At 48.0% G+C, this 54202-nt stretch carries 57 protein-coding genes; 31 read left to right on the top strand and 26 right to left on the bottom strand.

What is annotated here, in order from left to right; genetic code table 11:
* Both WG89_RS05845 and WG89_RS05840 read left to right on the top strand, forming a co-directional pair.
* Positions 1 to 500 (top strand): IS1595 family transposase (locus WG89_RS05845; RefSeq protein WP_153301450.1); only part of this gene is annotated, 500 nt, incomplete at its 5' end.
* Positions 493 to 2232 carry a neutral/alkaline non-lysosomal ceramidase N-terminal domain-containing protein gene (locus WG89_RS05840; protein WP_062262702.1) on the top strand — a complete coding sequence of 580 codons (1740 nt, stop codon included), beginning with the start codon at positions 493 to 495 and terminating at the stop codon, positions 2230 to 2232. The genes WG89_RS05845 and WG89_RS05840, both read left to right, overlap by 8 nt.
* A 7-nt stretch (positions 2233 to 2239) precedes the next feature.
* Here WG89_RS05840 and WG89_RS05835 read toward each other — a convergent pair whose 3' ends face one another.
* The 6 genes from WG89_RS05835 to flhA form a co-directional block, all read right to left on the bottom strand.
* On the bottom strand, positions 2240 to 4045 hold the full coding sequence (locus WG89_RS05835; RefSeq protein ID WP_062262697.1) for a type I restriction-modification system subunit M/S: 1806 nt from the start codon (positions 4043 to 4045) through the stop codon (positions 2240 to 2242).
* 522 nt (positions 4046 to 4567) lie between these two features.
* Positions 4568 to 5296: a flagellar type III secretion system pore protein FliP gene (fliP, locus tag WG89_RS05830; RefSeq protein ID WP_062262694.1), complete on the bottom strand. Its 729-nt coding sequence runs from the start codon at positions 5294 to 5296 to the stop codon at positions 4568 to 4570.
* Positions 5293 to 5736, bottom strand: coding sequence for a flagellar biosynthetic protein FliO (gene fliO, locus WG89_RS05825; RefSeq protein ID WP_062262691.1), 444 nt, complete (start codon positions 5734 to 5736; stop codon positions 5293 to 5295). Before fliO ends, fliP begins: the two co-directional genes overlap by 4 nt.
* Before the next feature lie 2 nt (positions 5737 to 5738).
* Positions 5739 to 6149 (bottom strand): flagellar motor switch protein FliN, encoded by a 411-nt coding sequence (gene fliN / locus WG89_RS05820; RefSeq protein ID WP_062262687.1) that lies wholly within the window; start codon positions 6147 to 6149, stop codon positions 5739 to 5741.
* Entirely contained in the window at positions 6149 to 7129 is a 981-nt protein-coding gene (gene fliM / locus WG89_RS05815; RefSeq protein WP_062262684.1) for a flagellar motor switch protein FliM, read from the bottom strand. Before fliM ends, fliN begins: the two co-directional genes overlap by 1 nt.
* A gap of 129 nt (positions 7130 to 7258) precedes the next feature.
* Positions 7259 to 9379, bottom strand: a complete 2121-nt coding sequence (gene flhA, locus WG89_RS05810; protein WP_062262681.1) for a flagellar biosynthesis protein FlhA — start codon at positions 9377 to 9379, stop codon at positions 7259 to 7261.
* Between the two features lie 132 nt (positions 9380 to 9511).
* On the opposite strand from flhA, the gene WG89_RS05805 reads away from it, so the two are divergent.
* The 3 genes from WG89_RS05805 to WG89_RS05795 all read left to right on the top strand — a co-directional run bounded on the left by WG89_RS05805 (position 9512) and on the right by WG89_RS05795 (position 12389).
* The gene (locus WG89_RS05805; RefSeq protein WP_062262678.1) at positions 9512 to 10807 is read left to right on the top strand and encodes a motility associated factor glycosyltransferase family protein; all 1296 of its coding nucleotides are present in this window, start codon (positions 9512 to 9514) and stop codon (positions 10805 to 10807) included.
* Positions 10804 to 11073: a hypothetical protein gene (locus WG89_RS05800; protein ID WP_062262675.1), complete on the top strand. Its 270-nt coding sequence runs from the start codon at positions 10804 to 10806 to the stop codon at positions 11071 to 11073. The genes WG89_RS05805 and WG89_RS05800 overlap by 4 nt, the downstream gene beginning before the upstream one ends.
* A 110-nt stretch (positions 11074 to 11183) precedes the next feature.
* Complete coding sequence (locus WG89_RS05795) at positions 11184 to 12389, top strand: diguanylate cyclase domain-containing protein (RefSeq protein WP_062262658.1); 1206 nt, start codon at positions 11184 to 11186, stop codon at positions 12387 to 12389.
* Here WG89_RS05795 and flhB read toward each other — a convergent pair whose 3' ends face one another.
* Genes flhB through fliQ form a run of 3 tightly spaced genes read right to left on the bottom strand, consistent with a single transcriptional unit; the run spans position 12390 to position 14568 of the window.
* Positions 12390 to 13523: a flagellar biosynthesis protein FlhB gene (gene flhB, locus WG89_RS05790; RefSeq protein WP_062262655.1), complete on the bottom strand. Its 1134-nt coding sequence runs from the start codon at positions 13521 to 13523 to the stop codon at positions 12390 to 12392.
* The gene (fliR, locus tag WG89_RS05785) at positions 13523 to 14299 is read right to left on the bottom strand and encodes a flagellar biosynthetic protein FliR (RefSeq protein ID WP_062262652.1); all 777 of its coding nucleotides are present in this window, start codon (positions 14297 to 14299) and stop codon (positions 13523 to 13525) included. Before fliR ends, flhB begins: the two co-directional genes overlap by 1 nt.
* Complete coding sequence (gene fliQ, locus WG89_RS05780) at positions 14299 to 14568, bottom strand: flagellar biosynthesis protein FliQ (RefSeq protein ID WP_062262648.1); 270 nt, start codon at positions 14566 to 14568, stop codon at positions 14299 to 14301. Before fliQ ends, fliR begins: the two co-directional genes overlap by 1 nt.
* Positions 14569 to 14826: 258 nt before the next feature.
* On the opposite strand from fliQ, the gene WG89_RS05775 reads away from it, so the two are divergent.
* The 10 genes from WG89_RS05775 to WG89_RS32875 all read left to right on the top strand — a co-directional run bounded on the left by WG89_RS05775 (position 14827) and on the right by WG89_RS32875 (position 22929).
* Complete coding sequence (locus WG89_RS05775) at positions 14827 to 15630, top strand: flagellin N-terminal helical domain-containing protein (protein ID WP_062262645.1); 804 nt, start codon at positions 14827 to 14829, stop codon at positions 15628 to 15630.
* A 199-nt stretch (positions 15631 to 15829) separates the two neighbouring features.
* Positions 15830 to 17185, top strand: coding sequence for a flagellar filament capping protein FliD (fliD, locus tag WG89_RS05770; RefSeq protein WP_062262641.1), 1356 nt, complete (start codon positions 15830 to 15832; stop codon positions 17183 to 17185).
* 40 nt (positions 17186 to 17225) lie between these two features.
* Positions 17226 to 17633: a flagellar export chaperone FliS gene (gene fliS, locus WG89_RS05765; protein WP_062262638.1), complete on the top strand. Its 408-nt coding sequence runs from the start codon at positions 17226 to 17228 to the stop codon at positions 17631 to 17633.
* Entirely contained in the window at positions 17620 to 17937 is a 318-nt protein-coding gene (gene fliT, locus WG89_RS05760) for a flagellar protein FliT (protein ID WP_062262635.1), read from the top strand. Before fliS ends, fliT begins: the two co-directional genes overlap by 14 nt.
* Positions 17937 to 19148 (top strand): flagellar hook-length control protein FliK, encoded by a 1212-nt coding sequence (locus WG89_RS05755; RefSeq protein ID WP_062262632.1) that lies wholly within the window; start codon positions 17937 to 17939, stop codon positions 19146 to 19148. Before fliT ends, WG89_RS05755 begins: the two co-directional genes overlap by 1 nt.
* Before the next feature lie 149 nt (positions 19149 to 19297).
* Positions 19298 to 19792: a flagellar basal body-associated FliL family protein gene (locus tag WG89_RS05750; RefSeq protein WP_062262628.1), complete on the top strand. Its 495-nt coding sequence runs from the start codon at positions 19298 to 19300 to the stop codon at positions 19790 to 19792.
* Between the two features lie 16 nt (positions 19793 to 19808).
* A complete protein-coding gene (gene fliA / locus WG89_RS05745) occupies positions 19809 to 20609 on the top strand; it encodes an RNA polymerase sigma factor FliA (RefSeq protein WP_062262625.1) in 801 nt (266 codons plus the stop codon).
* A gap of 3 nt (positions 20610 to 20612) precedes the next feature.
* Complete coding sequence (gene motA / locus WG89_RS05740; RefSeq protein ID WP_062262620.1) at positions 20613 to 21479, top strand: flagellar motor stator protein MotA; 867 nt, start codon at positions 20613 to 20615, stop codon at positions 21477 to 21479.
* 44 nt (positions 21480 to 21523) lie between these two features.
* Positions 21524 to 22465, top strand: a complete 942-nt coding sequence (locus tag WG89_RS05735) for an OmpA family protein (protein WP_062262617.1) — start codon at positions 21524 to 21526, stop codon at positions 22463 to 22465.
* Between the two features lie 272 nt (positions 22466 to 22737).
* On the top strand, positions 22738 to 22929 hold the full coding sequence (locus WG89_RS32875; RefSeq protein ID WP_062262614.1) for a type II toxin-antitoxin system VapB family antitoxin: 192 nt from the start codon (positions 22738 to 22740) through the stop codon (positions 22927 to 22929).
* Between the two features lie 30 nt (positions 22930 to 22959).
* Here the strand turns inward: WG89_RS32875 and flgA are convergent, their stop codons facing one another.
* Complete coding sequence (gene flgA / locus WG89_RS05725) at positions 22960 to 23688, bottom strand: flagellar basal body P-ring formation chaperone FlgA (protein WP_079253685.1); 729 nt, start codon at positions 23686 to 23688, stop codon at positions 22960 to 22962.
* A gap of 254 nt (positions 23689 to 23942) precedes the next feature.
* Here flgA and flgB point away from each other — a divergent pair, with 254 nt between their 5' ends.
* From flgB to WG89_RS05660, 13 genes are all read left to right on the top strand, one after another.
* The gene (flgB, locus tag WG89_RS05720; RefSeq protein WP_062262608.1) at positions 23943 to 24326 is read left to right on the top strand and encodes a flagellar basal body rod protein FlgB; all 384 of its coding nucleotides are present in this window, start codon (positions 23943 to 23945) and stop codon (positions 24324 to 24326) included.
* A gap of 2 nt (positions 24327 to 24328) precedes the next feature.
* Positions 24329 to 24754 carry a flagellar basal body rod protein FlgC gene (gene flgC, locus WG89_RS05715; RefSeq protein WP_062262606.1) on the top strand — a complete coding sequence of 142 codons (426 nt, stop codon included), beginning with the start codon at positions 24329 to 24331 and terminating at the stop codon, positions 24752 to 24754.
* A 3-nt stretch (positions 24755 to 24757) separates the two neighbouring features.
* Complete coding sequence (locus WG89_RS05710; protein WP_062262604.1) at positions 24758 to 25408, top strand: flagellar hook assembly protein FlgD; 651 nt, start codon at positions 24758 to 24760, stop codon at positions 25406 to 25408.
* Between the two features lie 10 nt (positions 25409 to 25418).
* Positions 25419 to 26657, top strand: coding sequence for a flagellar hook protein FlgE (gene flgE / locus WG89_RS05705; RefSeq protein WP_062262602.1), 1239 nt, complete (start codon positions 25419 to 25421; stop codon positions 26655 to 26657).
* Positions 26657 to 27397, top strand: coding sequence for a flagellar basal body rod protein FlgF (locus WG89_RS05700; RefSeq protein ID WP_062262600.1), 741 nt, complete (start codon positions 26657 to 26659; stop codon positions 27395 to 27397). The genes flgE and WG89_RS05700 overlap by 1 nt, the downstream gene beginning before the upstream one ends.
* Before the next feature lie 38 nt (positions 27398 to 27435).
* Complete coding sequence (gene flgG, locus WG89_RS05695) at positions 27436 to 28221, top strand: flagellar basal-body rod protein FlgG (protein WP_062262598.1); 786 nt, start codon at positions 27436 to 27438, stop codon at positions 28219 to 28221.
* A 2-nt stretch (positions 28222 to 28223) separates the two neighbouring features.
* Complete coding sequence (locus tag WG89_RS05690) at positions 28224 to 28976, top strand: flagellar basal body L-ring protein FlgH (RefSeq protein WP_062262596.1); 753 nt, start codon at positions 28224 to 28226, stop codon at positions 28974 to 28976.
* A gap of 8 nt (positions 28977 to 28984) precedes the next feature.
* A complete protein-coding gene (locus tag WG89_RS05685) occupies positions 28985 to 30067 on the top strand; it encodes a flagellar basal body P-ring protein FlgI (protein ID WP_062262708.1) in 1083 nt (360 codons plus the stop codon).
* Between the two features lie 36 nt (positions 30068 to 30103).
* On the top strand, positions 30104 to 30421 hold the full coding sequence (locus WG89_RS05680; RefSeq protein WP_062262593.1) for a rod-binding protein: 318 nt from the start codon (positions 30104 to 30106) through the stop codon (positions 30419 to 30421).
* Between the two features lie 69 nt (positions 30422 to 30490).
* Entirely contained in the window at positions 30491 to 32440 is a 1950-nt protein-coding gene (gene flgK / locus WG89_RS05675) for a flagellar hook-associated protein FlgK (RefSeq protein WP_062262590.1), read from the top strand.
* 25 nt (positions 32441 to 32465) lie between these two features.
* The gene (flgL, locus tag WG89_RS05670) at positions 32466 to 33617 is read left to right on the top strand and encodes a flagellar hook-associated protein FlgL (protein ID WP_062262588.1); all 1152 of its coding nucleotides are present in this window, start codon (positions 32466 to 32468) and stop codon (positions 33615 to 33617) included.
* A 127-nt stretch (positions 33618 to 33744) separates the two neighbouring features.
* Complete coding sequence (flgM, locus tag WG89_RS05665) at positions 33745 to 34083, top strand: flagellar biosynthesis anti-sigma factor FlgM (protein WP_062262585.1); 339 nt, start codon at positions 33745 to 33747, stop codon at positions 34081 to 34083.
* An 86-nt stretch (positions 34084 to 34169) separates the two neighbouring features.
* Positions 34170 to 34646, top strand: a complete 477-nt coding sequence (locus tag WG89_RS05660; protein WP_062262582.1) for a flagella synthesis protein FlgN — start codon at positions 34170 to 34172, stop codon at positions 34644 to 34646.
* 49 nt (positions 34647 to 34695) lie between these two features.
* Here WG89_RS05660 and WG89_RS05655 read toward each other — a convergent pair whose 3' ends face one another.
* The 11 genes from WG89_RS05655 to WG89_RS05605 form a co-directional block, all read right to left on the bottom strand.
* On the bottom strand, positions 34696 to 38505 hold the full coding sequence (locus tag WG89_RS05655; RefSeq protein ID WP_153301448.1) for a hypothetical protein: 3810 nt from the start codon (positions 38503 to 38505) through the stop codon (positions 34696 to 34698).
* Between the two features lie 3 nt (positions 38506 to 38508).
* Entirely contained in the window at positions 38509 to 38940 is a 432-nt protein-coding gene (locus tag WG89_RS05650; RefSeq protein WP_062262576.1) for a flagellar FliJ family protein, read from the bottom strand.
* Positions 38937 to 40322, bottom strand: a complete 1386-nt coding sequence (gene fliI, locus WG89_RS05645) for a flagellar protein export ATPase FliI (protein ID WP_172806723.1) — start codon at positions 40320 to 40322, stop codon at positions 38937 to 38939. The genes WG89_RS05650 and fliI overlap by 4 nt, the downstream gene beginning before the upstream one ends.
* Positions 40319 to 41095, bottom strand: a complete 777-nt coding sequence (locus tag WG89_RS05640) for a FliH/SctL family protein (RefSeq protein ID WP_062262573.1) — start codon at positions 41093 to 41095, stop codon at positions 40319 to 40321. Before WG89_RS05640 ends, fliI begins: the two co-directional genes overlap by 4 nt.
* A gap of 21 nt (positions 41096 to 41116) precedes the next feature.
* Positions 41117 to 42124 (bottom strand): flagellar motor switch protein FliG, encoded by a 1008-nt coding sequence (gene fliG, locus WG89_RS05635; RefSeq protein ID WP_062262570.1) that lies wholly within the window; start codon positions 42122 to 42124, stop codon positions 41117 to 41119.
* Between the two features lies 1 nt (position 42125).
* Positions 42126 to 43775, bottom strand: coding sequence for a flagellar basal-body MS-ring/collar protein FliF (fliF, locus tag WG89_RS05630; protein WP_062262568.1), 1650 nt, complete (start codon positions 43773 to 43775; stop codon positions 42126 to 42128).
* A gap of 46 nt (positions 43776 to 43821) precedes the next feature.
* Positions 43822 to 44160: a flagellar hook-basal body complex protein FliE gene (gene fliE, locus WG89_RS05625; protein WP_062262565.1), complete on the bottom strand. Its 339-nt coding sequence runs from the start codon at positions 44158 to 44160 to the stop codon at positions 43822 to 43824.
* A 2-nt stretch (positions 44161 to 44162) separates the two neighbouring features.
* Positions 44163 to 45557: a sigma-54-dependent transcriptional regulator gene (locus tag WG89_RS05620; protein WP_062262562.1), complete on the bottom strand. Its 1395-nt coding sequence runs from the start codon at positions 45555 to 45557 to the stop codon at positions 44163 to 44165.
* 136 nt (positions 45558 to 45693) lie between these two features.
* Positions 45694 to 46566: an OmpA family protein gene (locus tag WG89_RS05615; RefSeq protein ID WP_062262559.1), complete on the bottom strand. Its 873-nt coding sequence runs from the start codon at positions 46564 to 46566 to the stop codon at positions 45694 to 45696.
* 85 nt (positions 46567 to 46651) lie between these two features.
* The gene (locus tag WG89_RS05610; protein ID WP_062262556.1) at positions 46652 to 47062 is read right to left on the bottom strand and encodes a hypothetical protein; all 411 of its coding nucleotides are present in this window, start codon (positions 47060 to 47062) and stop codon (positions 46652 to 46654) included.
* A 72-nt stretch (positions 47063 to 47134) separates the two neighbouring features.
* Entirely contained in the window at positions 47135 to 47992 is an 858-nt protein-coding gene (locus WG89_RS05605) for a hypothetical protein (protein ID WP_062262553.1), read from the bottom strand.
* A 103-nt stretch (positions 47993 to 48095) separates the two neighbouring features.
* Between WG89_RS05605 and WG89_RS05600 the strand changes: the two genes are divergently transcribed.
* Positions 48096 to 48755 (top strand): N-acetylmuramoyl-L-alanine amidase, encoded by a 660-nt coding sequence (locus WG89_RS05600; protein ID WP_062262550.1) that lies wholly within the window; start codon positions 48096 to 48098, stop codon positions 48753 to 48755.
* Here the strand turns inward: WG89_RS05600 and WG89_RS05595 are convergent.
* Together WG89_RS05595 and WG89_RS05590 are read right to left on the bottom strand one after the other, a co-directional pair.
* Positions 48737 to 49558, bottom strand: coding sequence for a phytanoyl-CoA dioxygenase family protein (locus tag WG89_RS05595; RefSeq protein WP_062262547.1), 822 nt, complete (start codon positions 49556 to 49558; stop codon positions 48737 to 48739). The two genes, WG89_RS05600 and WG89_RS05595, sit on opposite strands and share 19 nt — an antisense overlap.
* An 82-nt stretch (positions 49559 to 49640) precedes the next feature.
* Positions 49641 to 49961, bottom strand: a complete 321-nt coding sequence (locus WG89_RS05590; protein ID WP_153301447.1) for a hypothetical protein — start codon at positions 49959 to 49961, stop codon at positions 49641 to 49643.
* Positions 49962 to 50395: 434 nt separating this feature from the next.
* Between WG89_RS05590 and WG89_RS05585 the strand changes: the two genes are divergently transcribed.
* On the top strand, positions 50396 to 50860 hold the full coding sequence (locus tag WG89_RS05585; RefSeq protein WP_062262542.1) for a GNAT family N-acetyltransferase: 465 nt from the start codon (positions 50396 to 50398) through the stop codon (positions 50858 to 50860).
* A 37-nt stretch (positions 50861 to 50897) separates the two neighbouring features.
* On the opposite strand, the gene WG89_RS05580 is transcribed toward WG89_RS05585, so the two are convergent.
* From WG89_RS05580 to WG89_RS05570, 3 genes are all read right to left on the bottom strand, one after another.
* The gene (locus tag WG89_RS05580) at positions 50898 to 51749 is read right to left on the bottom strand and encodes a hypothetical protein (protein ID WP_062262540.1); all 852 of its coding nucleotides are present in this window, start codon (positions 51747 to 51749) and stop codon (positions 50898 to 50900) included.
* A gap of 68 nt (positions 51750 to 51817) precedes the next feature.
* Positions 51818 to 52417: a hypothetical protein gene (locus WG89_RS05575; protein ID WP_153301445.1), complete on the bottom strand. Its 600-nt coding sequence runs from the start codon at positions 52415 to 52417 to the stop codon at positions 51818 to 51820.
* Positions 52418 to 52668: 251 nt separating this feature from the next.
* A complete protein-coding gene (locus tag WG89_RS05570; protein ID WP_062262536.1) occupies positions 52669 to 53874 on the bottom strand; it encodes a hypothetical protein in 1206 nt (401 codons plus the stop codon).
* Between the two features lie 142 nt (positions 53875 to 54016).
* Between WG89_RS05570 and WG89_RS05565 the strand changes: the two genes are divergently transcribed.
* Positions 54017 to 54202, top strand: a 186-nt coding sequence (locus WG89_RS05565) for a transposase (protein WP_172806722.1), incomplete at its 3' end; no start/stop codon positions are given.

Raw genomic sequence — 54202 nt, 5'->3', positions numbered from 1 at the left:
CCAGAGGCTGTGAAAAAAAACGTCGAAAAGGACGAAGAAACAGACTGAGAGCTGCTCGTGGCCGAGGAACCTTGGAAAAAGAGAAACCACCCATCTTTGGTATGATTCAGCGAGGTGGCCAGGTAGTGATCCGTATGCTTGCCAATGTTAAACGGGCAACCATCAAGCCACTGATCAGAGCTACTATAGAGCCAGGCACTCTGGTGTACACGGATGAATACTCGATTTACAACGAACTGGCAGAATGGGGTTATGGCCATAAATCTGTCTGCCATGGAGCCGGTGAATATGCACGAGATGAGGACGGCGACGGTTTTCATGAGATTCATGTGAATACAATGGAGGGGTTCTGGTCGCTGTTGCGTTCCTGGTTGCGTCCTCATCGGGGTATATCACAAGAGAAGTTACCGCTGTATTTGGGTTTCTTCGAGTGCCTGCACAATATCAAGAAGCGCGGGAAAGCAGCTCTAACCGGTCTTCTGGGAGTGTTGTTTGGATAACTCCCCGGAATCCATTAAGAGCCTTGAGAAAATGGTTTCCGGTATTGTTTCAGCCATTGAGAAAGCCCATGAAGATTTAGCTCCCTCTGAGGTCTGGATGAAGACAGGGCTGCTTGGGAATGCCAGTCGCAATCGTTCTCTTCCTGCGTATGAAAATAATATTGATGCTAATAAGCGCAACTCTATAGATCGACATATTCAACAGCTCAGGTTTGTCCGTAATGGTAAACCATTGGGCGCTATTACCTGGTTTGCGACACATGCGGTTTCTCTTCCGAGCAGCAATCACCTTCTGAGCAGTGATAACAAAGGTTATGCCAGCTGGGCATTTGAGCGATATGCAAAATACACCTGGGGTGTAGATTCATTCGTTGCTGCTTTTCCGCAAAGCAATGCAGGAGACATGACACCCAATCTGAACCTTGATGGAACCGGGCCGGGTAAGACTCCAGATGAAAATGCCAGGGAGATTGGTCGAAGGCAGTTTCACAAAGCTCTGAAGCTTTTTACCAGTGTGGGAAAAAGAGTCTATGGCGATATTGTATCAGCACAGAAATGGGTAGATTTTTCCAACTATGAGGTTTCACCGGAATATACCGGGATGAAAGATAGCGTGCGAACCTGCCCTCCTGCCATGGGGTATGGATTTGCAGCGGGTACGGAAGATGGTCGACCACCTTTTTTGATGCGAATGCTGTTAGGGGCCTATGAGGGAAGAAACAGTGAGAGGTGGTTAGTAAGGGTTGTGAATAAGTTTCTGACTGCCCCCTCAGCTGATGATCTGGATTGCCAGAAACCCAAGCCGGTCATGCTGTCTTTGGGAAGAGAGAAAAATTACCACTACCTGAATGACTGGTTGCCATCCGGAAACATGCATCGAGAAGTGATTAATCAGCCATGGGTTCCGGCAGTATTGCCATTGCTACTGGCCCGGATCGGTAACTTCCAGATTGCAGCACTTCCCGTTGAGCCCACTGTTATGGCTGGGAGGAGGCTTCGAACGAAACTGGCGCAACTTTCAGGAATCTTTCCCCGTTATATAGTGATTGCAGGTTACTCCAATGATTACGCCAGTTATCTGACCACTGCAGAAGAGTTCGACAAGCAACATTATGAAGGCGCATCAACCTTATATGGACGCTGGGAGTTAAGTGCCATGTTGCAGATATTTTCCAGATTATCGGGACAGCTCGAGGGTTCAGAACCGCCCCCTGATGAAGAGATCAGCCCTGTTGATCTCAGTTATTTATACGATGATGTTCACGTTCCGGATATTGTAGAGAGAGATAATTTGCCTTTTGGTAGAATCCTTGAGGATGTTCCTGAAGAAATTCACTCAGGGCAGACGGCGAAGGTGAGGTTTTATGCTTCACATCCAAGATCAGGTATGGGCCTGGACAGTTTTGTTTATGTTCAGATGAGAAACCAGTGGACAGGGATCTGGAAAACGGTGGCCACTGACGATGACTGGACAACGCAGTTTCGCTGGAGTTACAGCAAAGCTACTGTAGAGTGGACTCCTGACATCTATGACCTGCCTGGAACTTACAGAATTCTGCTAAGAGGGACTTATAACTCTTCCTGCAAAAATAAAGATTGCGTTAAAAAGTATTACGAATCAATATCGAGGGAATTCACTTATTCTTTTGATTGCGATAATCACTTTCAACTCCAGTCTATTAATTATTCCAGTTCTGGCAGCCGACTGAATCACTCCTGTTTCAATCATTGAAACTTTTTTAGACTGACCAGAGTTGTTTATTAATATTGACTGCCTTATCTCTGAGGAATCGAATTTCTGCATAGGCCTGCTTGATATCATTATGAGAAGCGATTGCCTGTTGCTGGTCCTGCTCATTAATTGCTGGCACTGGAAGGTTATGGATATCTTCAGTGTGTAAAAGAGGTACTTTTCCTCCCGTTTTAATCCGGTTAATCAAGGCTTTTCCGAGAGGAGAAGAGAGGTATCTGAATAAGACAACAGGATCTTGAATGCCTTTATCTGACATCAGCCGAACAATGATAAAAGCCTGGCTTGCCACCCAGTTATGACCGCATAGAGGAGGCACTATACCGACCTTACCTACCTGTCCTTTCACGACCAGTAGAATATCCCCTGGCTTCAGCAGTTGTTGTCTGGCTCGCTTGAGTTGATCTTCTGTTCGGATACTTTTTTCAGGGTTTTCTATCTCTCCGGCTTCATTGATATCACCGGGCAGAACTTCAATAAACGACTCCCCACTCATTGAGTCCTGGTGTCGGATGGCTTGTCCACGAATCAGTTCCGTGAGTTGTGATAATGGAGTGGTTTTCAGCTGACCTATCAGTTCGTTCAGTTTCAATTGATGATGAGGGAGAACGTAGCGGGACACCTGAAGGTTGTAGTGGTTTGAAGTAATGTCCTCGTAAGATACCTGTCGGGCAAACCGATCATTTGAGAAACTTTCACTTTGTTCAACCAGGGTGTTGATATTTCTCAGGCGTGTTCCTTTTGCCGGAGGTAATGCCCGGGATTTAAAAAAGTCATGATTGGCATCAATCATTGTCACTGAGTCAAAAGACTGTTGCTGATCAAAAACTAAAAGCGCAGATGACGACTTTCCTGCCACTGGGAGGTCAGAAGGCAGTGCAATCACGGTCTTTAAATGTTGGTTTTGTAAAAGTTTCTGTTTGAAAGACTGTTCTTTCTGGGTGCTTTTTTGCAGAAATGCCTGGGAAATCAGTATAACGGCCCGTTTTCTGGTTTGTGCAAGGGTATGAAACAGGGCCAGAATCTCCTGATTGAAACAGCTCTCAGGGTACCTGTCATAAAGGTCAGTGACTCTGTCAGAATCCAGCTGTTGTTCAATGGGCAGCAAAGCAATGCTGATATCAAAAAGCTTTAGCTTCCCAGGCTCAGTCCACTCTGGTGTATTCAAGGGATTGTTGTAAGTCAGCTCTGCAGGGGTATCCAGTAATACGTTACATATGGCAGCCAGAGGAGAGTTTGAATCTGTTTCAAAAAAGCGTTGGCCTGGTTGCTTTGCCGCTTTCAGCATCAATGAGGTGGATGCTTCAAATGGGCAGTAGATTTCATCTTCTTCCTTAATGTCAGCCAGACCAGCCAGAAGTTCCGCAAAACTATCCGTTATAGGCAAAGGTTGCATCTGGCATCCTGCCAGAACGTCCAGTAACGAGGGAACAACTTTTTCGGGTTCAATAAGTTTTTGTTGCCAGGCTACTTTGAGAATGGAAAACATCTCAGCGAAGCTGGATTCAGGGATGGAATGAATAAATGATTCAGCTTTTTTAAAGGCGTCCCGACTGTGCTCTGGAGCTTCACGGCCTAACCTGATCAGGTATTGTGCAACACTGTCTTTGGATGTCAGTGAAAGGGTCGGATCGAATTGCAGGGATTCTTCAAGCCATTCTTCATCGGTCAGTTTCTGCCAGACCAGTATTTGCCCGACAGTCAGCCAGTAATCTGAAAACCAGCTTTTTCCAGCCGGCCCTTTATTGGCTAATGATTTTTTCCTGGCTAACTGCTTGATGATGTCGTGGCTCATAACCCCTCCTTGGAACTATGGCTAAGCGCTTTAATTTTCAAGCTATGGGCATTGATATTAAAAGGCGTAATTAGAAAGTTATCGTCTTTGTCAGGGCATTACCAGATGAATCAAGCACTGATGGAAAAGGTTATGAATTGATTCCGATAATCAGCAGTTGATTACCGGAATCAGAATCTGATTGCGAAAGAAATTAAAAGAAAGAACTAAACGCTATTGGACATAAAGGCTGAAGAGGTATGAGCCAAAAATGCTGCCAGCAATGAAATACAGAGTGAGAAGTAGCTGTTTTCGAGACTGTCTATTTTCCATGCTATGAATTCCCTTTTGTGAAAATGATACTGATAAAAATTACGCATTGATTATAAAGGCAAGAACCAGATAGGAGAGGACACCGAATGTGAAGCCTGATGCAACTACAGTCTTGGATTTCATACATTAATCCTTTAATGATGTATTTTGGGGCTCAGTCTTATTCTTTGAAGCATCAATACTGTCAGAGATAAGTGGATAAGGAAAGTTTCAACCAAAGCTGGAAGCCAGAGTACCCATGGTCAGTACCCAGCCGTCTACAAGGACAAAAAGCATCAGTTTGAAGGGCAAAGAAATCATTTGTGGCGAGAGCATAATCATACCCATGGCCATCAGTACGCTGGCAACCACCAGGTCTATGACCAGAAACGGGATATAAATAATAAAGCCGATCTGAAAGGCGGTTTTCAGTTCACTGGTGATAAAGGAAGGAATTAGAATAGAGAAACTGACTTCCTCCAGCGGAATCCCTTCTTCATTACCTATGCGCATAAAAAGGGAAAGGTCGGTTTCTCTGGTCTGGTTCAGCATAAAGGTTCGCATAGGCTCAGAAGCTGTCTTCAAGGCCTGCATCATTGTCAGCTCTTCATTCATGTAGGGCGTGACAGCCTGATTATACATTTTGCCGAAAATTGGAGACATGATCAGCAGGGTCAGAGCCAGAGCTATGCCAATGAGCACCTGATTGGGAGGCGATTGCTGAAGGCCAATGGCTTGACGAAGGATCGCCAGCACAATAATGATCCGGGTAAAGCTGGTGAGCATCATCAGGGCTGCTGGAATAAACCCGATCAGGGTCATCAGCACCAGAATCTGCAGGGTTGCGCTGTATTCTTGACCGTCTTCTGTATCGGTTACAGTCAGCAGAGGAAAGCCAGAGGGCTCTGCCAGAGATAAGGTTGGAATCAGAAGAAGAGCAAGTAAAAGGTACCGGCTCACTTTGAGTTCCTGCCTTTTAATAAACTCCTGAATTGATCAGCAAAATCGTGCTGATTTTCTTTGTTGTCAGGCGGTATCGGCGATTCGTCAAATGTTTGGATCAGGTTGACTTGCTGGTTAGTGACGCCCAGCAGAATATCTTTTTCACCCACTCGAATCAGGCAGACTCTGGCCTGACTGGATACCGGGATGCTGGAGATCACTTTTATTCCCTGCCCTATAGCCGGTGTGCCGATATTCAGCTTTTTGACAATCCATGCCAGGGCAAAAATCAGCAAAATCACAAAGAATAGCGGCGCGATGACTTGCGTCAGACTGAGGTCTGCGGCTTTTTCTGGTTCGGCTTCTGCAACAGCAGCCGTTGTGAAGCCCGTCAGGCATGCAAGCCACACTTTGATAAGAAAACTTTTCAGATGTGGGGGCAATGAAACGTTTCTCATGGCTAAGACAATTTCTTGATGCGTTCCGATTCACTCACAACGTCTGTGAGTCGAATACCGTATCGATCATTGATAACAACCACTTCTGCATAGGCGATCAGGGTACCATTGACCTTCACGTCCAGAGGCTCAGAGGCTTCTTTCTCAAGCTCAACCACAGAGCCTTTATTGAGACGCAAAAGGTCAGCAATGCTGATTTGTGTGCTGCCCAGCTCCAGTGAAAGAGTCACGGGGATGTCCAGAATCAGTCCAAGATCAGGACTCTTCTCCAGACTGTCTTCATCGTCGCTTTCGACTGAACCACTGACCGCTTCTTCAATAATGGTTGCACTGTCTCTTGTGGCTTCCTGTTGAGAGTCCTGCTCTTCTGGGGCCGAGCCTTCCTGAGGTTCCTGATCGTCCTGATCGCTCATTACACTTCCTCTTTATTCTGGAGCGCAATTTTTGAATTCACCTTGCGTGATACTTTCAGCGCCAACATGTCATCATCTCTGCAAACACTGGCTTGTAGACAGGGAATACCTGCCACTTTGACAGAAACCAGCTTGGGCATATCTGCCTGAATAATGTCGCCTACCTGAAGCTTTAACACTTGTTCGAGCGAGAGCTGCACATTGCAGAGGGTGGCACTCATTTCAACCGGTGCCATCAGAATGCTGTTGCGCAGATTTTGTCGCCATTCCGGGTCCTGCTCTGTAAATTTGAAGGTGTGTAGTTTTTCCCTGACCGGTTCCAGAGCCCGATAAGGCAAAATGATATGAAGGTGGCCTTCTTTGTTGGCCAGTTTTAATCGGAAGCGGCTGACCAGAATTAATTCTGCGTCACTGGTGAAAATGGTTGATACCGGATTAGAGTCGTATTCTGGCAACCGAACCCTGAAGGGCAGAATGGTTTCCCAGGATTGCTGAAGGTTTTCGATGGCGGACTTGAGAAAACGTCTGACCATTCTCAGCTCGGTCTGGGTCATTTCCCGATCGCTTTCATCTGAGCTGTCGCCCGGACCACCAAAGAACAGCTCAACCATGGCACTAACCAGTTTGATATCCAGAGCAAAGAAACCGGAGCATTTTAGTGATTGCACCCTGAAGAGATGTTGAACTTCAGCAGAGCGGTTTTCGTTGATGTAGTCGCCGTATTTCAGGGAATCAACCCTTTCGAATTTGGCTTCAATACCCGTGTGAAGAAGATTATAAAGACTGTGTCGAAAGTTTTGGGCAAAGCGTCGATAGATCAGCTCAAGAGTGGGGAGCAGATCATGAATTTTGTAATCAGGATTGGTCAGGTCATAAGACTTAACATTGGCATAACTTTCCCCGTTGGAGACTTTTTCATTTGTCTTCCTGGAGTTGTTAACCAATAGGTTCAAGACGTCTTGCGGTACAGATTTTTTCACGCAGCCTCCTGCTCGCGCGTACTCGATCCAGACTGCTAGTGAAAATGCAGGCTTAAGCCTTTCACCTTCTAGTTAATTCTTATCATATTCACGGCAAAGCGTGAAGCGCAAGCATCTTTTACTGAGTGGTTAACCTACTTTCCCAACAATGGTAATGTCTTTGTTCTCTGGCACTTCATTAAAGGACAGCACTTTCATCCCTTCAGTACAGAGTCGGGCATAGCGAGCCATCATGGGTCTTAACTGAGCTGAAACCAGTAGGATAGCAGGCTTCCCCTCGGCCATTAGTTGCCGGGTGACTTCCGGTAAATGTGTTTGTAGTTGTTCTGAAATGCCGGGCTCCAGAGGCAGTGTATCGGGTGTGAACTGGCTGTTTTGCTGCGCTTGCTGCCATGCCTGCATCATCACCTGTTCCAGTTTTTCATCCAGTGTGACAACCGGAATATTTTGTTCACTGCCTACCAGGTTATGAACAATGGTTCTTTTTAATGCAGCTCTGACCTCACCAGCCAGCATTTGCGGGTGGCTGTGTCGTTCAGTGGCTTCCAGCAAGGTACTGGCAATAGTTTTGAAATCGCTGACAGGGACATCTTCAAGCAACAGTTCTCTTAAGACTCGCATGACCTGGCTGGTGGATAATTTTTTAGGCACCAGTTCTTCAGATAGTTTGGAAGAATGTTTGGTGAGATTTTCGAGCAGTTGTTGTACTTCATCATGACCCAGTAGTTCAGAAGCATTTTCTTCAATCACTTTGCTGATGTGTGTGGCAATGACAGTTGAAGGATCAACAACGGTATAGCCCAGTGAAATGGCATCATCCTGAAGGTCTTCTGCAATCCAGATAGCTTCCAGTCCGTAAGCAGGGTCATGGGTGGGCATGCCTGTCAGCTCTCCAAATACTTCTCCCGGATTGATTGCAAGGAATTTATCCGGCTCCAGCTCACCCTCTGCAGATTCAACGCCCATCAGTGAAATCCGGTAAGCACTGGGCTTTAACCCAAGATCATCGCGAATGTGTACACTGGGAATCAGAAAGCCCAGCTTGTTGGAAAGGCTTTTTCGAATCCCTTTAATCTGGGTCAGTAACTTTCCGCCCTGGTTATCATCAACCAGAGTTATAAGTCGGTAGCCCAGTTCCAACCCTAAAGGATCAACCGGAGGGACATCGTCCCAGGTCAATTGTCCTGCTTCTGGCGTTTGTTCTTGCTCCTGATCTTCAGAGTTCTCCTGTGATTCCTGTAATTGATTCTTCTTGTAGGCCCACCAAGCCATGGCGGCTACAACGCTACCCAAAGACAAAAAGGCGAGATGAGGCATCCCAGGTACCAGCCCCATCACAATGATGATGGTGGCGGTGACGGCCAAAGCTCTAGGGGAGGAAAACATCTGGTCAGAGATCTGATTGCCGACATCGGCAGATTCAGAAACCCGGGTAACAATAATGGCTGCAGCAGTGGACAGCAGGAGAGAGGGAATCTGGGCAACCAAACCGTCTCCAATGGTGAGCAATGCATAAATAGAGAAAGCTTCACTGAAACTCAGGTTGTGGAGCATGATGCCAATACAAAGCCCACCAATAATATTGATGGCAAGAATCAGTAGACCTGCAACAGCATCCCCGCGTACAAACTTTCCGGCACCGTCCATAGCGCCGTAAAAATCAGCCTCTCGTCGTACAACTTCCCTGCGATCGTGGGCTTCTTTCTGATCGATCAGCCCAGCATTCAAGTCGGCATCAATAGCCATCTGTTTGCCAGGCAATGCATCCAGAGTAAAGCGGGCAGATACTTCGGAAATACGTCCGGCGCCTTTGGTGACCACAACAAAGTTAATGATGATCAGGATAAAGAACACCACCAGACCGACAACATAGTTGTTGCCAATGACGACTTCACCAAATGCCTGAATCACCTTTCCGGCAGCACCGCTGCCTTCATGTCCCTGGAGCAGTACCACACGAGTTGAGGCAACATTCAGTGCCAGGCGCAATAACGTCGTCACAAGCAGAATGGTGGGGAAAACAGCAAAGTCCAGTGGCCTGAGTGTGTAGATGCTGACCAGTAGAACCAGCAGAGAAAGGGCAATATTAAATGTGAATAGCATATCCAGCATAAATGCTGGAATGGGGAGTGTGACCATACCGATGGTAATCAGTACGATCAGGGGAATACCCAGGTAACCCCCACCTATTCTCTTCAGAGTGTCTTTGTTAAGTGAATTGCCGAGAGAGTCCAGAAATCCCCTGTCCATGGGAGTATCCGTTGGCTGACGTGATTTCTTAAACGTAACAGTATGAACCTTCTAAAGAAAGTCAGCCTTTATGATCAGGGCGATCAGTCGATGGCATCTTCAGTCGGCAAATGGGCAGAGTGAGATCATTCCATGTCTGAACTCTTCGAGAAAAACATCCAGGTGATAGAAGATCGCTGGCCGGAACTGGCAGAGGTCATTCGGCAACAGGATTTAGAACAATTGGATGCGCACCTGGTTACGGGGGCGAATCAGACGATCAGTGTCAATAATGTTCAGTTGTCGAGCAGGCATAACCGTCTGCATGAGGCTATGTTACAGGCCGCTATGGTACCGGAAGAGAGTGCAGTAGCCTTTCTTTACGGTACAGGTATGGGCGACATTCAGGATGAATTGCTCAAGCGAAGCCAGCTGAGTGAACTTCATGTACGCATAATGAATGAAGCGATATTCAGTCTGGTCATGCATTACACAGATCAGACCCACTGGCTTGAAGATCCAAGAGTTGATCTGGCCAGTGCTGCTGTCTTCAGAGATATAGAAAAGCCTTACTTTGCCATTCCTTCCGATCTGGTGCTGGCTTCAGAGGTCAATATTACTTCAAGAAACCAGCTCTGGAATGACTGCAATGATGAATATATGAACCGGCCATTTAAAAAGGATAATCCTGAATTTAATGAACGGTTGAATGAGAATATATCCCTGATTGAACAGGATCAGGATGTCTCGGAGTGGTTCGATTCTGCCAAAGGTCGAAATGCCTATATCATCGCCAGTGGCCCTACTCTTGAAGACAATTACGAACACATCTTAAGGCAAAAGGAATCGAGTAACCCTCCCTTGATCATATCGGTAGATACCGCTTTTATTCCTCTGATAGAGCATGGAATACGACCTGATATTGTCGTCAGTATTGATTACTACATGACGGCAGAACGTCTTGGATCTGCACGAAGTGGTTCTATCCCGCTGGTTTATTTTCCTCTGGTCACACATGACGCTCTGTCTACATGGCAAGGCCCAAGATTTTGTGCGTACTCCGTTACAGAGCTGTTTGAATCTATCAGGGAAAGTCATCCCAAGGGAGATTTGTTTACCTACGGCAGTGTGGTCCATCCAGCCATTGATTTAGCAGTGAAGATGGGGGTGAAAAGCGTCTCATTTTTTGGTGCGGACTTCTCATATCCTGGAGGAGAGTCTCATGCACATTGGAAAAATGGCACACTGACCCAGCACTCCAGCAAAGCTCAACATTGGGTTCTTAATGGCAAGGGTGAGAAAGTTCCCTCCCAGCCTAACTTGATCAGTTATTTGGTGGGGGTTGAATATTACATCCGCATGCACCCATCGATCAGCTTCTTTAATTCCAGTCTCAAAGGTGCCCAAATTGAGGGTGCGGTTCACTACAAGTCAGGTGAGATGGCATGAAAGATTACATGACCCCAAGAGAAAAGCTGACGGTTGTTGCTCATATGATGAGGGTAGGAAACCTGGCTGATGCCAATGCCTGCATCCCCATCATAATGAATGAAACAATGCTTGTTTTAGAACAGTTAGAAAGTGAAGATCGGCGTTGGTTGGAAGGTTTAATGAATAAAGTGGCTCAGTCTCAGGAAAAGCACGACTGGCTGGGCTTTGCAGATTATCTGGAGTACGAGTTAACCGCTTTATACCCCGAAAAAAATATTCAATAAAATGTTGTCCAGGTGACAAAGAGAGAAAAGTATTTAAAAGAGTATGATTATTCACTGAACAGTCCGGCCGATGAGGGATTAACACTCATCAGCAAAGACCTGTTTTTCAGATGTCGTTATTCAAACAAAGTAACTATGCCCCGTTGTTTTTTTCGCTTCTCTTGCTGCTAGCTCTGGTTTCCGGTCTGCTGATTTATACACCCAAAACTCTTAAATCCTTCGCTGAACATCAGGCAATAATCAATGCCCAGAAAGAAGTCGAGAAAGTACGAGTCCTGATCGATTTTTATGATGAGCAGGTGATATCCAAGGTTCGTACTTCGGATGATTTTCATCTGGGTACTCAGCCAATGGGTGATAAAAAACAACTGCCTGTTCCATTTACCTTTATTGTTGAGCTGGGGCAGGCTTACGGTGATCTTTCAGATAATTTTTCCGTCTACAGTCCTTATCCATTTGAAGGTCGGAAGCGGAACATCTCGGATTTTGATCGGGAAGCCTGGGCTGTTTTAAGCAAGGGGCATAAATCCTTCTTTCTGAAAAGAGAAATGATGGATGGGAAAGAGTGGGTCAATATTGCTTTGCCTCAGTCAATGACTTCCAGTGTCTGTACGGGTTGCCATAATGTGCATCCGCAGTCGGTCAAGAAAGATTGGCAGGTGGGTGATATCAGGGCCGTTTTTAAAACCAGAGTGTCTTTGAGTACGGCTCAGAAAAAAGGGCATGAGATTGCCAAAACAGTATCGGCAGGGCTCGGACTGGTCTTTTTTCTTTCCGTGATACTGTTTCTGTTTTTCTTTAGCCGCAAAAAGTCCGAGGATTCCCTCCGCGATCTGGCTCTGGTTGATCAGATGACGCACCTGCAGAATAAGTTTGCCTTTCAGGCAGCTTTAGCGGATCTGGTTCAACAGCGGTCCCCAGGTTATCTCTTATATCTTGATCTGGATGGTTTCAAGGGCGTGAACGATACCTTTGGCCACGCTGCCGGTGACAGGATTCTTGAAGTAGTCTCGGATCGAATGGCCAGTGCTGCCCGAAATATGGGGGAGGCTTTTCGATTAGGTGGGGACGAGTTTGCCATTATCGTGGATCAGTTCGAAGATAAAGAGTCTATCCGTCGGCTCTGTGACTGGTTGCTGGCCTCTATTGCCCAGCCGGTACAATTTCAAGGGCAAGCCCTTAGCGTTGGACTCAGTATGGGTATTGCCTTTAATGATGGTACTTTCTCAGAGGCGGATGACTGGGTGAAGCGGGCTGATCAGGCCATGTATCGTTCCAAGGAAGCGGGCAAGAATCGATACACATTTGCAGAATGATCATTTTCTTAAATACTCCGGAATATCAGGTTCTTCAGGCTTTTCCGGGTAAACGCTGTTTCTGCCAGCCCGGTATTCATTCAGTCTGTGTACATAAGCCAGTAGTTGAGCCACAGCCAGGTAGAGGTCAGTAGCCACCTCCTGATTCAGTTTGGTCGAGTGATAGATGGCTCGTGTCAGAGCTGGCGACTGGAGAACGGTTCGGTTGTGGGCACGGGCTATTTCACAGATCTTCAGAGCCATATGATCCACACCTCTGGCAATGACATAGGGGGCTTTTGCCTTGTTTGTGTCGTATTTTAATGCCACTGCATAATGAGTTGGGTTGGTAATAATAATATCTGAGTCTGGAACAGCTTCCAGCATTCTCCGATTTGCGACTTCTTTCTGAAGCTCTTTGACCCGGCTTTTAAGTTCAGGATTACCTTCGGTTTCCTTCATCTCGTCTTTCACTTCCTGACGAGTCATTTTCAGCTGCTGTTTGTGATCCCAGATCTGGAAGGGGATATCAATCAATGAGATCACCACCAGAGCAATGGACAAACTGATAATGGCCTGTCCAAGAATCACAAGGCTGTGAAGGATGGCCTGCTGAACTGGCAGTAAACTCAGTGCCAGAATCTCGCGATAGAAATAGCTGACAGAAATCATCATAACGCCGCCGACCAGAACGATTTTTAAAATAGACTTCAGCAGCTCGATCATGGATTTCTTTGAGAACATTCTGCCCAGTCCTTTGATTAGACTGAGTTTTTCCAGCTTTGGCATTAAAGGCTCTCCGCTGAAGAGCCAGCCCCCCATCACTAGAGAAGCCGCTACGATAGACAGAATCGTGAAACTGAAAAAGGGAATGAGACTGCTGAATCCATAGACCACCTGATGGGCCATCAGTCCCGGCAGGTTCTCTACATTTACGAGCCTTTCCTTGGTGAAGGAAAATCCGAAGCGGGCAACATCTCCCAGGGTTTCTGCCATAAAAGAGCCTGACAGAATAATCCCTCCTACTCCTGCCAGAAAAAGAGCAACAGTAACCAGTTCTTTAGAGCGGGCTACCTGTCCTTTTTTACGCGCATCCTGCAGGCGTTTCTGAGTGGGCTCTTCGGTACGCTCCATGCCATTGGGATCTTCTGCCATTACTGCCTCCACATGACTTTTAGCATTGTCATGGTTTCTTCAGTGAGCTGCAGGAAAATACCGGAAATATTGGCAACACTCAGAAGCAGAGCCAGCAATCCACACAACATGGACATGGGGAATCCCAGAGAGAATACATTCAGCTGGGGAGCTGCTCGATTCATAACCCCGAAGGTGAAGTTCACCACCATCATTGCAGTAATTGCAGGAAGAGAAATGAGTAGCGCGCTGCTGAATACCCAGGCCCCGAGTTTAATCAATTGATCAAGGCTGTCCGAAAAACCAAGATCGGTACTGATGGGCATCAGATAGAAACTGTTGATCAGCAGTTCAATGACGATCAGGTGGCCATTCAGGCTGAGGAACATCAGAAAAGCCAGTAACTGAAAGAATTGGGCCAGAATCGGGATATTAACGCCATTGACCGGGTCTACCATGACCGCCATACCCAATCCCATCTGCATCGACATCATCTGCCCGGCGGTTGTAAAAGTGGCCATGAATAAATTAAGGAGAAGAGCGCCAGTCAGGCCAATAGCCAACTCGTGGAGCATGATACCCAGTGCAGCTATTGAAAAGGGCTCTACTGCAGGAACTGCGGGAATGATGTTCATGATCAGGAAGGCTATGGAAAGTCCCATCGAAAGTCGGACTCTGGCCGGTACAGAAGCTGCTCCAATGATGGGCATGAACATGAACAGGGTGCTGATGCGAATAAAAGGCCACAGGAACTGACCAACCCATGCCGTCAATTCAGCAGTGGTGAGGTTGATCATCAGAACAGCAGCTCGGGTATGGATGTATACAGGTTGACAAACAGGTCCATAAATTCCCGAATCAACCAGTGTCCTCCCAGCCCAAGTGCCATGAGAGTGGCCAGAAGTCTGGGTAGGAAGCTGAGCGTCTGTTCATTAATCTGGGTGGCAGCCTGAAAAATACTGACAATCAGCCCAACCAGCAGGCTGGGCAGGATAATGACAGAAACCATCAGAACCACCAGGTACAGCGCTTGCCTGAGCAGATCAACGACCACCTCGGGGGTCATAGGGCGCTCCAGAAAAGGCATGTTTCACTATTAAAAGGGAATAAGGATTATTAAATCAATTTTTTATCTCATTTTATTCTTTAAATCATTTAAGTCCGATCATGGTTTCTCCGAGTGAAGTGTACTGTTGAATCGAAATCATATGGCCACCTCCTGAGTGTTGTGACCTAATGAAAGTCGATCAGCAGCGAAAGCTTTCGCAGTAAGCAGCCAATAGCGCTGTGAAAATGAATAATTCCATCGGATGGAGAAACCAACATGGTAATGTCAGTAAACTCCAACATTGCATCACTGAACGCCCAGCGTAACCTGACTTCCAGTCAGAGCATGCTGCAGACAGCTATGCAACGTTTGTCTTCAGGTCTTCGTATCAACAGTGCCAAGGATGATGCTGCTGGCCTGCAGATTTCTAACAAGATGACTACCCAGATCAAAGGTCTGTCTGTAGCCATCAAGAACGCAAACGACGGTATTTCTTTGGCTCAGACTGCTGAAGGTGCCATGCAGGAAATCACTAACTCATTGCAGCGTATGCGTGAGCTGGCCCTGCAGGCTTCCAACGGTACTTATGCCACTGCAGACCGTACTTCTCTGAATGCTGAGTTCACAGCTCTGCAGTCTGAAATTACCCGTATCAAGGACACCACTGAATTCAACGGTCAGGTTCTGTTGTCTTCAGCCAAGTCTTTCACTGCTGCGGTTAACTATAAGAATGGTACTGGTGTAACTATTTCTATAGCTGCTGTGACAATCACTGCTGCTGGTAGTATCGGTACTGTTTCTGCTGCAAATACAGCTCTGGGACAGATCGATGCTGACATCGTCACTGTTGATACTGTACGTGCCGGACTGGGTGCTGCCCAGAACCGTCTGACTTCTACTATCAACAACTTGTCCAATGTTCGTGAGAACATGTCGGCTTCCCGTAGCCGTATTCTGGATACTGACTTCGCTACAGAAACTGCGAATCTGACCAAGTACCAGATCATGCAACAGGCTGGTACAGCTGTTCTTGCTCAGGCTAACCAGATTCCTCAGAACGCTCTGTCTCTTCTCAGATAAGTTCTGGATAGTTGGTTTAGTAGAACCCGCAGTAGGGAGGCGCTTTGCGCCTCCTTTTTTGTAGAGAGGGGTCGATAAAGTCAGAGTCGGGTCAAATTCAAAGCAGCCATGAGCGATTCAAAACATTTTGCATCCTCATCAGATACGAAAAATTGATGCGTCAAAATGTTTTTCCTCGAAAAATAGCAGGAGTGAAGTCATGTTTTCAGTCAGTGGTTTCAATTCAGGTCTGGATGTTAATGCCATGGTAACGTCTCTGGTTCAGGCCGAGCGTGCTCCCAAGGAGTCCCAGATCAATCGCTCCCGCAGTGCCTACAATGTTGAGCTTTCAGCTCTGGGCTCTATTCAGGGAGCTATTGATGACTTCCAGACAGCTATAGATAAGCTGAATAATGCTGATTCGTTTCAGGCAAGAACAACCACACTTTCTGATGCCGACGCTATGGTGGTTACAGCAAATAGTGCATCGGTAAAAGGCACCTACAAGCTTCAGGTTAACGCTCTGGCCAGCAGTCATAGCATTGCCTCCGACACTTTTCAGGATGCGGATACTTTCGGTACCGGAAATCTGACGATTAATCTGGGCAGCGACAGCTTCAATGTTGCTTTGACCAATAGCAACAATTCGCTCACAGGTATTCGTGATGCTATCAATTCAGCTTCTGATAACCCCGGTGTTCAAGCCACTATTATCAACGATGGCAGTGGTAAGAGATTACTGCTGACCAGTAATAAATCCGGAGCGGCTAATACTGTTAGCGTTGATGGTAGTGCCCTTACCGTGGGTGGCAGTGATAAAAATCTGACGACAGGTATTTCTGAGTTAAGTCCAGCTCGTGATGCGGAAATAGTTCTGGGTGAGGGGGCTGGACAGATCACCATCAAGTCTACCGATAATCGTTTTGAAAACCTGATTGAAGGTGTCTCTATTGATGTAAAGAAGGTGACGTCTGGTTCAGTCACACTGGATATCGCTGAAAATCCTTCAACCGCGGAAGATGCCGTCAAAGAGTTTGTGGATGCATACAACTCACTCATTAATAAAATTAATGAACTCACTTTATACAGGCCTGGTCAGGATGCTGCTGCACTGGTGGGTGATGCTACGGTCAGATCCTTGCAAAGTCAGCTCAGAAGAATCATCAGTGACAACCCGGGAACGGGCCATATCAAAATGCTGGCTGACATGGGCATCAAGACCCAATCTGATGGGACTTTGTCGGTTACTTCCAGCAAACTGACGGATGCTGTGCAAAATAACTTCAGTGAACTTGCCAGCTTCTTTACCGGAGACTCTGGTATGGCCGGCAAGCTGGATGGGCTTATGGAGGCTTATGACAAGAGTGACGGCATCTTCAAGGATCGAATGGATACCCTGAACAAGAGTCTAGCGAAGCTTGATGATGAAAGACAGGCACTGAATGTCAGAATGGAAACCTTCGAACAATACCTCCGTGATCGCTTTCTTGCGATGGAAACTCTGGTAGGTCAGTTGAACGCTACCAGCCAGTATCTGACCAATAATCTGGCGAGCTTAAACAATAGCAATAACTAAACGATATAGACTGGAGTAATCATCGTCGCAGGAATTCTATATGGCAAATTCGGCTGCAGTGAATGCCTACAGCAAGGTTCAGGGAGGCATCGCTGCTGAAGTTGCAACCCCTCAGAGAATGGTTCAATTGCTTTTCAGTGCCCTCATGAAAGACCTTCATCAAGCTCGAGGATTCATGGAGCGCAAACAGCGTAGCGAGAAAGCCCAGTGTATTGATAAAGCCCTTGATATCATCATTACCCTTAACAGCTCTATTGATATGCAGGCCGGTGGAGAAATGTCCGCCAACCTTCGTGCGCTTTACCAATATTCAATGCAGGGGCTGATTCAGGCCAATGCTCAAGATGATAGTGACAAGCTGGAAGAAGTTATTCGTCTGATGGGCGATATCAAGTCAGCCTGGGATGCCATAACTGATGGATCAGGGGCTCCTGATGAAAAATCCTGACATATTGAAAGAAAAGCTTCAGGAGTCTATCCATAATCTGGGTGAGGCAACCCGGAACAAGGATTGGTCTTCACTGGAAGCTCTGGATTCCGAAGCTCGTCAGGCGATAGAAGAAGCTCTGGATAATGGCTCTGCTCCTTCTGAAGAGGTTAAACGACTGCTGCAGGATCTTCAGATGCTTTATCAGGAAATGATTTCTGCCTGCCAGCTTGAGCGAGATCATATACAGGAACAGTTAATGGCCAGTCGGCGACGTCAGGAAGCCATTGATAACTATCAGCAGAGTGATAAGAGTCGAGGCTGATGGAAAGTTTACCGGTTCTGGATTTCTCTCATTTACTGCCTTCATCATCGGGCAATGCTTCGATCCATCCTAATGGACAGTCTCTGCCAGACTTACCTGACCTTCAGTCAACGACTACGGGTGGAGAGTCATTTGATCTGCTACTGAATTTGTTATCGAGTCAGCCATTAAAAGACGTTGCTCAGTCAGCTCTGAATACTGAGCCTTATGCTCAGCTCCAGGCAGACACTGAAGTTTTACATCACTTACCTCCTGAGATAGCCGCTTTGGCCATTGATCAGGTTCCAAAACCTCTTCCAAAAGGTCAGTCTGACCTGCAAGTTCTGGCGCAAAATTACCCTTCAGTTCAAGTCGATAATTCATCTCTAAAACTGAAGCAGCAGCCCTTGGAAGTCACTGCTGTTGCAAACAGAGCGGCTGAACAATCAGTTTTGAACAAGGATGCTGAATTACTTTCAGAGCAACAACCATTGCAGAAGTCAGAAGAATTCAGGGCATTAAGAGAACTCTCAATGACTGATGGGAAGCCTGTCCAGAAAGAGATGCCCATTCAGGAAAGCAGAGAACTCAAACCTGAATTGTTAGCTCGGGAGATAAAAGTTGCTGAAGCGCCCCTCAAACCAGAACTTTCCACCAAGGTAGAATCCCAACTTCAGACATTTAATACACAGAGTAATTCAGCAACATCTGTGAGTACCCCCAGTTTGAGTCTGCAGGTGGTAGAGCCTAAATCTATGACGATGCCAGCCGCTCTGCAGGTTGAACCACAACCTTCGATGACGATGCGTCTTAAGGAGTTTCAGGACTTTCCCAATGCCATGGGAGATCGTCTGGCCTGGCTGGCCAGTCGTGATCAGAAAACAGCGGTTATTCGTCTCGATCCTCCTGAGTTGGGCAAGCTTGAATTACTGTTGAATATTGATGGTGATAAGGTTTCTGTAAACTTCCAGGCTTCCGGTAATGCCGTTCGGGAGCTGATCCTGCAACAGATTGATCGACTTCGCATGGCCATGGCGGGCCATGATCTGGATCTGGTCAATGTCGATGTTTCTTCGGATAAGGAATCCGGTAGACAAAAGGACGAACTGGCCTCCCCTCCCCCTGCTTCAGTTTCAAATCTCATGGTCGATGAGAGTACTGATGAAAGCGGCAACCTGACATCAGGTCCTTACACGACTGTAACTTCCGGTTTTCTGGATACTTTTGCCTGAGACCTGACGGGCTGAAACCGATATTTCTTTCATCAAAAAACACTTTATCTACCGTGAAAATTCCGTTTCGGCAGCTCTGTAATGATTTTCACGGTTTGAGGGGAGCTGAATTACGGCTCATGGCTGTTTAATGCTGGCAGGGCAGAATTATGGCTGATGAAGAACAAGAAGGTGGGGCGGAAAGCCCAAAGAAGAGCTCGGGTAAGTCGCTGATTATTGTCATCGTTTTACTGTTGTTGATGCTTTTGGGAGGAGGCGCTTTTGCGGCCTGGTATTTCATGGCTGCGAAACCAGAAATGGCTGAAACACCCGAGGTAGTCAAGCCGGAAGTGCCTAAATTTGTCACTCTGGAACCCTTTGTGATCAGCCTCCAGACACAAGGTCGTCCTCGTTATATGCAAATCAAGCTGACGCTTATGAGTCGTGACGAAGGTGCTGTTGAGGTGCTCAAAACCTATGTGCCATTGATTCGCAATGCCATCGTCAACTATCTCAGTCAGATGACCTACAAGGAAGCAACGGCCAAGGAAGCGACTGACCAGATTCGGCACAACACTATAGAGCGGATCAATGAATTGCTGACCGCAGAGCTGGCAGCTGTAGCGCTCGAAGACCTGTTAATTACTGATCTGGTGGTTCAATAACCGGGAAGTGACGGCGATGCCTGACTCTCAACCACCCACCGGGAGCCATCCGTATTCAGGCTCTGGTCAGAAACTGTCAGGAGCTTCAGCTCTGGGCGGGAGCGGTGCGATGGCCTACAGTCAGGTGCAACAGCTGGATGTTAAAGAGCTGGTGCACAGCCATACCGGTCTGGTAAAGAAAACGGCGCTGCATTTAATGGGGCTCACAGGCAGTACCGTCTCATTGGATGATCTGATTCAGTCAGGGTTGGTAGGGCTGCTTGAAGCAGCCAGAAGGTATGATGGCCGGGGTCTGGCAGGGTTCAGAAAGTTTGCACAGCTGCGCATCCATGGAGCCATGATCGATCAGCTGAGAGCCATTGATGGACGACCAAGATCGTTCAGAGAAGACAGCAGAGATATTCGTAAGGCGATCAAGACACTGGAAGGGCGCCTGGGCCGTCCTCCCAGAGAGAGAGAAGTTGCTGAAGAGCTGGGCGTTGAGCTTCATGAATATCAGCAGATGCTGATCGAAGGCAATATCAGCCATATTGTCAGCTTGGAAGATCTGATTGCCGGCAGTGATAGCGTCTCGTATCAGCAGTCGTCTGATCAGCAGGAAGAGAGGGGTCTGAACAGCAGTACTCTTGCTTCAGCGCTCGGGCATTTATCTGAGCGGGAACAACTGCTGTTGAATCTTTATTATGAGCACGAGCTCAACATGAAGGAAGTGGCCCAGGTTCTTGAAATTACTGAGGCCAGAGTCTGCCAGCTGCATCGACAGGCGTTAATGCAGTTGAAATCCATTCTGCAGGCTGGAAAAGACAAGGAGGTTTGACCAGTGCTCATTCTGATTGGCTTGGTTATACTTTTTGCCAGCATATTTGGTGGTTATGTGCTGGCTCACGGAAAAATGCTGGCACTCTGGCAACCTTATGAGATCCTGATTATTGCAGGTGGTGCATTCGGTGCCATGATCATAGCCAACCCTCCCCAGGTCCTAAGAGCCATTGGCAGACACACCAGGTATGTTTTTGGCAGTTCGGGATTTAATAAAATTTATTACGATGAACTGATGCACTTGTTGAATGCAATTTTCGTCATGCTTCGTCGACAGGGGGGTCGAAAGACTCTGGAAGAACATATAGAAAATCCTGCCGAGAGTTCGCTTTTTAATACCTACCCCCGCATTGCCACCACGCCTCATGTTCAGAATTTTATTGTGGATAATCTCCGTCTGGTTCTGGTTGAGGCTATTGAAACCCATGAGCTGGAAGCCCTGATTGAAGAGGAAATGCATAATCATGAAGTAGAGATGACACGTCCAGTACAGGCACTTCAAACGACAGCTGATGCTTTGCCCGGGTTTGGAATCATGGCTGCTGTGTTAGGCATTGTTATTACTATGCAGTCTCTGGATGGACCAGCAGGCCAGATTGGTACTCATATTGCTGCCGCCCTGGTGGGTACCTTCATGGGCGTTTTTCTTGGTTATGGTGTAGTGGGCCCATTGGCTGCAGCCATTGAACACTCTATCAAATACGAAATGAAAGCTTATGAGCTGATCAAGACCGCAATTGTCAGCCATCATGGCGGTACACCACCGGAAATCTCTATTGATGCAGGCAGAAAGATGCTGTTTGGAGAGAACCGGCCTTCATTCACTGAGATGGAAGAAATTATCAGTGAGAAGAAGCCGCAGTCCTGATACACCACTTCTGGGCATCACTCATCTTCATAAGGTAAGAACCTGTGAGTGAGAACAAGACCATAGTGATCAAGCGTGTCCTGCATGGACACGGAGGGCATCATGGAGGAGGCTGGAAAGTCGCCCTGGCAGACTTTGCCCTGGCCATGATGGCACTCTTTCTTGTGCTGTGGTTATTGAATGTTGCCGATGATGATCAAAAAGCGGCAATTGCCGCTTATTTTGCCGATCCAGGTGCTTTCCGCCACAAGAGCAGTCTCAGTCCGATTGATTTTGGTGGTAAGCAAACCATTATGAATATCGAAGGAGAAGGTCTGGCCATGAAAGGCCGGGAAGGTCCGGAAATCATCAGTGATGGTAACGCCACCACCCAAAATAAGAATCCTGACTTCAAACCCTTTATGGATGAACTCCAGAGTTTGATTATCGGTTTGAAGAAAGAAAAAGAGTTCTACGACTATATTCACCTGGAAATGTTGCCGGAAGGATTGAGAATCGTCATTCTCGACAGTGATAAAGGCAATATGTTTCGCAGTGGCAGCTCGGCCATCACAGCCTTCTATGAAGACCTCTTATTGGCGATTGCTCCCATCATTGCGAAAGCGAAGCGACCTCTCATGGTCAGCGGTCATACCGATTCTGTAGCCTATGCCCGGGATGATTACTCAAACTGGGAACTGTCGAGCAGCCGAGCCCAGGTGGCGAGGAGAACCCTGATCCACGGTGGAGTCCCGGATCAACAGGTTTTATTTGTTGTTGGAATGGCGGACAGGGTTCCACGCATTATGGATGACCCCGAAAGTGGTGCTAACCGTCGAATTGAAATCTTGCTATTGAATGAAGTCACAGAACACCGAATGATCGATATGTTTGCTCCAGTTGATGAGCGCCATGACAAGGATCATCCGGTGGGCAGCAGTGCTGTCAAAGAGGCAAAGAGTAAAGCGGAAGCGAACCAGTTGCCTGAGGTGTACCAGCCGGAATAACTCCCAAAAAACGTTTGATTCTCTGATGATTCATTTAGTGTTACCTAGTGCAGCCAAGCGTTCATAGTCATACATACTCCGTTCATCCTGAGCTTGTCGAAGGATGCTGGTAAGGCACTTCGACAAGCTCAGTGCGAACGGTATGGGGTTTAGTGCTTAGCTGTACTATCAAGCTCTCAAAGGTATGAAGTCTGGGTGTTTAATTTTGGAAGCATGCTTTGTAGGGTAAGACTAAGCTGGTTATAGAAATACATTGCATAGAAGTCTCCCTAATGCTTACAAACCTTTCAATTGATGATGATCTTGTTAAAGAAGCTCAGAAATTAGGTGGTCATAAAACCAGGAGAGAGACTGTTAATGTAGCATTGACAGAGTACATCAAGCACAGAAAACAGCAGGAAACACTGGGTTCATTTGGAAGTGTCTTATACGAAAATTGTTACAACGATAAAAACCAATCCTAAGCCAGCTTTCTCTTAGCATTATCTCTTTGTTTAATAATCCGTCTTAACCTTTCCCTTATCAACAACTCTGGCGACAACAACTTTTCCTGACTTCAGGTTTCGTACACTGATCTGGTCGTATTTCTGGCCTTTTTGAAGGGCGATGCCGGGCATGGTGACCTGGAAGCCGGCTGAGCCAGCAATAATTATGACTTTTTCTCCTTTGTTGATGAGATCAGCCGCTCTCAGCAGGCGTCGGGTTATGACTTTATCCTGTGTAATGGTTCTTCTGGCTTTCTGTCCCGCAACTGATTCAATCGATGTGAAATAGCCCTGTTTCAGTCTGGCTATATCCATTTCTCTTACCTGCAGCTGCTCAGAAAAAATTTGCTCATCCCTTTCAAGAGTGACGCCACTGACTACAACCGGCAGATAAACCGCAATCTCTGCTTTGACCAGAATATTCCAGGATGAGCCTTTCCTGCAGCTGACCTTGGTGCTGACATTTCCCAGCGGCTTTTTGGAGGAGTTAACCAGTGCAACTATTGGGGCTGCACCACAAACCGGGAGCCTGTTCAGTCCAGGAGGTGGTTTGAGAAGAATAGTGTATTGGGAGGAGCCAAGATTCTGTGTGTAATCTTTTACTTTCTTTTCAAGGTATTGATCGGTGGCCTGAAGAATCTGTTCTTCCGAGGTGAGGTCAGAACCCTGGATAAGGGTTGAATGGGCCATAAGCGGCAGTAGTGTTGCCAACCTTAGCCAGTACCAGTGCCTTTTCATAACATGCCAGAGGAAAATCCTTTCCCGCTTCCGGATACATCCGGAAAACTCCCGGTCACAGAGGAAGGAATTTTCCGCCTTTCTCCCTGTCTTTTTTCTTTCAGAGTAACCCTTTGCAGGGGTTGAAACCAGAGACAATCCACAGAACAGGCACTCAAAGTTTGAATTTTAAAAGTTGGCACACTATTCGCTTAATGTACTGGATGCAGGCAACGGTTGCCTGGTAAAACATCATTGGCTCAAAGGAATGAACCATGATCAGCTTTGAACAGGCTCTGGGTATTCACCCTCAGGCATTGGCATTTCGATCTTCCAGAGCGCAGATTCTGGCAGGTAACCTGGCCAATGTTGATACGCCAAAGTTTCTTGCCAGAGACATTCGGTTTGATGATGTTCTCGAAGGAGAGCTGACCGGCAAGGTCAACACCGACAATCTTCACATGCCTATGGGACCCGATGGAACCGAGTCCAGCCTCCTTTACCGACTTCCCTTTCAGAAATCATCCGATGGCAATACGGTTGAACTTCATGTTGAGCAGGGTGAGTTCACCCAGAACTCAATACAGTTTCAGGCCAGCCTGACTTTTCTGAATAAGAAACTCAAAGGCCTTGAGTTGGCCATTAACGGAAGGGTTTGATTATGTCTCTGGAAAATATTTACGGAGTCATCGGCTCTTCCCTCACCTCTCAAAGCATCCGGCTCAATGCTGTGGCCAGTAATATTGCCAACGCCAATACCGCAGCTTCTTCCCCGGAGGCTGTTTTCAAGGCATTGAAGCCGGTATTCAGAACGGTGTACGACGAAGTTCTGACAGAGGGGGGAGGTACTGCTCCCGTCGCCAAAGTAGAAGTGGATTCAGTGATCAGACAGCCTTCAGAGGCTATCAGGCAGTATGAACCTGAGCATCCTCTGGCAGACGAGACCGGGTATGTTTACTACCCGAGCATCAGTGTCATTGAAGAAATGGCTGACATGTTATCAGCCTCTCGATCCTTTCAAACCAGCATGGAAGTGATGACAACCGCCAAGCAGTTACAGCAGCGCTTGTTAGCACTGGGAGCTTGATTTATGTCTATAACGGGAATCGGACAGTCACAGCAACCGAGTAGTGCTGGAGTTCAGGAAGCCAAGCCAAATGATGCGCTGGATAAAAGTCAGTTTCTGACACTCCTGCTGGCTCAAATCGAAAACCAGGACCCACTCAACCCTCAGGACAGCTCTGAGTTCACTACTCAGTTAGCTCAAATCACAAGTGTGGAAAATCTTGAGTCCATCAATAAACAGATCTCGGGTTTAACCAGCTCTTTGCAGTTATCGCAATCTCTTAATGCCAAAGCGCTGGTGGGTGAAAACGTTCTGGTTCAAGGCAGCAGTATGTCTGTTCAGGACGATGGCAAGATCACCGGTGAGGTTTCTGTGGCGGCAAACAGTGAGGCTTTAACCCTGAATATTTATGGAGCCAATAAGCAGCTTGTGGACCAGGTGGAGTTGGGCGCTTCTGCAGCGGGGAATATCGACTTCTCTACCAATTCTCTTGAAGCGGGTACTTATACCGTGACTGCAACGGCTCTGGTGAACGGTGAACGTTACAACGTCCCCATCAATCTGGCGGCAAAAGTAGACAGCGTTACCATACCGGGCAATGGGCAGGAATCAACCGTATCTCTGGCTGGCATTGGCGAACTGCCATTGTCGTCCATTCGGAAAATAGGAAACTGAGGGAACAGTTATGTCATTTGGAATAGGACTCAGCGGACTGAATGCAGCCAGGCAGGATCTGGATGTCATCAGTAACAACATCGCCAACTCCAACACTGTCGGCTTCAAAGGCTCAAGAACTGAGTTTGCAGATCTATATGCCTCATCGGTGGGGGGCAGCGCCAGTAAGGGGACAGGGGTTCAGCTGGCCAATACAGCTCAGCAGTTTTCCCAGGGTGATCGAATCAATACTGAAAACAGTCTGGATATGATGATCACCGGTAACGGCTATTTTGTGGTTGATCAGAACGGTGAGAAATCATTCACCCGTGCAGGCTACTTCGCCCTGGATTCTGACAAGAATGTGGTGAATAACCAGGGTTTGAATTTACAGGGATACGCTGCCGATGCGGCCGGGAACATTCTGCCAGGTACGCTGACTGATCTTAAGATTGGCCAAAGTGAGTTGCCAGCGACTGCGACGACCAGTGTCACAGGCTCTGCCAACCTGGATTCAAGGAATACAGTACCGGGCGTCGGTACCTTCAACCCTTCAGACCCCAACAGCTACAACAATACCATGGCGTTCAATGTTTATGACAGCCAGGGGAATCCCCATACATTGAGTATGTACTTCGTGAAGGATGCAACGCCGAATCAGTGGACGGTGAATTTCCAGTTTGATAACGCCACAATCAACGATGCGGGTGGTACACCCATTAGTTCTCAAACGATCACGTTTAATTCCAGTGGTCAGCTGGCTACCGGTGGTACATTCAGTATTCCCGTGCCTGAAGCTACCAATGCTTCACTGGTGGGTGTAGCAGATATGACCATGAACATTGATCTGAGCACTTTCAGTCAGTTGGGCTCTGATTTTACGGTGAATAAAGCCACTCAGGATGGCTTCCCTCCCGGGCAATTGACCGGTCTTGAAGTCAGCAAGGATGGTGTTTTGAAAGCACTTTACTCTAATGGCCAGAGTGCCGTTCAGGGGCAAATTGTTCTGGCTGCTTTTCCAAACGACAACGGATTAATACCCTCCGGTGACAGTCTTTGGTCAGCTTCCTTTGCTTCTGGTAGTCCGTTATTTGGTGCAGCGGGCAAAGGTTCTATGGGTCAGCTTCAATCAGCGGCTCTGGAGCAATCCAACGTAGACCTTTCCAGAGAATTGGTGAGGTTGATTGAAGCCCAGAGAAACTATCAGGCCAATGCCAAGACCATTGAAACCTCCAGTAGTTTAACCCAGACACTGATGCAGATTATCTGATGGATAAGGTTATCTACATTGGCATGAGCGGTGCCAGACATGCCCAGACAGCCCAGCGTATTCATGCGAACAATCTGGCAAACATTAATACCGGTGGCTTTCGGTCTGATTTTAGTTATGCCGTGACCAAGCAGATGGAAGGTGAGGGGAATGACAGTCGTTACATGGTAGCTACTGCGGGTGGTGGAAGCCGCCTGAATCCCGGAACCCTGTCTCATACAGGACGAGTGCTGGATGTGGCAGTCAATGGTTCTGGTTGGATAGCTGTAGAGGATGCCGCTGGGGGGGAAGCATATACCCGAGCCGGTCATTTAAGGACCAGTGTTGATGGCAATCTGCTGACTGAGCAGGGTCTGCCAGTTATGGGTGATGGTGCACCTATTAATATTCCGGCTTACCAACAGCTGGATATTGGAATAGACGGCAGCATCTCTATTATCCCGGTAGGAGGTGCTGGTGCTCAGCCGGTTGAAGTGGGTCGAATCAAGCTGGTGAATCCAGAGACCCGACTGATTGGCAAAAGTGAAGATGGATTGTTTCGAATGCTTAATGGTGAAGAAGCGGATGTGGATGAAGCGGTACAAATCAAATCCGGATATCTCGAAGCCAGTAACGTCAGTGCCGTATCAGAGCTGGTGCAGATGATGCATTTAAGCCGACAGTTTGAAGTCCAGGTAAAAGTAATGAAGACAGCCAGTGAGTTGGCGTCCGCAGGCGACAGAATGATGCGTGGACGGTAACTTCCGAAGGCAATAATTAACTGGAAAAAGGATTTTCCATGAACCCGTCTCTTTGGATCAGTAAAACCGGTCTGAGTGCTCAAGACAAGCAGATGGCCGTGATCTCTAACAATCTGGCCAACGTCAGCACCATAGGTTTCAAGCGTGACAGGGTCAGTTTTGAAGATCTTTTCTATCACGTAGAGCGTCAGCCCGGAGCCCTCTCTGACCAACAGAATGAATTACCCTCCGGTCTTCAGCTGGGGAGTGGCGTACGCATTACCGGTACCCAGAAAGTCTTTACTCCAGGCAGTTATCAAACCACCAATCAGTCCCTGGATATGGCCATTGTCGGAAATGGTTTTTTCAGGGTATTGATGCCAGATGGTTCTCCTGCCTATACCCGAAATGGCCAGTTTCACCTTAATACTCAGGGCACTATGGTGACGGCAGCAGGTTTGCCATTGGAGCCAGAAATTACAGTACCCAATGGCGCTCAGAATCTGACCATTAGTCGTGACGGCATTGTGATGGTGACTTTGCCCGGAGAGGTGGATCCCACAGAAATCGGGCAGGTTAACCTGGTGTCGTTTGTTAACCCGGCGGGTTTGGCCAGTCGGGGCGGCAACCTTTATGTCCAGACTGCTTCCAGTGGAGAAGAAGTTGAAGCTGCGCCTGGATCAGAAGGCTTGGGCGAAGTGAAGCAGTTTACTCTGGAAGCTTCGAACGTCAGTGTTGTGGAAGAACTGGTCAACATGATTTCAGTGCAGCGAGCCTATGAGATGAATTCCAAGGCCATTTCTGCCGCAGACGAAATGATGTCCTATGCCAATCAGGTGCTCTGATCATGATTAGACAGCTGAGTAACATCTATCCTCTTATGCTGGTCTGGGTGACTTCGTTTCTTCTGTTGGGGTGTACCGGAATGCCCAATACCAAGCAAAAATACGATCGCATTCCTCCAGCCAAACCGGCTGCGGTTCAGCCTGTTACTGCTATACCTGTTTCAGCTCCAGAGGTGAGGCAAGTTGATACAGGAACAGCCGGAAGTCTTTATCGAGCTAACTATCCTGTTCAGATATTTTCCGACCGCAGAGCTTATCGAGTTGGAGATATCCTGACGATCAACATTGCCGGGGATAACTTCGATATCAAGAAGGATTCCAACACCACACTCGATAAGAATGGGTCGATAGCATTCAATGATCCGACCATTTTCGGGAAAACCGGGGCCAGTATCCTGGGCTCAGGTCGATCCTTGGCATTCAATGCTGCACCTACACGACAATCCTATGGCAACACCAACCTGAAAAGAGCGTCAAAGCTCACCGAGGGGCAGATTGCAGTACAAGTCATTCAGGTTCTCCCCAACGGTGCTTTGCGCGTGCAGGGGGAAAAGTGGCTGCAACTGAATAACGAAGCGGAGTTTGTTCGTGTCAGCGGCATGCTCAGGCCTGAAGATATCAATACCAATAACGAAGTGGCTTCTACCAAGCTGGCTCAGGCTCGAATTACCTACTCCGGAGTGGGCAGTGATGCTGACGTTCATGAGCCTGGCTGGGGCACCAAGATTATTAACAGTCCATGGTTTCCATTTTAGGAGGGAGTATGAAAAAGCTTCTTTCGATACTCCTGTTGTTGACGGCTTGGCAAGCCCACGCAGAACGTTTGCTGGACCTTGTTGATATTCAGGGCGTACGCAGTAATCAGCTGATTGGTTACGGGCTGGTTGTGGGGCTTGATGGGACTGGCGACAGTGGCAGTACCGAGTTCACCAATCAATCGTTGGTTAATATGCTCCGTGAGTTTGGTATCACGCTGAGTAAAGAACCTTCTGTGGATAACGTGGCAGCCGTGTCTGTCCATGCAGAATTGCCTGCCTTTGTTCGCCCAGGTCAGAAGATTAATGTAACTGTGTCTTCTATAGGCGATGCCAAAAGCATCAGGGGTGGTGCGCTACTGATGACTTCTCTGAAAGGGATTGATGGTGAAGTGTATGCCATAGCCCAGGGGAATGTTCTGGTCGGTGGAGCTTCCGCCAGTGGCGCCAGTGGCTCCAGAGTAACCATCAACAGTACCAGTGCCGGTATTATTCCTAATGGGGCAATTGTAGAAAGAACGGTCGCCTCTGGATTTAATCACGGGCCCATCATTCTGAATCTGCGTGAAAGAAGCTTTTCCACAGCTCGAACCATCGCTTCCACTATTAACAAGGTTATTGGTCCCAAGGTTGCTTCAGCCCTCAACGGTTCAACGGTTGAAGTGCGTGCGCCCCAGGAGAGCGATCAGCGGGTTACTTACATGGCCATGCTGGAAGAAATGCAGGTTGAACCTTCCGCACCACCCGCAAGGGTCATCTTTAACTCACGGACCGGCACCGTTGTGATGGGGCAGAACATTCGCGTACTGCCTGCAGCTGTCAGCCATGGCAGTCTGGTGGTGACCGTCAGGGAGTCGACCGAAGTGAGTCAGCCCAATCCGTTCGGACAGGGTACTACTACGGCAATAGATAAGAGCGATGTGCAAATTGAAGAGCAGAAGGGTCGAACTTTTATCATGCCCGACAGTGTTTCTCTTCAGGAGATTGTCACCGCCATTAACAGTGTGGGGGCTACGCCTACCGACCTCATGTCGATACTGCAGGCATTAAAAGCAGCCGGAGCCCTAAGGGCTGAGTTGATTGTCATTTAATTATGGAAATGCAGCTCATGGCTGCTTGAGGATTGTATGAATATTACAGGGATGCCATCGGATGCCCTCTTGCAACAGGGCAAACTGAATCAGATCAAGACTCAAGGCGATACGCCAGAAGCTTTGAGAGAAGCCGCTGAAGCGTTTGAATCGGTCTTTATGCACATGCTTTTGAAGAACATGCGACAGGCCAACGAGGCTTTCAGCGATGAAAATCTGCTCGGCGGCCAGAATGAAAAGCAGTTCCAGTCAATGATGGATACCCAGCTTGCTTCTGACTTGAGTAACAGCGGTGGGCTGGGGCTGGCGGATGTCATGATTCGGCAGTTGAGTCGGGGAGTAGAGAGCCGATAAATTCAGGAGGCTGTCTGTTTACAGAGAGTCTCTTCAGGGAAGAAAAGGTCAAAAACAGGGAATAGTTTTATGAGCCTGCTGGAAATTGGCAAGTCGGGCATTATCGCCTCACAGGCCGCACTCAATGTCACCAGTAACAACGTAGCCAATGCCAATACTGAGGGGTACAGTCGGCAGCGTGTGCAATTGTTGCCAGTGGCCACTACTTTGCCAGGCTATATCAGTCGTGGATCGGGTGTGGTAGCAGGGGACATTACCCGAATTGCCAATACTTTCCTGACCAGTCAGGTTTGGGACAGTACAACGGTCAGCAGTCAGAAAAAGATCATGAATGAATACCTCAGCGAGCTGGACAAGCTGCTGGGGAACGAAAGCACCTCCCTGGCCAAGGGCATCAACAGTTTTTTCACGGCACTTAATGCGGCTTCTTCTGAACCCCTTTCCATGTCTGCCCGTCAACAGGTGATCAGTACCGCCCAGACACTAGTGACACGTTTTAATAATCTTGCTTCTCAGCTGGATAAACAGAATCAGTTGCTGCTCAAGCAGATGGATACTTCCGCCCAGCAGGTCAATAGTCTTGCCAACAGTATTGCAGCACTGAATGACAGTATTCGAACCGCTGCTACGGGTAATGCCCAGCCAAACAGTTTGCTGGATGAGCGGGATCAGGCCGTAACCAAACTCGCTGAGCTGGTAGGCGTCACGGTACTGGAACAGCCAGATGGCTCGATGAATATTTACCTGCAATCCGGCCAGCCGCTGGTGCTGGGTGATCAGGCCAACAAGCTGGAAGTCAGAGCCAATCCCAATGATCCGAGAAAGTCAGAAATTTTATTAAACACCTCCAATTCAACTCTGTCTCTGGGTGACAACCTGGGGGGATTAATGGGGGGGCTGCAGAGTTATCAGAACGATGTGCTGGGCAATATCATGAATCAGCTGGGGCGTGTGGCTCTGGCGGTGAGTGATCAGATGAATACAACCCTGGCACAGGGTACGGATCTGGATGGCAACGCAGGTACTCCGGGAAATTACCTTTTCAACGATATCAACTGGCTGCCGCAGAAAGATCGTATCGTCAAAACCACTGGCTCGGGCGATGCATTGATGGGAATGGCGGTGACCAACAGCAGTGCCCTGCAGGATCAACAGTATCGGTTGGATGTTGGTGCTGGTGGCACTTTTACAGTGTATGACGCATCAAACGCCGTAGTAACTACTGTACCTGCTGCAGGATCGACCCTGGCTGCTGGCGGCATCATTGCTTTTAATGGTTTGGAAATTACCCTCCATAAAGGGGCTCTGCAGAATGGCGACAGTTATCGCCTTTCCCTGCCTCTTTCCGGTTCTCCCGCTGCAACCCGAGCTGTTGAGCTGAACAGGGCTGGCGGCAGTACTGGGCTGGTTCTGGTGGAAATCAGCGATACCAGTCAGATTACTACCAGTGATTATGCTCTGAGTATTACTTCAGGAGCGCCTGACCAGTACACCCTGATCCGTAAAAGCGACGGCCAGAGCTGGAGTGGCGATGCGACTGATCTGAATACGGGCATCACGGTTGATGGTCTCAACATAATGGTGAACAACGGTACGCTGGCTGCTGGTGACCAATTTGTTCTCCAACCCACCCGTGAAGGTTCATCTCAACTTGAGGTGGTGATGGAGAGTGCCAGAAGCCTGGCTTTTTCCGCCAGTGGGAGTCCCGGTGACAATGGCAATCTGCAAAAGGTTCTTGAGTTACAAAACAAGGATGTGCTGCAGGGCGATTTGAGCCTGGCAGAAAGTTACACACAGATTGTCGGATATGTCGGTGTACTCACGGCTCAGGCCAAGACAGAAGCTTCTGCCAGTGTCGCTTTGCTGCAACAGGCAGAGGCGGCCAAAGGCGCCGTCAGTGGCGTTAACCTGGATGAAGAAGCGGTTGATCTTATGAGGTTCCAGCAGGCCTACAGTGCCAATGCCAAAGTGATTTCTGTAGCTCAGAGTACCTTTGATGCTCTGCTAAGAATGTTTTAAAGAATTCCAGGAGGGAGCAACGGTTATGAGAATCAGTACCCTGCAATTCAGTAATATGATGCTGCAAAACATGCAGAGAAATAATTCTGAGCTGGCGATCACTTCAAACCAGCTGGGCACCGGCAAGAAACTGAGTGTGCCGTCTGACGATCCCATCAGTGCAGTGAAGCTGTTGCACATTGATCAGGAATTGGCTGCGATCAGCCAGTACAAGGGCAATATTAATGCTCTGAAACGCGGACTCTCGGAAGAAGAAACAGTCCTGAACAGCATGAATAATATTCTGCAGAGAGTTCGGGAAATTGTGGTCAGTGCAGGCAACTCAACCTACGGTGATGGGGAAAGAAACGCGCTGGCTCTGGAGCTGGATGAGCAAATCAAGGCATTGAAAGGGTTGGCCAACTACCAACAGGCGGATGGGCAGTACATCTTTTCAGGGACAGACGCTTTGACCCAGCCTCTTCAGAGCTCTGGCCCAGGCTATGTCTATGCAGGTAATGATCAGCAGAGACAGATCAATATCAACAGTTCTACAACGGTGGCGGCTAACGATACAGCCCGTGACTTGTTCTTTAATGTCAGTCTTAACAGCACTACTAATAGCGGCGCTGTGAATGTTGATCGTTACACGATTTCCAACCTGGAAACGTTTGGTGATTTCGCTAGCGTAACGTTGGTCTATAACGGCACCGATCTTGATGTGACCTATACCGATCATGCTGGCAATACCACTGTAGACAGCACCACTCCCTGGACGCCAGGTACCAGTATTACTCTCAACGGTGGGACTGTTGAATTGGATGCAGTGCCTGCAGGTGCCTTCAATATCACACTGACACCGGAAGATACTTTTACTGAGCTGGAGCAGCTGTCTGCAGCATTAAAAAGTCCCGGTGGCCCCTCAGAACTTTCCAGCTGGTTACATTCAGTGGATAACACCATGAGCAAGGTCGGTAAGGTTCAAACCAGCATTGGTGGTCGGATGAATGCATTGGAGAACGGCAGCGAGAGTCTGGACGACCTGAAGCTGTTAAACGATATCCTGAAATCCGAGTTGGAAGACCTCGATTATGTCGAGGCTATCAGTCGACTGAATCGTCAGCAGGTGGTTCTGCAGGCGGGCCAGCAATCCTATTCCATGATTCAGGGATTAACCCTGTTTAATTACATTCGATGAGTTTTTTAAAAGCCTGTTGAGTGACCACCCCTTGGCGATTGAAAACGGTCGCGTGCCTTATCAGGGTCAAGAAATCGTCTCCTGAGTCGATTTTGTATGTCATGAAGATTCCTTTTTGGAACCATCCATGTCGAACATCAACGGAGTAGGCAGTGGCTCCCGCTCAGGGGGTGTAAAAGGCGCGAAGAAAGCCAAAAGCACTCAGGCTGCTGCAAAGAGCCGGACTACTCAGTCAACCGATCTGGATCAACTGGAGTTGAGTGCAGATGCCGTTTTGCTGAATGACCTTCAGCAGGCTTTGATGGATGCACCGGAAGTGGATGTCATAAAAGTAGAAGAGATTCGCCAGGCTATAAAAGACGGCAAGCTGCCGCTGAACAGAGAGCAACTGGCGGAGAAAATGCTGGAACTCCACAGCCAGGAACAGGAAAACCATAATCCTCAGGGTAATGACCCCTCGGAATAGTTACAGAACCTGACTAGGCTGAGGTTTCACAATAAAACAGCCATGCGCTAATGCAGCCATGAGCTAAAACGGTGAGTTAAATATCTATGAGTGCCGCACTTGTTCTCAATACCATCAGCGAAGCCTGCCACTTTTTCATCGAGCTGGAGAATCTGCTGAACCAGATTCACTATCAGTTGTTATCCCGCGATATTTCCAGACTGGAGCTCAGTATCAAAGAGCAGTCCAGGCTTTTAAATAAGATCCGACAGAATACCGAGCTCAGAATCAAACTGGTGGAAGAGCTGGGCTTTTCCAATGATACCTCAGGTATGAAGCAGTTATTGTCGACACTGCCAGAGGAAGAAATAGAAACCGCTATGGCCAGCTGGTCGAGACTGGAGTCAGGGATTCGTCATTGTCAGGAGTTAAACAAGTTGAACGGACGGGTGCAGGCTCGTCTGGGGACAGTGACACAGCGTTTGATTGGCATGATTGACGATCATTATTATCGACTGTCCACCTATTCCTCAAAAGGTGTTCCCGTCGCTGTAAAGACTGCTCAGATGGGGCTGAATGCCTGAAGGTTTGAATCTCTCAGGCATTCATAGCTCTGCTTCAACCTTTCCCTTTTCAACGCAGATCCGGGTTAAAGCATTTCGCTAATAATGTTACTGCCTCTTGCTCTTTTTCTGCATCACGGGCAGGCGCTCCCGGCACCCTCTGTGGGAGAAGCTGGCCTCTGAGCACATTGGTACAGGTTCCCATTTCCTGATCTTTAAGGCGTTCAGTGAGCGTCTCGAGAAGACCTGGGGTCTTTGTTAAGCTATCAAGAGCTTCCATAAACTCTTCGCTGTTAGTCACTGCCCAGTATGCTTCAGGATTGTCGTTGATAGTCTGTTGCAATCTATCCCACAAACGCATCATGGCTATAGGTACTTCAGGGGCATTCTGATCGCTGAATGTAGAGAAGCAGAACTCTAGCATGGCTCTTCGAGCTTTAGGGGTGTCGGGGCCACAGAGTTCCGGGAAGGCCTTTCTGAATTCAAATGATGGCTGTCTGTGTTGGTGTGGCTTCTCCTTTTGCAGTCGAGACTGAAGCTGGGTCATCAGGGAATGAAACACCTCGTAGCTCTGCAGGCCATTGACTTGTGTCCAGTAAATCATGTGGCCAATAGAGAGTGCCGAGCAGTTTTTCCCCAACATCTGGTGAATGAGTTTGGCTTTTAGTCGTTCCAGTTCTACAGGACTTGTAAGCGTTTTTCCGGGCACCGGTATAGCTGGGTAACGAGGCGGGGGAGGCTTTTTTGTTTTTGCTTTTAGTTCATCTTCACTCCAATGGCCTTTTTCCCTTTTCCATTGTTCTATGCCTCTGTCCCACTGTTCTTTGTCTTTTTGCCATTGTGCTTCGAGCTCTGGATAGGAGGCTTGTTCATTTTGATATCTCTGCTGCTCAAGGTCGTACCGGCCCTGATAGTATTCTCTGACAAGGTGAGTGACCTGGTTTGCATCGGCCAAACTTTTAACCTGATAGCTTTGGGAGTACAAATCGAATATTGCGTCAATATCGGTAGGGTTATATTGAACTAACCGGTGAGCCAGGGTTTTTGGGCCGAGGGTTCGTAGTAATTCATGCAGTGTTTTCACCATTAATACGGGGTTAGTGTCTCTCAGGTTGCAGAGCTCATTCAGGCGACGATCAATAATATGCCTTCGGATATAGCTGTTAGTGTCTCCCGCAGCCTCGCTGTATGAGCGTAAGTCCCATTGGTCAATCAGCCTGATGGGTCCCTTAAGGTATTTTCTATGTTCGAACGGAATATCTCTTCCATCTAATAACGCTTGAAGGCTTTCTTTCAAAGCCTGGAAACGGTCTACCAATGCCGCTATTTCTGTTATGTGGAGTTGATGAACCTGAGCCAGAAGAATCAACTCTTTTGAGTCCACTTCCACAATATGTCTGGCTGTTTCCAAATCTATCTGGGTCGGAAAGCCGATAGAGGCGTGCTGACTGTTTACGTCTCGGATACTCATCTCAATGGGGTTTGAGCTGACTAGTCGGCCAAAAAAACTCAGATCATTGTCGATCATTCTGGGCACCCAGACCTCAGACCCATCTTCTCGAAGCTGTTTCACATAGAGGAAATTACCTGGGTTGCGGTCAACACTACCCGTAATAAAGTCGAGTAACTGACTGTTAGCCATGCATTTTTGCAGCTCAGGGGCTGAGGAGTTCAGAGGTAATATGTCTACCGTTTTAGGCTGGGTCACTTTGAGGTGACCTTGATCATGGAGTTGAAGCAGTTCCTGTTCAGAGAGTGCCTGAATATTTTCTGGTTGATGCTCAGGACTTATTTCATACCCTTTGGGCTTGGCTTCTCCATTGACGATATCTGGAACTTGATCTCTGTAATTTACCTGTTGATGCTCAGGTAAAGGTACAGGTTTTTCGGTTACCAGCTCTCTGGCCTCCTGGACAAACTCCTGACAGTAACCATTTTCACCCTTATGCTCGGAATACCAGGTCGGAGGCGTCAGATTTATCCCCATCAGACTGTCCAGCTCGCAGAATAGGACAGCTCTGTTGGCCAGTTTTGCCTGAGCGGCGGAAAGAGGTTCTAAAGGCTGGATCTCCATTCTGGGTTTTAAAACATATTCACTCATATAGCTGCCTTTCTCCATGGCAGAGTCATTGAGTGTGTCCTGATCCCAGTGATCAATGATAAAGAGCTTACCCTGGATGTGTTGGCTGCTTTCCTCTGGGATATCTACGTTTCTCATCGTGGCATTAATGATGGCTTTCAGATGTTCAAAGCGCTCTCGCATGAAGGCTGCCTGTTGATCAGACAGCTGGTGAGCTTGTGCTATTTCAGTGATGGCTTCAGCAGAGGTATTCAGAATACGCTGAGCCGTATCACGGTCGATTCGTTTTGGAATACTGACCGCAAAGTTAGCCTTGAAGAATTGCTGTTTAGTGTTGGACGCTTCCGGTCTCCAGTCAGAGAATCCAAGTTCGTCCTCGGTTTCATAGAATTTAAATTTTCTGGGTTGAAGAGTGCTGGTGCCCATCAGGAAGTCCAACAACTGAAGATTGGACATGCAGGTCTGCATGGTTTTGGAAGAAGGCGACATGGGAACGATTCTGGGAACCAGCTTTCGGATGCGTAACATCCCATGCAGATGCATTTTCTCCAGTTCTTCCTGAGTGGGAGTGTAACCTTCAGGAAAACGATTACTCCAGGCAATCAGAACTTGAGATCCATCCTCTTTTTGCAGTGGAACCAGCTCACCCTCCAGATGAAAAAGTGCTCTCTCTTCTTCTGAGGGGGCTTGCCCCATTGGGAACTCGTGAGAAACCTGTAGTTCAAGCTCATGGCCCGCGACATTATTTTTGTAGATCTCCAGCAGCTTGGGTCTGAGGCGAGCCTGGGCATCGTCCGAAACATACTCAGCTTCTTGCTCGAACATGTTGTAACTGTCTACGGCCAGGTCCTCAGTGAGAACGTCCGTTTCCTCACCGTGCGTCCACCGGGTTCTGGGGGTGACATTTGTGCCTAAAATACTATCCAGTGCATGAAAGGCAGCTACCTCTTTGAATGTTTTAAGATCCTGCCGCTGGTGTGGTTCAAAACCGGAGTTGGGTTCGGTAAAAATGGGTTTGATATCGCCTTGGGTTTCCAGCAGACCGAACCTGTCTGCAGCATTGGATCGAACAGTATGCTGGTGACTGGTTGGTTTGAATACGGCTTCAAAGCCATTTTTGTACTTGACTCTGGCTACGGTGGCGGACTGACCGCTGGCATAATTTTCTTTTGAAGATTGCTCATCTTCAGAGGTATAAATGGTGCCTTTTTCAGGGTCTTCCAGACCCATGACGTACCAGGTTTCGTGTTCCAGTTTCTTTAGCTCTTCCCGGAAGGTATCCAGTCGGGCCTGATCCAGGTCAGTAAACGTCATCCAGCCACGCTGTTTGTTTTCCAGAGAGTGAACGACGCTTTTACAGTGTCTGGAAAGAGAGGACAGCATGCGCAACTTTTCAGCGATAGAAATATTATCCTTGGTGCAGGCCGTTCTATAGTCATCCACTTCATTCAGGTAAGTTTGATACTCTTTGGGTTCCGTCAGCCAGGTGATGAATCTCCCGAAGAAATAATGGGTATACCAGGACCGGTCATCGCATTTTTCGGCGATCACTGTTCTTTCTGACAGCGTCCTGTTAGGAATAGGCCGTCGGTTTTCTATCAGTACTTCATTTTCTATGAATGGCTGTTTTTCGGTGCCTTCGTGAACCCACACAGAATAACCCTTGAAGGTCCCCTCTTTCCTTGGAGTGAAGACCACTTCATTGCCCAAACGCATGGATTGAAGCGAAGCCAAAGGAGACTCTTCGGTGCTAAGCGAGGGTAATGGAGTGCCATCCCGGCTGGGAAATAGTGAGTCCATGATCTAGTCCGTTTTCTCAGTGTGCCTGTGGGCCTGCCATTCATCCAATGCCTTGGCTTCGGCACGGTCGGCTTTCTTCTGTTCTTTTTTCATCTGGCGATCCAGCAGTTTTTCAATGGACTGCAGCTTTCTTTTCTCAGCTGCGAGCTTTTCAGCAAGGCCCTTCCATTTCTCTTCAAACTGCTGAACCTGAATGCTTTGTTTATCTGACATGCTCTGTACAAACTGCTGGAAGTTTTTGCGTCCAGCCAGATTCACGCTTTTGATCGTAGTGCCTTCCTTACAGTCATAGTCAGACTGTACCTGCTGCAGGTAATCCAGTTGCTGCTGGTGTTTCTGAAACTCTTTTCTGGCTTGCATGGCCTGAGCCAGAGCTCTGTCATATCTCAGCTGTTGCATCTTGAGCCAGCGAGCCAGTAATTTAACCGAGGTCATGACACTTGCCCTCCAATGGCCTCAGGCATTGCAGCAGGCCAGAGCTGAAGCAGCTGGCTGATGCAGGTGTCCAGGGGGATCTGCTCATACATGCCTTGTTGCAGAAAGCGGTGAATGTCCGGATAAGAGTCAATGGCGCGATCCAGTTCCGGATCGGTTCCCCTTTGGTAAGCGCCAACGGCCATTAAGTCTCTCGACTGGCTGTAGCGGGAATAGAGAGACTTCAACAGTCGTGCCGAAGCCTGTTGTTGTTCAGTGACCACATTGGGCATTATGCGACTGATGGAAGCTTCAATATCGACAGCAGGGTAAAGGCCGCTGTCCGCCAGAGTACGAGAGAGAACAATGTGCCCATCAAGAATGGCTCTTGATGCATCGGCCACCGGGTCCTGAAGATCGTCTGCTTCCATAAGGACGGTATAAATTGCAGTGATGGAACCCTGGTTGTCTGATCCATTACCCGCTCGCTCAAGCAGCTCGGAAATCTGGCTGAAGACAGAAGGTGGGTAGCCCCGAGTTGCGGGCGGCTCTCCGACAGATAAAGAAATTTCGCGTTGAGCCTGGGCAAAGCGGGTCAGTGAATCCATGAGCAAAAGAACACTCTTGCCCTGGTCTCGAAAATGTTCCGCCAGTCTGTGGCAAACTTTTGCTGCTCTCAGACGCAGGACAGGGGACTCATCAGCAGGGGCGGCAACGACAACTGCATTTTTTAAACCTTCCGGACCCAGAGTCTGTTCGATAAATTCTCTTACTTCACGACCACGCTCGCCTATAAGTCCAACGATTGTGACGTCTGCGGTAGTATTTCGAGTCATCATTCCCAACAGAACGCTTTTACCGACGCCACTGCCCGCAAACAAGCCCATTCTCTGGCCTTTACCGACAGTCAGAAGACCATTGATGGAGCGCACTCCAACATCCAGAGGTTCGTTCACAGGTTTACGGTTCAGCGGATTGATAGGGTTGGCTGAAAGACTGATCCGTTGCTTGGTAGTGAGAGGCAGTCCATCAATGGGTTCGCCCAAGCCATTGATGACTCTTCCCAGCAAGGCGTCACCTGCAGGAATAGTGTTGTCCTGATCCATAGGAATGACCCGGTCTCCTGGGCTGAGCCCTTCGGTACGGGTCAGTGGCATCAGGTAGTGAACATTATCTGAAAAGCCAACGACTTCAGCCTCTATCCTGGCACCAGAGCGGGCTTCGATAAAACAGCGCTGCCCAGTGGCCAGCACACAACCTCCAGCTTCCAATATCAGGCCCTTCATTCGGGTAAGGCGACCAAAAACACGAGCCACAGGAATCTTTTGCAGTTTCTGTCGCATGATATCGACGACAGGGGCTTCCTGACGTCTGTTTTCGGACTTGTTGCCCAGATGGTTCATGCCAGACTCCTGTCGAGTTCTTCTGGCAGGCTCTCTTTCAGAATATCCATGCAGGCATTGAGTCTCTCTTCAATGCTGGCACTGGCTTCGGCATTCTCTGTCAGTACTCTGCAGTCTCCCTGAGCCACCTGGTCGTCTTCCAGGAGGGTCCAGGTATTACTGAAGTCTGCTCTCGCTTTTCTAAGTTGAGCCACATCTTCCGGATGCATATGAATGGTTAGCTGACTGTTTTCATCTGGAAGATGGGTGAGGGTTTCCCTGACAATGTTCAGAATCATTTCAGGTTGCAGCTTCAGTTCGGTTCGAATGACTTGCCGGCTGACTTCTTCGATTAAGGCGGTGAGCCAGTAACTCAGCTCTTCCTTTCGAGTTTTGTAGTACTGCTGAATGTTTTTCAGGTTGAGATCCAGGTTCCGCAATACTTTCTGGAGCTCTTCTTCCCCGGCATTCAGACCATCGCGGTAGCCCTTGTCCTGACCCTGAATATAACCTTCTTCAATGCCCTGCTTGAGTCCCTGTTCATTACCTTCTTTGACGCCCTGTATGCGACCAGCTTCCAGCCCGGTTCTGTATCCATCGTCATAACCTTCCTGCCGACTTTTCTGCAAATCCTGCATCGACATGGCGACAGTAGCTTGCTGTTCAGGTGGTGCTGTTTGTTCAGCAATGGTCTCTGGAGCAGGAAAAGACTCGGTCGCATCATGGGCCGATGGCAATGAGTAACGATGAAACTCTGTCGTGCCTGCCTTGAAAATGGTGGCGTTTCTTTTCATCTCGAATTCATCCCTGAATCATTATTCGATCATTTCATCTTCGTCGCTAAGGTTGAGCTCAATCTGGCCATTTTGAGACAAGGTTCTGGCCGTATTAAGAATTTCCTGGCGGGCTTGCTGAACCTGACTTGAGCGAACGGAACCCAGGCTGTCCATATCGTCCTGTAAGTACTTGGCCTCACGACGGGTCATGGTGTTGATAAACTTGCCACTGATAGAATCTGAAGCGCCTTTCAGTGCCAGTGATAAAGTGTTCTGTGGGACTTCTTCAATAATTTTCCGGATCGTATCTTCATCCAGACGACTGAAGTGCTCAAAGACAAACATCTGTTGCTCAATACGATCAGCCAGTTCGCTGTCCTGCTCCTTGAAGTGATCCAGCATATGGGAGACAGAAGACTCATTCATTCGGTTCATGATGTCAGCAACTTGCCTTAGACCGCTGACTGAAGTGTTCTGGCTGGTGGATATCAAGCCAACACTGTCGTCAAAAATGACATTGAGCTCCTGAACAATAGAAGGATGAAGCTCTTTCAGCTTCGCGATTCTGGTGAGCAGGTCTTCATGGCATCGTTCGGGCAAACGCTGAAGTACCAGTGCTGCCTGACCTGGTTCAAGATAGGTCAGTACCACTGCCTGTAGCTGTGGGTGTTCGTCAACAATCAGCTCGGCCACCGCAGAAGGTTCCATCCACTTCATCATTTCCAGACTGCTGGTGTTTTCCTCACCGTAGATGGAGTCCATCAGATTTTTGGCGTCCTTGTCCCCCATGGCTATTTTCAGGGATTTCTCCAGATAGCTTCGGGTACCTCCGGCAATACCGACTTCATAACGGTACTCATGGAAGAAGTGATTCATGACATTTTGCACTTCGTCCCGTTTCATGGGGGGCATATTGGCCATGGACTGACTGATCTGCCTGACTTCTCTGGACGACAGGTGTTTGAAAACCTGGGCAGCGCCTTTTTCACCCAGACTCAGTAATAAAACAGCGACTTCATGGGGGCTTGAAGCAAGTTCTTCTGGCATGTCAATTTCCTCCTGACTTCATCCAGAGCTTGATGACCTGGGCAACCCTTTCCGGTTCTTTGGTAGAAAGTTTGCGCAGGTAACCCAGCTGGGTATCAAAGTCCGCCAGCTCCGGCGGTAACAGTGCGGTGTTTTCATCCATGACAGCCGGGTGATCCAGAGCCGCTTTTTGCTGATTCTGTTGTTCTAGCATGGCGGCTTCCTGCTTGAGCGCCGCATGCTTCGGTAAGGTTTGTTGTACCAGTGGCCTTAGCAGAAAGATGATCGCTGCCAGCCCCAGTAAAGTACCGGCTCCGTAACGGGCATAAGTCATGATTTCAGGTTGCTGCCACCAGGCCGGTGAAATGAATTCTGCTTCGGGTACTTCTATAAAAGAAGCGGTATGCAGACTGACCTGATCGGCCACTTCTGCAGGTAGCCCGACAGAATCCATGATCAGTTCTTTGAGATTGTCGAGCTTTTCCTGGTTCCACTCACCGGCAATGGCCACTGCTGAGGGGCTGTTATTAAGCACCACTGCAACACTGATGCGCTGGACTCTGCCCTGTTGGAAAGAGGTGTGGCGCACTGTCTTGTTCAGCTCATAGTTTCTTGTGTATTCGTTCTGCGTTGGTGTGGCAGCGGTTTCAGCATTTTCCGCGGCTGTATCGGGAGGCTGATTGCTTAGGGAACCCGGTACTCCCAGAGCTTCCGGTGTGGCGGGCGTTCTTTCCCGACCTTTCTCGCTGCGAACGGTTTTCTGGTCTGGGTCGTATTGTTCTGCAGTCTGTTCCACCCGACTGAAATCAACGTCGGCAGAAACCTGAACCCTGAAATTGCGGGAGCCAATGATCGGATCAAGAAGGCTGTTTACCCGATCAATATAATGTTGCTCGACGCCTTTAATGTATTTCAGTTGAGCATTGGCAATGGCCATGCTGCCATTGGACATGGCTATATCTCTGGACAGCAGGTTGCCCTGTTGATCGACCACGGAAACATCTTTCTTTGCCAGTCCCGGTACACTTGAGGCGACCAGATTAACGATGGCTTCAACCTGCTTGTTGTCCAGCTGTCCTCCGGCAAACAGATCGATAAAAACGGAGGCCGAAGACTTGGCCTGCTTGCGAACAAAAGCTGTTCGTTTGGGGAGGGCAAGGTGTACCCGGGCGTTGCGAACCGGTTTAAGGCTGATGATTGTTTTGGCCAATTCACCTTCCAGTCCATGGCGATAACGGGCATTTTCAATAAACTGGCTGGTACCCAGACCCTGTTCTTTTTCCAGAACTTTGAGTCCTTCCGGAAGGCCTGTTTTGATACCTGCGGCTGAAAGTTGCATTCTGGCGGCACTGACTTCGCTGGCATCAACCATGACCTGGCCGGTATCAGGGTGTATGCGGTAGTTGATCTGACGGCTTTCCAGTACCTGGGTGATACTGCTTGCGTCGTACATTTCCTGATTGCCATACAATGGCTGCCAGTTGCTGGTCTGACTCCAGATAAACAGAACCATTGTCAGAGCAATGGTGCCCGAAAGGGCAATAAGAAGCATGCCCTGGTTTCGGGCATTGCCCTTGAAGAAACCGGGGATCTGCTCAAGCATACGTCGCCACTGAGGCACTTCTTCATGCTCGATGACTGTCTCCTCTTGCTGCTTTTTCTTCTCAGCCATGATTCCTGTTCCTGGTCAGTGACCTGGTGTTCTTATCCATGAAGACTTACACCTGCATCCTCATAATTTCTTCGTAAGCGGCTACAGCCTTGTTCCTGATCTGTACCAGAGCCTGGAATGACAAACTGGCTTTCTGGCTGGCCAGCATGGCACCCAGCAGATCTTTGCTTTTGCCGGTTTCAATATCTGTGAGCAGTCCTGCAGCGTTTTGTTGCTGTTGATTGACTGCATCCAGAGCTGTTTTCATCAGTTCACCGAAACCCGGTGTTTCTTCACTGGAGATGGCCTCGGGTGGCATGACTGACCCGGGCTTGCCCGTCTTGTTATCGAGGTTGATTAACTCCTGCACATCCCGGGCAATCCCGCTGGTGCTCAAGTTTTCCATGATCAGGGTTTCTCCTGTGCCGTAGACTGATTAATCAATGCCTCTACATCCATTCCGTCTTTGCGCATTTCTGCCAGTTTGTTTCTCAGGGTTCGGGTAGTGACGCCCAGGGCTTCTGACGTTTTGCTTCTGTGTCCATTATGCAATCGCAGTGTATTGATAATGTGTTTGAACTCTTCCTGCTTTCGCTTGGATTCAAGGCTGACTTCACCAGAGTCAGACAAGACTTCCCGGGGCGTTGTTTGGGGTGTCAGCTGGGCATCACTGGAGTGGATAACCTGAACTTCCAGCATCAGGTCTCCGGCTGAGATCATGTTGTTCTGACACATGACCAGAGCTCGCTGGATAACGTTTTCCAGCTCTCGGACATTGCCTGGCCAGTGGTAGGTGCTGAGCTGCTCTCTGGCTTCCTGGGACAACAGAATGTTCTGGTCGAAAGCCAGACTTTTGAGAAAGTATTCTGCCAGGGGAATGATGTCTTCTTTCCTTTCTCTTAAGGGCGCCCAGGTCAGCGGAAAGACATTGATGCGATAGAACAGGTCAGCTCTGAATTTGCCATTTTGCACGGCTTCCTGAAGGTTCTGATTAGTGGCGGCCAGTACCCTGACATCCAGCTTGATGCTGTTGCGCCCACCCACTCTTTCTACTTCTTTTTCTTGTAAAACCCTGAGCAGTTTGGCCTGAAGGCTGGAGGGTAACTCACCGATTTCATCCAGCAGCAATGTGCCGGAGTTAGCTTGTTCAAATCGACCAGCCTGATCAGAGTGAGCGCCTGTAAAAGAACCTTTGGTGTGGCCAAAAAGCTCTGACTCAAGAAGATTGTCAGGAATTGCCGCACAATTGATGGCAATGAAAGGACCGGACTTTCTGGGTGATTGGTGATGGATGAAATGAGCCAGAACTTCTTTGCCTGTGCCTGACTCACCGGTGATCAATACTGTGGCATCTGACTGAGCAACCTGCTGTGCCATTTGGAGCGTCTTCTGACTGGTTGTGGCTACAGCAATGGGCACCATCTCGCTACTGTCAGATGCTCTAAGACACTTCTCCATCAGGGCCAGTAGCTGGTCACTGTTGTCTGAGTCTGCAATGTAATCGGAAGCCCCCGCTTTCATGGCCGCTACAGCCTGTTCTACATCTGGCTGATCCGCAGTGATGATGACAGGAGGCTTGTTGTTCAGAGCTCTCATTTTATTGAGAAAGCCGAGGCTGTCTTGAGGAGATCGTTGGAAGTCAGCAATGATCAGGTCGACCATGCCTTTATGGAGAACTTTTAAAGCACGCTCAGCGGACACAATCTGCTCGACTCGATAGTGAGCATCCTTGAGCTTATCCCGAAGGTCAGAATTCCCTTCCGGTTTGTCCCCCACAATCAGAATATGGCCTTTGTTGCTCATTCCATTCCCGGTCAGATCAATCAGATAAAGATTTGGTGAAGAAAACGGAAAAGGTTTTCCGCTAGAACTTTTCTATCGACTAGGAAATGGGTTTCTTTATTGCACGAGAAGCGCTTTTCCGGAAAACACCTTCCGGTTAGCTGTCGGGGTTTTGCAGGCGAACCAAACGGAGTTCAACACGACGGTTTTTAGCACGCAATTCTTTGGTAGTGCCTTTGTTCAGTGGGTAGCGGGAACCGTGGAAACGCAGCACAATCCGTGACTCTTCAATGCCTTCTTCCTGCATGTAGTTGCGGATTCTTTCTGCTCTCAGTCTGGATATTTTGCGATTGCCCAGAGCGGTGCCTACACGATCACTGTGACCGTCTACTTCTACACGAACAACTCTCGGATCGGTTTTCATGTATTCGATGACTTTATCCAGTTCTTTTCTCTGTTCTCTGGTCAAAACGGATTTACCGCTGCGATATAAAACAGTGGTGAATCTGAGCTGATCAAAATTAGCGGGTAACAATTGCGTACGACAACGATTAAAGGGAAGGTAGGCTTCACTGAAACCGACGCCGGATAATCGAACCTTCCAGAGCGGATGGTCAGGCCTTTGAATATTCAGTTCGGCCCAGTGTCCATTCTGAATCTTTTCCAGCAACCTGAGAACGCCATGGGTAATGGGAGCGTTCTGTTCAGCAAAGTTTTTCATGCCGATAATTTCCGGCTTTTGAGTCAACTGCCAGGGAGCCGGTGTGATGCCAAAAGTCAGTGAGCCTTGAAAATCTTTCATCCAGGCAGACTCTATGGACATTTTGAGAGACTCACCAGCCTCTGCAAGAAAGTGTATCTGCCCAAATCTTGGGACCGGATGTGTCAGTTCGCAAAGAAAGGGTGAGCCTTTGAAGCGCCATTCGCTCTCATCAAGGGCGGCCTTGAACAGTTCGGCACGGCTGTTACTGGCAACCAGAGTTACCGAGAGAAGCAGGAATAATGTGCTGTAAAGAAGTCTGCCTGACATAGGATACATAAGCTCTTGGAAATCGGGTCATCCAGCTTTTCTTTCGCTATAGGCATTTGTATCGGCTATCAGGCAGAGAGTTGTATCAGTCTGTCTCTTGAATCCAGTTTTCTATTTCAGGCTCAAGGAACACATTTTCAAGAGTTTCCGCAGCCCAGGGGTATTGCTCGGACATCTGACGTAGGATTCTTACGGACATCACCTGAGCGGCCGGCACTTGGCTCCAGACTGTTTTGCCCAGACAGCGCCAGTGGTCAGCGTTCATTTTGGCGGGTTTCTTTTCGAAAAGGCTGAGTTGGTCCCTGCAGGTTTCGCAGGTCATCAGGCAGTGTTCAAAATCGGGTTCTTCAGGAACCGGAGCTACTTCGTAGGCTTTCAGAGGAACGCCTGATGCTTCGCATAGCTCACACTTGGAGCTGGCCCTGCGGGCAAGATCCTTGCCCAACAGGTTCAGGGCTGCCTGTCGTTCCTGGTGTTTCAGTAAGCCTTTGGCCATCTTCTGTCTCCCAAAAATCACTGTGGGCAATGATACATGGAATTGAAAAGCTGGCCATGGCCAAAATGAAACTCAGAGCTCCATGTTTTCCATGATCTGGTTATAAAACTCGGACTCTTGCTGAGATGGCTTTTTGCTTTCGTTACCACTGTCATAACCGGACTCAGGCGTTTTTGTGCCACTGTCCTGTGTCAAATCTATCTCTTTTCTTATTCTCTTAGTGAAATAGTCCTGCAGAATCTCGATATTATTTGCTGGTACAAAGTGCCTTCCATCGCGCATACAGAACTGCAGGCAAGCCTTGATAGCGTCTTCAGGCATGGCATTAAGAAACTGAGTGAAGATCGGAGTTTGAAGGGTATAGGCTGAACTGCTTCGGATCATCATGGTTACCAGCTCTGGAAGAGTCTTGGCGTCTACAGATGAATCACTCCAGCGTTGGGTAATGACGGAGGCATTGAAGCTTCTGTTGGGCTGGAACCTGGCCATTTGCGCAAATCGTCTTACATCATCATATGCCTGGCTGCGAGTATTCAGCCGGGTCTTTCTGGTCGTCATGTAATCTTGCAGGATTTTGACTTTCTTTTTGGTCAGAACGTCATCTTCATAACAGTCATGGCAATTGATCAACTGAAGAATGGCACCGTCCGGCATGGCGTCAAGGAGCATGAAAAACAGCTCATTGCTCATTTCGTCCTCTGAAGTAGCGTGAATCATACGGAGAAGCAATTGAGAGCAGGCAGATGCTTCCTGATCGATATGTCTACTGATGATTGGAGTAGCATCATAAGGGCAATTAGGATACTGCCTGTTCAGTGCCAGAAAGCGATTAACTTCAGGTGGCAGAGACCAGCGACCAGAACCTTCGATGCTATCAGAGTATGATGAGCTGAGAGATGAGAGTGAGGGAGACGTTGCTATTCCTTGCATAATGAACTCCTTAAAATTCGTCCTTGATCTCTAGTTAGAGGGCTGGTTAGGCTAAAAGTTCCGACGTAAGATCCTTATTGGCTGAACTTTTACAGGCATTGCAATGTCCCTGAGCATCCATTCCCATCCCAGTCCCAACTTCGATTCCAGGGAAATACCTGTAGAATTCCTGATCTTGCATTACACAGCCGTCGATCTTCAGGGCACGCTGGACATATTTTCGAGTGCTGAGTATGGGGTTTCAGCCCATCTGGTGATAGATCTGGATGGAACGGTCTATGAGCTGGTCAGCTGCCTGAATGGTACGGCTCACAGGGCCTGGCATGCAGGTGTCAGCCGCTGGCAGGAAAAGGAAGCTTTTAATGATTTTGCCATTGGTATTGAGCTGGTTAACTTCAATGGCAACATCTTTTCATTCACGGATGAGCAGTATCTGGCGTTGCAACAGGTTATTCAGCAGTTGCAGCAACATTACCCCAAGTTAAGTGATCCAGAGCGGATTTTGGGCCATGAGCAGATAGCTGGTTTTAGGGGTAAGGCTGACCCGGGTTGTTGCTTTGATTGGAACCGGCTGTTCACTGATCTGTTCCCAAATCAATCACACCCCGTTCGAGAGCCTGCTTGCCCGAAGGAACTTCAGGCTTCCCTTGAAAAGCTACAGCCACTTGAACCTGCTGATAGAGAGCAGCGAACACTCTTCTGGCAAAGGGTCAGTGAGTTGACGGAAACTTCGGTCAGGTTGATTCAGCAGTCGGCAGAGTAATCTTCCAGACCCAGTAACTTTTTCCCCAGATCACTCAGATTGGCTGGCTTTCCGGGTTCCGGGTCTTGTTGATAAGGCAGGCCTCGCCACTTTTCCGGTGCACGGTTTTCCTGCCAGAGTCGTATACGCTCTTCACTGGTTTCTTCTGCGCCAGCCGGGAACATGGAAACATAGAGCGCCATTCTTGGAAGGTCGGATGTATTGAGTCCTCCGGAGTGTGGCAATCCAGAGTCCCAAATGATTAATGTGCCCGCTTTGCCTTCAATTGATTCAATAGGGTTCTGGCTCAGCTCCTCATTATCGAACCAGAGACTTTTGCGATTCTTGAGCACTTTCTCGTTTTTATAAAGGCTGGGAACACAGCAGAAAGCACCCTGATCTTTTTGGGTGTCTGTGAGATATAGAATGCCCTGCAGTCTCAGGGACGTGAGTTGTTCAACCGGAAAGTCCAGGTGGATATGGCGTTTGGGTCGATCAATCTCCGGATTAAGAGAAGGGGGTTTGAAAGAAAGCCTGTCGAGGCGGACCCAAAGCTTTTCGGTACCCAGTAGTTGAGAAAAGAGTGAGTGGATATTGGGATGCTGTCTTATATTCCAGACACTTTGATGCTGGTGAACAGGAACAATGCCATTGTAACCCAGATCCTTGTCATACCAGCTTTTAGAATTGCCAGGATCAACATTGAGAAACTGTTCAATCAGGCTGGCAGCATCATTACAAAGTGTCAGAGGAACGGCATCAGGAATCACCAGGTAGCCGTTCTCTTTTAGCTGGCGCCTATCTTCCTTTGACAGAGTCAACATGCATACGCCTCACTGATTCGGTTCAGGTCATTTTAGAATAAACAGCCCTGAGCCGAATAAAAAGCCCTTCAGAGTGCTTTGATCAGTGCAATGTTTCGTTAGCTTCTCTTTCTTCCAAACCTTCCAGCAGGGATTCCAATACGACCTTAAGAGTGTCAGTTTCTTTGTTCAGCTCGTAGTGACGAACCATGGCGACCATAGCCTGTGCCATCGGATACATTCGGAGGAAGTTTTTCAGGTCATGTGGCTGAACAGCCTGACCGGCATTTTCTACAAAGTGGTTGGCACCGGAAGCAGAACCCTTGTTAGCAGATTCAACGAGGGATTTGATCTGCTCAAGATCCTCGAGATCATGAAACCCAAGAAGCATCTCAGCCAGGCTTTCCTGAAGACGTGCTGTCATAGTCATCACTCCTAAAGGAGCCTGCTGGACTGAAGACAATTTCGGCCTGAAATCCAGAAAGAGCGGCCAGATTTTCCGATGAATTTGCTTAAATAGGTCAACTATTCGCCCAAATCCATCGAAAAATCTGACTCGCTCTACCGAATTTCATGCTCGAAAGCATAAGCCCAGCAGGCTCCAGGCAACCAGTTAGAAGGTTGCAGAGTAAAGACTGATCATCTTGTAACCAATTCGTATATCTGTCGGTTTTTTGCGACATACCAGAACGATTGTTCGTCTTCTTGTGGTTTTTCGGGGGAAAGACCCTTATTGGCGCCCCGTTTTTCTTTAGGCATTGAAAAGCAGGTCGTTAGCCCTTACATACCACCCACTTTATAGAGCGCAGGGTTTTGCGCTTTTTACACAATGCAAAAAAGGAATACCACGTGAGCAGTATGGTCATTCGTGAAGCACGCGAAGTGGATATGGGAGCGATAGCTGATCTTTGTCGAAACTCTTTGATGAAAATTTATGAAGGTCTGATGGAGCCGGGTAAAAGCATGCCCTGGGTAGACGGAGACGATGTAGAAAAGTACATCCGTGGCAACTGGCCTTCCATGAAAGTAGCCTGGGATGAAGACCAGCTGGTCGGATTGATTGCCACTAACCGCAATCATATCGATATTCTGTGGGTATCAGAGCAGGCTCGACAGCAGGGAATTGGTTTAAAGTTACTGGATGAAGCTGAGCAAGGTCTGACCGGTAGATATGCAGACATGACGGCCGAATGCCTGAATGAATCATCCATCACTTTCTTCCAGCATCGTGGATACGCTATTCAGCGTCAGTTCACTGATGGCATGAGTGGTGTTGAAAAGGTAGTAATGAGCAAGGTGCTGGAAGTTTCTGACAGAGATTAACTCTCTGTCAGGGGGAGTGACCCGATTTACGGGTGTTTTAAAAGAGGTGTGGGTTGGCTTTATAGCGAGCATTGAGCTCGTCATCTTCCGGTGTTGTCCATTTCAAAGGTTGTCGGTGTTCGCTCAATTTTTCATCAGGGTACTTTCTCTGGGCTTCTGCCAGTTGTTGTTGCGCTTCTTCCGAAAGTTCCACTTGAAGGCTATTGATAATATCCCAGCTGAGCTCTTCCATGGTGCTGCGATCGATGATGGCATTGACGTCTTCCATATTGCCCGGCCAGGGTCTGCGATGAGAGAAGTGAAGAGTCACTATGCAATTATTAAGGATGGGGAAGGCAACTCTTTTCTGAACATCTCCGCCTCCACCTGTATTGGTTTTCGCAATGTCGTATGAGGTAGAGAAGACAGGTAAGTTTTGATGGGCTTGCCAATTCAATGGTGCTTGCCAATCGCTGGCTCCTCTGAATTTTTCATCCGCATAACGTTCTGTAAGCAGATAGTCAATTTCACGTTCAAATACGCTGGGTTGAAACAGGGTTTCAGATTTATCTTGTAGCTGGCATTTATTGGCACTTAATGCAAAATGCACTCTAGCTATGGCCCCAGTGAACCAGGGACCACAGAAACGCCAGTCACGTACCAGAGCATGGCAGTGTTGCCAGTGGCCGGTAGGATTAGCTTCCATATAGGAGTTTTTACTATCTAGCTTGATTTCACCTTTAAGGTGGGTCTGCTCCAAATCTGAGTGAGGAGGCTTGTGCTTGGGTAATCGTAGCCTGACGATGGTGCCTCCAAAGTTGACTGAGGCCCACTTTGCTTTGGAAAAATTGGGCCCTTTAGGAGTTACCAGTTCTTTTGGCTCTCGTAGCTCTATGGGTAGATAAAACATAGTCAAAACTTCGCCATGATACGATCAGTGGTGGCAAGCCTCTGTGTCACCCACCTTGAATACTTTGCCTAAAAAAGATGTGGGTTGGCTTTATAGCGAGCATTGAGCTCGTCATCTTCCGGTGTTGTCCATTTCAAAGGTTGTCGGTGTTCGCTCAATTTTTCATCAGGGTACTTTCTCTGGGCTTCTGCCAGTTGTTGTTGCGCTTCTTCCGAAAGTTCCACCTGAAGGCTATTGATAATATCCCAGCTGAGTTCTTCCATGGTGCTGCGGTCGATGATGGCATCGATATCCTCCTTCGTACCGGGCGAAGACCTGTCATGAAAAAAAGAAAGTGTTATCAAACAGTCATTAGTGATAGGAAATGCGAACTCTTTATCAACATACCCTCCTCCCCCTCTAACTTTGATAGCATCGAATGAGACTGCAAATACTGGTAGATTTGAATGAACTCTCCAGTTTAAAGGGGCTTCCCAATGGCACGAGCCTTGATATTTTTGATGGGAATATCTGATTGTGAGCCAATAGTCTATCTCACGTTCAAATATGCTGGGCTGAAACAGCGTTTCAGACTTATTTTGAAGCTGGCATTTATTAACACTTAATGCAAAATGAATCTTGCCTAGTGCTCCAGTAAACCAGGGACCACAAAAACGCCAGTCACGCACCAGGGCATGGCAGTGTTGCCAGTGACCGGTAGGATTGTCTTCTGAATAGATGCTTTTGCTATTGAGTTGGATCTCACCTTTCAGGTGGCTCTGTTCTAAGTCTGAATGAGTAGGCTTATGTTTCGGTAATCGCAGCCTGACAATGGTGCCTCCAAAGTTAACTGAAGCCCATTTTGCTTTGGAAAAATTGGGCCCTTTGGGGGTTACCCTCTCTTTTGGTTCTCGTAATTCTATGGGTAGATAAAACATTGTCAAAACTTCGCCATAATACGATCAGTGGTATTGGGCATATGAGCTGAAATCAGGGGTACAGCAGCACCCGCTTTTGCACCTAATCCAATAGCACCAATGATGGTAGCCGAGGCGGGAAAAAAGGCTGCAGCTGTGGCAGCACCGGCTAGTGCCAACCCCGCTTTATAAACGCTTTTACCACCAGTAATACCCTTACCTATATCCATTCCCATTTGTAACAGGGTATAGCTATCTTCTTTCTGTTTGCGAAGGAAAGGAAGAGTAAGGCTGCCAGAGCCTATCAATTCGTTGGTGTTCAGAGGGTTATTGGTGACGAACGTTCTATCGACGGTCATTCCAAGGGACTGACTCAATTTGTAGATGGTGTCTTTACGGGCTGTAGGCCGGTGAAGATAAAGTTTGTGACCTGCCAGCTTCAGGTTATGGCGGTTAAGAATGTTCATTGCTTGTGTCAGTATGGCTACTCCGCCAAAGTCAGCAAACCAGGTGATATTCTCCTCTTTTCGAGCCTCTTTCATAATATTGGCCAGGAGAAATGCGGCTTCATTCAGGCTTTCATCCGTGTCTGCTTTCATGGCACGGCGAAGATTGCTCAGGCCTGCAATTTGTCCTTTACCCGGTGTGAAAAACAGGTCGAAGCCGGTTTCGTTAACACTACTATTAACAGTTTTTTTGACTCTTGGACCCACTCTTTCAGCAGCATGTAGAGGTTTATTAAATCCAGTATCAGAAACGGCAACGACACTGATTACAGGTCGGCTTTTTACCTTATTGTTTTCTGCTATTTCAGTTTTCCACAAGCGGCCTTCTCGCTGAGCCCTGTGTAAAGCAGGGCGTTGGTGGCTTTCCTGCAGTTGCTCATAATCATCAGCATGCACAATCGAGCTAATAACATACTCACCATTATCATGGCGCTGGGCAAAAACTTTGCAGCCAGGCAATACAATTTGAAAATCCTGTAGCCCCTGGTTTACGGCTGAAGTTCGAACAAAAACATCTTTGCTGTTAACTGCGCCACTTTTGAGCCCTTTTACTGCTCTAACGATAAGTGTTGCCCAGTAATTAGCATTATTCGACTTACTGACCAGTTGTTGGTACACGGGGTAGGCATTAGGGCTGCAAAAGATTTTGACGCCGCCATGCTTTCCAGCAATAAGATGGTTTTGTCGTGGGGTGTGGTACGAGGACACAGCTACAAACTCCATTTGTTTTTATACATCTTCAGCAGTCAGATTGTTGCAACTGACTGCAATAGAAAGTTTTAAATCTCTACGGGTCATATTCCCCGCAGCTTGCTGCGTTTCTGCGGCATTAGCCGCAGCATGAACTTGTGACTACATTTTGTGGATGGCTAAAAGTAGGTTCATCCACAAATCCCACAATGTCACTGTTCTTATGTATCACTTGGTCTGTCCAGCAAAGTATCGAAGAGTGGTCTTTAGCGATGAAGTAGACAAGACGTTGAAGGAGGTATGCTTGGCTATCTCAGAGCGTTATGAAATTTACTTCTTAGAAATTGGTGCTGATAAGGAT

Source organism: Endozoicomonas arenosclerae (assembly GCF_001562015.1).
Taxonomy (GTDB): Bacteria; Pseudomonadota; Gammaproteobacteria; order Pseudomonadales; family Endozoicomonadaceae; genus Endozoicomonas_A; species Endozoicomonas_A arenosclerae.
The sequence above is the reverse complement of the archived record's forward strand: the minus strand, read 5'-3'. Positions and strand labels throughout refer to the sequence as shown.

What these genes read in the sequence shown, in the direction of transcription:
- WG89_RS05835 (WP_062262697.1), bottom strand. Translation starts at nt 4,045, where the DNA reads ATGAGCCACGACATCATCAAGCAGTTAGCCAGGAAAAAATCATTAGCC.
- fliO (WP_062262691.1), bottom strand. Translation starts at nt 5,736, where the DNA reads ATGAGAAACGTTTCATTGCCCCCACATCTGAAAAGTTTTCTTATCAAA.
- fliN (WP_062262687.1), bottom strand. Translation starts at nt 6,149, where the DNA reads ATGAGCGATCAGGACGATCAGGAACCTCAGGAAGGCTCGGCCCCAGAA.
- flhA (WP_062262681.1), bottom strand. Translation starts at nt 9,379, where the DNA reads ATGGACAGGGGATTTCTGGACTCTCTCGGCAATTCACTTAACAAAGAC.
- WG89_RS05805 (WP_062262678.1), top strand. Translation starts at nt 9,512, where the DNA reads ATGTCTGAACTCTTCGAGAAAAACATCCAGGTGATAGAAGATCGCTGG.
- WG89_RS05800 (WP_062262675.1), top strand. Translation starts at nt 10,804, where the DNA reads ATGAAAGATTACATGACCCCAAGAGAAAAGCTGACGGTTGTTGCTCAT.
- WG89_RS05795 (WP_062262658.1), top strand. Translation starts at nt 11,184, where the DNA reads ATGTCGTTATTCAAACAAAGTAACTATGCCCCGTTGTTTTTTTCGCTT.
- flhB (WP_062262655.1), bottom strand. Translation starts at nt 13,523, where the DNA reads ATGGCAGAAGATCCCAATGGCATGGAGCGTACCGAAGAGCCCACTCAG.
- fliR (WP_062262652.1), bottom strand. Translation starts at nt 14,299, where the DNA reads ATGATCAACCTCACCACTGCTGAATTGACGGCATGGGTTGGTCAGTTC.
- fliQ (WP_062262648.1), bottom strand. Translation starts at nt 14,568, where the DNA reads ATGACCCCCGAGGTGGTCGTTGATCTGCTCAGGCAAGCGCTGTACCTG.
- WG89_RS05775 (WP_062262645.1), top strand. Translation starts at nt 14,827, where the DNA reads ATGGTAATGTCAGTAAACTCCAACATTGCATCACTGAACGCCCAGCGT.
- fliD (WP_062262641.1), top strand. Translation starts at nt 15,830, where the DNA reads ATGTTTTCAGTCAGTGGTTTCAATTCAGGTCTGGATGTTAATGCCATG.
- fliS (WP_062262638.1), top strand. Translation starts at nt 17,226, where the DNA reads ATGGCAAATTCGGCTGCAGTGAATGCCTACAGCAAGGTTCAGGGAGGC.
- fliT (WP_062262635.1), top strand. Translation starts at nt 17,620, where the DNA reads ATGAAAAATCCTGACATATTGAAAGAAAAGCTTCAGGAGTCTATCCAT.
- WG89_RS05755 (WP_062262632.1), top strand. Translation starts at nt 17,937, where the DNA reads ATGGAAAGTTTACCGGTTCTGGATTTCTCTCATTTACTGCCTTCATCA.
- WG89_RS05750 (WP_062262628.1), top strand. Translation starts at nt 19,298, where the DNA reads ATGGCTGATGAAGAACAAGAAGGTGGGGCGGAAAGCCCAAAGAAGAGC.
- fliA (WP_062262625.1), top strand. Translation starts at nt 19,809, where the DNA reads ATGCCTGACTCTCAACCACCCACCGGGAGCCATCCGTATTCAGGCTCT.
- WG89_RS32875 (WP_062262614.1), top strand. Translation starts at nt 22,738, where the DNA reads ATGCTTACAAACCTTTCAATTGATGATGATCTTGTTAAAGAAGCTCAG.
- flgA (WP_079253685.1), bottom strand. Translation starts at nt 23,688, where the DNA reads ATGAAAAGGCACTGGTACTGGCTAAGGTTGGCAACACTACTGCCGCTT.
- flgB (WP_062262608.1), top strand. Translation starts at nt 23,943, where the DNA reads ATGATCAGCTTTGAACAGGCTCTGGGTATTCACCCTCAGGCATTGGCA.
- flgC (WP_062262606.1), top strand. Translation starts at nt 24,329, where the DNA reads ATGTCTCTGGAAAATATTTACGGAGTCATCGGCTCTTCCCTCACCTCT.
- WG89_RS05710 (WP_062262604.1), top strand. Translation starts at nt 24,758, where the DNA reads ATGTCTATAACGGGAATCGGACAGTCACAGCAACCGAGTAGTGCTGGA.
- flgE (WP_062262602.1), top strand. Translation starts at nt 25,419, where the DNA reads ATGTCATTTGGAATAGGACTCAGCGGACTGAATGCAGCCAGGCAGGAT.
- WG89_RS05700 (WP_062262600.1), top strand. Translation starts at nt 26,657, where the DNA reads ATGGATAAGGTTATCTACATTGGCATGAGCGGTGCCAGACATGCCCAG.
- flgG (WP_062262598.1), top strand. Translation starts at nt 27,436, where the DNA reads ATGAACCCGTCTCTTTGGATCAGTAAAACCGGTCTGAGTGCTCAAGAC.
- WG89_RS05690 (WP_062262596.1), top strand. Translation starts at nt 28,224, where the DNA reads ATGATTAGACAGCTGAGTAACATCTATCCTCTTATGCTGGTCTGGGTG.
- WG89_RS05685 (WP_062262708.1), top strand. Translation starts at nt 28,985, where the DNA reads ATGAAAAAGCTTCTTTCGATACTCCTGTTGTTGACGGCTTGGCAAGCC.
- WG89_RS05680 (WP_062262593.1), top strand. Translation starts at nt 30,104, where the DNA reads ATGAATATTACAGGGATGCCATCGGATGCCCTCTTGCAACAGGGCAAA.
- flgK (WP_062262590.1), top strand. Translation starts at nt 30,491, where the DNA reads ATGAGCCTGCTGGAAATTGGCAAGTCGGGCATTATCGCCTCACAGGCC.
- flgL (WP_062262588.1), top strand. Translation starts at nt 32,466, where the DNA reads ATGAGAATCAGTACCCTGCAATTCAGTAATATGATGCTGCAAAACATG.
- flgM (WP_062262585.1), top strand. Translation starts at nt 33,745, where the DNA reads ATGTCGAACATCAACGGAGTAGGCAGTGGCTCCCGCTCAGGGGGTGTA.
- WG89_RS05660 (WP_062262582.1), top strand. Translation starts at nt 34,170, where the DNA reads ATGAGTGCCGCACTTGTTCTCAATACCATCAGCGAAGCCTGCCACTTT.
- WG89_RS05655 (WP_153301448.1), bottom strand. Translation starts at nt 38,505, where the DNA reads ATGGACTCACTATTTCCCAGCCGGGATGGCACTCCATTACCCTCGCTT.
- WG89_RS05650 (WP_062262576.1), bottom strand. Translation starts at nt 38,940, where the DNA reads ATGACCTCGGTTAAATTACTGGCTCGCTGGCTCAAGATGCAACAGCTG.
- fliI (WP_172806723.1), bottom strand. Translation starts at nt 40,322, where the DNA reads ATGAACCATCTGGGCAACAAGTCCGAAAACAGACGTCAGGAAGCCCCT.
- WG89_RS05640 (WP_062262573.1), bottom strand. Translation starts at nt 41,095, where the DNA reads ATGAAAAGAAACGCCACCATTTTCAAGGCAGGCACGACAGAGTTTCAT.
- fliG (WP_062262570.1), bottom strand. Translation starts at nt 42,124, where the DNA reads ATGCCAGAAGAACTTGCTTCAAGCCCCCATGAAGTCGCTGTTTTATTA.
- fliF (WP_062262568.1), bottom strand. Translation starts at nt 43,775, where the DNA reads ATGGCTGAGAAGAAAAAGCAGCAAGAGGAGACAGTCATCGAGCATGAA.
- fliE (WP_062262565.1), bottom strand. Translation starts at nt 44,160, where the DNA reads ATGGAAAACTTGAGCACCAGCGGGATTGCCCGGGATGTGCAGGAGTTA.
- WG89_RS05620 (WP_062262562.1), bottom strand. Translation starts at nt 45,557, where the DNA reads ATGAGCAACAAAGGCCATATTCTGATTGTGGGGGACAAACCGGAAGGG.
- WG89_RS05615 (WP_062262559.1), bottom strand. Translation starts at nt 46,566, where the DNA reads ATGTCAGGCAGACTTCTTTACAGCACATTATTCCTGCTTCTCTCGGTA.
- WG89_RS05610 (WP_062262556.1), bottom strand. Translation starts at nt 47,062, where the DNA reads ATGGCCAAAGGCTTACTGAAACACCAGGAACGACAGGCAGCCCTGAAC.
- WG89_RS05605 (WP_062262553.1), bottom strand. Translation starts at nt 47,992, where the DNA reads ATGCAAGGAATAGCAACGTCTCCCTCACTCTCATCTCTCAGCTCATCA.
- WG89_RS05600 (WP_062262550.1), top strand. Translation starts at nt 48,096, where the DNA reads ATGTCCCTGAGCATCCATTCCCATCCCAGTCCCAACTTCGATTCCAGG.
- WG89_RS05595 (WP_062262547.1), bottom strand. Translation starts at nt 49,558, where the DNA reads ATGTTGACTCTGTCAAAGGAAGATAGGCGCCAGCTAAAAGAGAACGGC.
- WG89_RS05590 (WP_153301447.1), bottom strand. Translation starts at nt 49,961, where the DNA reads ATGACAGCACGTCTTCAGGAAAGCCTGGCTGAGATGCTTCTTGGGTTT.
- WG89_RS05585 (WP_062262542.1), top strand. Translation starts at nt 50,396, where the DNA reads ATGGTCATTCGTGAAGCACGCGAAGTGGATATGGGAGCGATAGCTGAT.
- WG89_RS05580 (WP_062262540.1), bottom strand. Translation starts at nt 51,749, where the DNA reads ATGTTTTATCTACCCATAGAGCTACGAGAGCCAAAAGAACTGGTAACT.
- WG89_RS05570 (WP_062262536.1), bottom strand. Translation starts at nt 53,874, where the DNA reads ATGGAGTTTGTAGCTGTGTCCTCGTACCACACCCCACGACAAAACCAT.